Source organism: Paenibacillus sp. FSL L8-0470, from assembly GCF_038008625.1.
Classification (GTDB): domain Bacteria; phylum Bacillota; class Bacilli; order Paenibacillales; family Paenibacillaceae; genus Paenibacillus_AQ.
Genome location: NZ_JBBOZM010000001.1, coordinates 2,060,614 through 2,118,284, shown reverse-complemented (window position 1 = coordinate 2,118,284; position 57,671 = coordinate 2,060,614). Strand labels below are relative to the sequence as shown.

At 47.4% G+C, this 57,671-nt stretch carries 45 protein-coding genes (2 of these 45 only partly in view); 17 read left to right on the top strand and 28 right to left on the bottom strand.

The genetic code is table 11. The annotated features are described in order from the left end of the window. Positions 1-668: the start of a pullulanase gene (locus NST99_RS09605; RefSeq protein WP_341091305.1), read on the bottom strand. It extends 6,928 nt beyond the left edge of the window; the window shows 668 of its 7,596 coding nt (coding positions 1-668); its start codon is at positions 666-668; its stop codon lies beyond the left edge, outside the window. A 659-nt stretch (positions 669-1,327) separates the two neighbouring features. Here NST99_RS09605 and NST99_RS09600 point away from each other — a divergent pair. The 6 genes from NST99_RS09600 (at position 1,328) to NST99_RS09575 (ending at position 9,833) form a co-directional block, all read left to right on the top strand. Next, positions 1,328-2,365 carry a LacI family DNA-binding transcriptional regulator gene (locus NST99_RS09600; RefSeq protein WP_341091303.1) on the top strand — a complete coding sequence of 346 codons (1,038 nt, stop codon included), beginning with the start codon at positions 1,328-1,330 and terminating at the stop codon, positions 2,363-2,365. A 193-nt stretch (positions 2,366-2,558) separates the two neighbouring features. Next, the gene (pgmB, locus tag NST99_RS09595) at positions 2,559-3,221 is read left to right on the top strand and encodes a beta-phosphoglucomutase (protein WP_341091301.1); all 663 of its coding nucleotides are present in this window, start codon (positions 2,559-2,561) and stop codon (positions 3,219-3,221) included. 294 nt (positions 3,222-3,515) lie between these two features. Then, positions 3,516-5,834, top strand: coding sequence for a glycoside hydrolase family 65 protein (locus tag NST99_RS09590; RefSeq protein WP_341091300.1), 2,319 nt, complete (start codon positions 3,516-3,518; stop codon positions 5,832-5,834). Between the two features lie 301 nt (positions 5,835-6,135). Then, complete coding sequence (locus NST99_RS09585) at positions 6,136-7,824, top strand: glycoside hydrolase family 13 protein (RefSeq protein ID WP_341091299.1); 1,689 nt, start codon at positions 6,136-6,138, stop codon at positions 7,822-7,824. Positions 7,825-7,924: 100 nt separating this feature from the next. Next, complete coding sequence (locus tag NST99_RS09580) at positions 7,925-8,785, top strand: AraC family transcriptional regulator (protein ID WP_341091298.1); 861 nt, start codon at positions 7,925-7,927, stop codon at positions 8,783-8,785. Between the two features lie 202 nt (positions 8,786-8,987). Then, on the top strand, positions 8,988-9,833 hold the full coding sequence (locus tag NST99_RS09575) for a DegV family protein (RefSeq protein WP_341091297.1): 846 nt from the start codon (positions 8,988-8,990) through the stop codon (positions 9,831-9,833). A 208-nt stretch (positions 9,834-10,041) separates the two neighbouring features. Here NST99_RS09575 and NST99_RS09570 read toward each other — a convergent pair whose 3' ends face one another. From NST99_RS09570 to NST99_RS09550, 5 genes are all read right to left on the bottom strand, one after another. After that, complete coding sequence (locus NST99_RS09570; RefSeq protein WP_341091296.1) at positions 10,042-11,721, bottom strand: ATP-binding protein; 1,680 nt, start codon at positions 11,719-11,721, stop codon at positions 10,042-10,044. Between the two features lie 282 nt (positions 11,722-12,003). After that, entirely contained in the window at positions 12,004-12,711 is a 708-nt protein-coding gene (locus NST99_RS09565) for an ABC transporter permease (protein ID WP_341091295.1), read from the bottom strand. Continuing rightward, on the bottom strand, positions 12,695-13,612 hold the full coding sequence (locus tag NST99_RS09560; protein ID WP_341091294.1) for an ABC transporter ATP-binding protein: 918 nt from the start codon (positions 13,610-13,612) through the stop codon (positions 12,695-12,697). Before NST99_RS09560 ends, NST99_RS09565 begins: the two co-directional genes overlap by 17 nt. A gap of 143 nt (positions 13,613-13,755) precedes the next feature. Further along, on the bottom strand, positions 13,756-14,691 hold the full coding sequence (locus NST99_RS09555; protein WP_341091293.1) for a sensor histidine kinase: 936 nt from the start codon (positions 14,689-14,691) through the stop codon (positions 13,756-13,758). Further along, entirely contained in the window at positions 14,688-15,416 is a 729-nt protein-coding gene (locus NST99_RS09550) for a response regulator transcription factor (protein WP_341091291.1), read from the bottom strand. Before NST99_RS09550 ends, NST99_RS09555 begins: the two co-directional genes overlap by 4 nt. A 225-nt stretch (positions 15,417-15,641) precedes the next feature. On the opposite strand from NST99_RS09550, the gene NST99_RS09545 reads away from it, so the two are divergent. From NST99_RS09545 to NST99_RS09535, 3 genes are all read left to right on the top strand, one after another. Further along, positions 15,642-16,613, top strand: coding sequence for a phosphodiester glycosidase family protein (locus tag NST99_RS09545; RefSeq protein ID WP_341091290.1), 972 nt, complete (start codon positions 15,642-15,644; stop codon positions 16,611-16,613). Next, a complete protein-coding gene (locus NST99_RS09540; RefSeq protein WP_341091288.1) occupies positions 16,610-17,623 on the top strand; it encodes a bifunctional glycosyltransferase family 2/GtrA family protein in 1,014 nt (337 codons plus the stop codon). The genes NST99_RS09545 and NST99_RS09540 overlap by 4 nt, the downstream gene beginning before the upstream one ends. 381 nt (positions 17,624-18,004) lie before the next feature. Further along, positions 18,005-18,238 (top strand): hypothetical protein, encoded by a 234-nt coding sequence (locus NST99_RS09535; protein ID WP_341091286.1) that lies wholly within the window; start codon positions 18,005-18,007, stop codon positions 18,236-18,238. Positions 18,239-18,386: 148 nt separating this feature from the next. Here the strand turns inward: NST99_RS09535 and NST99_RS09530 are convergent, their stop codons facing one another. The 5 genes from NST99_RS09530 to NST99_RS09510 all read right to left on the bottom strand — a co-directional run bounded on the left by NST99_RS09530 (position 18,387) and on the right by NST99_RS09510 (position 24,610). Beyond that, positions 18,387-19,502: a glycoside hydrolase family 88/105 protein gene (locus NST99_RS09530; protein ID WP_341091285.1), complete on the bottom strand. Its 1,116-nt coding sequence runs from the start codon at positions 19,500-19,502 to the stop codon at positions 18,387-18,389. A 73-nt stretch (positions 19,503-19,575) separates the two neighbouring features. Continuing rightward, on the bottom strand, positions 19,576-21,372 hold the full coding sequence (locus NST99_RS09525) for a glycoside hydrolase family 2 protein (RefSeq protein WP_341091284.1): 1,797 nt from the start codon (positions 21,370-21,372) through the stop codon (positions 19,576-19,578). Between the two features lie 63 nt (positions 21,373-21,435). After that, on the bottom strand, positions 21,436-22,317 hold the full coding sequence (locus NST99_RS09520) for a carbohydrate ABC transporter permease (RefSeq protein ID WP_341091283.1): 882 nt from the start codon (positions 22,315-22,317) through the stop codon (positions 21,436-21,438). Position 22,318: 1 nt separating this feature from the next. Further along, on the bottom strand, positions 22,319-23,287 hold the full coding sequence (locus NST99_RS09515; protein WP_341091282.1) for a carbohydrate ABC transporter permease: 969 nt from the start codon (positions 23,285-23,287) through the stop codon (positions 22,319-22,321). Between the two features lie 6 nt (positions 23,288-23,293). Next, entirely contained in the window at positions 23,294-24,610 is a 1,317-nt protein-coding gene (locus tag NST99_RS09510; RefSeq protein WP_341091280.1) for an ABC transporter substrate-binding protein, read from the bottom strand. A gap of 367 nt (positions 24,611-24,977) precedes the next feature. Here NST99_RS09510 and NST99_RS09505 point away from each other — a divergent pair, with 367 nt between their 5' ends. From NST99_RS09505 to NST99_RS09495, 3 genes are all read left to right on the top strand, one after another. Next, positions 24,978-25,895, top strand: a complete 918-nt coding sequence (locus tag NST99_RS09505; RefSeq protein WP_076113071.1) for an ArsR/SmtB family transcription factor — start codon at positions 24,978-24,980, stop codon at positions 25,893-25,895. 98 nt (positions 25,896-25,993) lie between these two features. Continuing rightward, a complete protein-coding gene (locus NST99_RS09500; RefSeq protein ID WP_341091279.1) occupies positions 25,994-26,257 on the top strand; it encodes a hypothetical protein in 264 nt (87 codons plus the stop codon). Between the two features lie 222 nt (positions 26,258-26,479). Then, positions 26,480-27,874 carry a SpoVR family protein gene (locus tag NST99_RS09495; protein ID WP_341091277.1) on the top strand — a complete coding sequence of 465 codons (1,395 nt, stop codon included), beginning with the start codon at positions 26,480-26,482 and terminating at the stop codon, positions 27,872-27,874. Between the two features lie 347 nt (positions 27,875-28,221). Here NST99_RS09495 and NST99_RS09490 read toward each other — a convergent pair whose 3' ends face one another. The 3 genes from NST99_RS09490 to NST99_RS09480 all read right to left on the bottom strand — a co-directional run bounded on the left by NST99_RS09490 (position 28,222) and on the right by NST99_RS09480 (position 36,156). Then, positions 28,222-29,145 carry an AraC family transcriptional regulator gene (locus tag NST99_RS09490; RefSeq protein WP_341091276.1) on the bottom strand — a complete coding sequence of 308 codons (924 nt, stop codon included), beginning with the start codon at positions 29,143-29,145 and terminating at the stop codon, positions 28,222-28,224. A 167-nt stretch (positions 29,146-29,312) separates the two neighbouring features. Then, complete coding sequence (locus NST99_RS09485; RefSeq protein WP_341091274.1) at positions 29,313-33,824, bottom strand: S-layer homology domain-containing protein; 4,512 nt, start codon at positions 33,822-33,824, stop codon at positions 29,313-29,315. A gap of 436 nt (positions 33,825-34,260) precedes the next feature. Then, entirely contained in the window at positions 34,261-36,156 is a 1,896-nt protein-coding gene (locus NST99_RS09480) for a PrkA family serine protein kinase (protein ID WP_038588431.1), read from the bottom strand. Between the two features lie 231 nt (positions 36,157-36,387). Here NST99_RS09480 and NST99_RS09475 point away from each other — a divergent pair, with 231 nt between their 5' ends. Beyond that, the gene (locus NST99_RS09475) at positions 36,388-37,239 is read left to right on the top strand and encodes a DUF2161 family putative PD-(D/E)XK-type phosphodiesterase (protein ID WP_341091272.1); all 852 of its coding nucleotides are present in this window, start codon (positions 36,388-36,390) and stop codon (positions 37,237-37,239) included. Between the two features lie 3 nt (positions 37,240-37,242). Here NST99_RS09475 and NST99_RS09470 read toward each other — a convergent pair whose 3' ends face one another. The 5 genes from NST99_RS09470 to NST99_RS09450 all read right to left on the bottom strand — a co-directional run bounded on the left by NST99_RS09470 (position 37,243) and on the right by NST99_RS09450 (position 42,078). Next, positions 37,243-38,016: a hypothetical protein gene (locus NST99_RS09470; RefSeq protein WP_341091271.1), complete on the bottom strand. Its 774-nt coding sequence runs from the start codon at positions 38,014-38,016 to the stop codon at positions 37,243-37,245. A gap of 24 nt (positions 38,017-38,040) precedes the next feature. Beyond that, on the bottom strand, positions 38,041-38,733 hold the full coding sequence (locus NST99_RS09465) for an ABC transporter ATP-binding protein (RefSeq protein ID WP_341091270.1): 693 nt from the start codon (positions 38,731-38,733) through the stop codon (positions 38,041-38,043). Between the two features lie 188 nt (positions 38,734-38,921). Next, entirely contained in the window at positions 38,922-39,584 is a 663-nt protein-coding gene (locus tag NST99_RS09460) for an HAD family hydrolase (protein WP_341091269.1), read from the bottom strand. Between the two features lie 553 nt (positions 39,585-40,137). After that, positions 40,138-41,355 carry an aminotransferase-like domain-containing protein gene (locus tag NST99_RS09455; RefSeq protein ID WP_341091268.1) on the bottom strand — a complete coding sequence of 406 codons (1,218 nt, stop codon included), beginning with the start codon at positions 41,353-41,355 and terminating at the stop codon, positions 40,138-40,140. A 66-nt stretch (positions 41,356-41,421) separates the two neighbouring features. Beyond that, on the bottom strand, positions 41,422-42,078 hold the full coding sequence (locus tag NST99_RS09450; protein WP_038588414.1) for a response regulator transcription factor: 657 nt from the start codon (positions 42,076-42,078) through the stop codon (positions 41,422-41,424). A gap of 280 nt (positions 42,079-42,358) precedes the next feature. Here NST99_RS09450 and NST99_RS09445 point away from each other — a divergent pair, with 280 nt between their 5' ends. Together NST99_RS09445 and NST99_RS09440 are read left to right on the top strand one after the other, a co-directional pair. Continuing rightward, positions 42,359-42,766 (top strand): hypothetical protein, encoded by a 408-nt coding sequence (locus NST99_RS09445; protein WP_341091266.1) that lies wholly within the window; start codon positions 42,359-42,361, stop codon positions 42,764-42,766. Then, complete coding sequence (locus NST99_RS09440) at positions 42,763-43,830, top strand: phosphodiester glycosidase family protein (protein ID WP_341091265.1); 1,068 nt, start codon at positions 42,763-42,765, stop codon at positions 43,828-43,830. Before NST99_RS09445 ends, NST99_RS09440 begins: the two co-directional genes overlap by 4 nt. A 363-nt stretch (positions 43,831-44,193) precedes the next feature. Here NST99_RS09440 and NST99_RS09435 read toward each other — a convergent pair whose 3' ends face one another. From NST99_RS09435 to NST99_RS09400, 8 genes are all read right to left on the bottom strand, one after another. After that, positions 44,194-44,448 carry an AbrB/MazE/SpoVT family DNA-binding domain-containing protein gene (locus NST99_RS09435; protein WP_341091264.1) on the bottom strand — a complete coding sequence of 85 codons (255 nt, stop codon included), beginning with the start codon at positions 44,446-44,448 and terminating at the stop codon, positions 44,194-44,196. A 124-nt stretch (positions 44,449-44,572) separates the two neighbouring features. Further along, positions 44,573-45,037: a tRNA (uridine(34)/cytosine(34)/5-carboxymethylaminomethyluridine(34)-2'-O)-methyltransferase TrmL gene (gene trmL / locus NST99_RS09430; protein WP_341091263.1), complete on the bottom strand. Its 465-nt coding sequence runs from the start codon at positions 45,035-45,037 to the stop codon at positions 44,573-44,575. A 160-nt stretch (positions 45,038-45,197) separates the two neighbouring features. After that, the gene (gene serC / locus NST99_RS09425; RefSeq protein WP_341097599.1) at positions 45,198-46,289 is read right to left on the bottom strand and encodes a 3-phosphoserine/phosphohydroxythreonine transaminase; all 1,092 of its coding nucleotides are present in this window, start codon (positions 46,287-46,289) and stop codon (positions 45,198-45,200) included. A gap of 105 nt (positions 46,290-46,394) precedes the next feature. Beyond that, the gene (locus tag NST99_RS09420; RefSeq protein WP_341091262.1) at positions 46,395-47,279 is read right to left on the bottom strand and encodes a hypothetical protein; all 885 of its coding nucleotides are present in this window, start codon (positions 47,277-47,279) and stop codon (positions 46,395-46,397) included. A 122-nt stretch (positions 47,280-47,401) separates the two neighbouring features. Then, complete coding sequence (locus tag NST99_RS09415) at positions 47,402-50,140, bottom strand: GH36-type glycosyl hydrolase domain-containing protein (protein WP_341091260.1); 2,739 nt, start codon at positions 50,138-50,140, stop codon at positions 47,402-47,404. Positions 50,141-50,169: 29 nt separating this feature from the next. After that, positions 50,170-51,006, bottom strand: coding sequence for a carbohydrate ABC transporter permease (locus NST99_RS09410; RefSeq protein ID WP_341091259.1), 837 nt, complete (start codon positions 51,004-51,006; stop codon positions 50,170-50,172). After that, positions 51,006-51,899, bottom strand: coding sequence for a carbohydrate ABC transporter permease (locus NST99_RS09405; protein ID WP_341097598.1), 894 nt, complete (start codon positions 51,897-51,899; stop codon positions 51,006-51,008). Before NST99_RS09405 ends, NST99_RS09410 begins: the two co-directional genes overlap by 1 nt. Positions 51,900-52,020: 121 nt before the next feature. After that, positions 52,021-53,388, bottom strand: a complete 1,368-nt coding sequence (locus NST99_RS09400; RefSeq protein WP_341091257.1) for an ABC transporter substrate-binding protein — start codon at positions 53,386-53,388, stop codon at positions 52,021-52,023. Between the two features lie 361 nt (positions 53,389-53,749). Here NST99_RS09400 and NST99_RS09395 point away from each other — a divergent pair, with 361 nt between their 5' ends. Both NST99_RS09395 and NST99_RS09390 read left to right on the top strand, forming a co-directional pair. Then, positions 53,750-54,796, top strand: a complete 1,047-nt coding sequence (locus NST99_RS09395; RefSeq protein WP_341091256.1) for a LacI family DNA-binding transcriptional regulator — start codon at positions 53,750-53,752, stop codon at positions 54,794-54,796. A 173-nt stretch (positions 54,797-54,969) separates the two neighbouring features. Continuing rightward, a protein-coding gene (locus tag NST99_RS09390) for an IS3 family transposase (protein ID WP_341091255.1) occupies positions 54,970-56,528 on the top strand; the annotation gives its coding sequence in 2 pieces (ribosomal slippage) (positions 54,970-55,603 and positions 55,603-56,528; 1,560 coding nt in all). A 588-nt stretch (positions 56,529-57,116) separates the two neighbouring features. Here NST99_RS09390 and glnA read toward each other — a convergent pair. Further along, positions 57,117-57,671, bottom strand: the end of a protein-coding gene (gene glnA, locus NST99_RS09385) for a type I glutamate--ammonia ligase (RefSeq protein ID WP_341091254.1). Its footprint extends 870 nt past the window's final position; only the last 555 of its 1,425 coding nucleotides appear in the window; the start codon falls outside the window, past its right edge — the gene reads right to left on this strand; its stop codon occupies positions 57,117-57,119.

Genomic DNA, 57,671 nt, shown 5'->3' with positions numbered 1-57,671 from the left:
TTCAAGGCCTGTTCATGCTCAGGATAAAACTTATCCTCCTGCGGGGTTGCTCCCGGCACAAAGACGCTGTACGAATAGTCGCCTTTAGGAAGATCAGCCGTCCGCTCATACACATTGTCAAAGTTCGGATCGGACAATGTCGTCTTCGCGTCGGCTGGCGAGGAATCGCCCGCATCGCCAAGCTCACTTTGCAGAGTACCCACCAGCCGCGGCAGTCTGTTGTCTGCGATTGGCGAGTAATACGTCGAGTCGGCAATTTTTTTGGTAATCTCGTTGAAATAGAAGGTAACCGTTGTTTCAGCAGCCAACGTAATCACGATGTTGCCGCCGTCATCAGTTCCTTCAGTATGGGTATAACTGCTGTATCCATAGCTTTCGTCCCAGGTGCCGTTAAGGGCTACCTTGTACTTATAGGTCCCTGCCGGCAGCGTGCCTGTAAAGACATAAGTACCATTGTTTGTATAGGTCATCTGAGTGACTGTTGCATCTGGTGACCAGTCATCCGCTTGCCCTGAACCAGCAGACAATTCTGACTGGAGGTCGCCTACAAGCACGACTTTGGATGTGGCAGCATCCACTTTTGCCGTGTACCCTGTAAAGTAAGAGCACACAAGAATAAGGATCATACTAATGGCAAAAGCCTTTTTACCCCATAAAGCCAATCTCATTCCTTCAATCCCCCCATATTTGCATTTGATTCCTGAACAGAGAAAACACTGATTTCTTATTCCTTGATCCAACATTTCATGCTTCTAAAGCCTGATGGAATGACACCCCCTTATAGATTTTAATTCGAAGTCATTGCGCAAACGTTTGCAAAAATATCAAACCTACTCATTCCCTGAAAACTTTATTTTGTGCATTAGATATGTTGCACAAAATAAGCGCTTGTAAGCGCTTTTATTCCTTGTTTAACATACTAATCTTAGTCTCAACTTGTTGTCAACCCAAAAAATAAATTGCTAAACCACCCGTCAGCCGGGACTGAGAGTTCATACTAATGGGTCTGCAGTAATGCCATTTTTTGCACAGATTTGCATCATCAATAAAATAAACATATGTAACGTAAGAGTTATAAAGAAAAACCGTTTGCGCATTTTATGGCTTTACATTTCAGCTTACCCGGCAGCACTTTTACATCAAAATACAAATATTTCTTATATTTCCCCATTTCATTTGTGGAAATGTGCAAATTTTAAGCGAAGGTTCTAGTCCTTATTCCCAAATCGGCTCTAAAGGACCTCTAGAAAGACTTTGTCTATTTACAATTTACAGCACTTCGATTAATATTACTTTGTAAAGCAAACGGTTCCATGAGGAGGTTTCTATGACAGTTACCATCAAGGACGTGGCTAAGAAAGCGGGAGTTTCTCCCTCCACTGTATCCCGGGTGTTGTCAGGTCATCCCAGAATCAGCCTAGAAACTTCCCGCAAGGTCAAAGTGATTATGGAGGAAATGGGCTACACTCCGAATATGATGGCTAAAAGCCTCGTTTCGAAGACCACTAACAGCATTTGCATCATCTTACCGAAACCAGCTGAAGAACTGTTCTCCAATCTGTTTTTTATGGAATTAATCCGCGGGATTGTGACTCAATCGAGCCGATCCGGTTATGATGTGCTGATTAGCTCCGGAGCAAACGAAAAGGAAGAGCTTGAAGCTGTTTCCCGCCTGCTGAAGGGCCGCCGTGTAGATGGCGTTATTCTGTTGTATTCACGCAAAGATGATGCGGTTATTGATTTTCTGGAATCAGGCGGCTACCCCTTCGTGCTTGTTGGGCGAAGCGACCGCTATGAGGATATTTTATCCGTGGATAATGATAATGTCATGGCCGCTTACGACGCTACAAACCACCTAATCTCCATGGGCCATGAACGTATTGGTTTTGTCAGCGGACCGCCGAACCTCATCGTTTCACGCGACCGCCTCGAAGGATACCGCAAAGCCATGCTGGGCAGTGGCCTGGAGATGCGTGAAGAGTGGATTGTAGAGGGCGAGTTTCTGCAGGATAGCGGATATAGGGCGATGTCATTCTTCATGAATCTTCCGAACCGTCCAACGGCACTTGTTGCAGTGGATGATATGGTCTCTTTCGGAGTATTGCGAGGACTGAATGAACTGAAATACAAGGTTCCGGAAGATTTGGCGATTGTCAGCTTTAACAACATTCCGCTATCGGAACTGTCCAGCCCGCCGATCAGCAGCATTGACATCGGAATTTATCATCTTGGCTATACGGCCTCCCAAGTGCTGATTCAAAGCATCCAGAAGCCGGGTAATCAGGCCGGATATACGAACCGTTTCGTCATTCCCCACCGCTTGATCGTCAGAGAGTCGTCTATGTATGCTCCAGGGAAGAAATGACCTAGTACAAGAATAAATGAAGCAAAAATGCTTCATTTATTTTTTCGAACTTTGTTCAAACGTTTGCGCTACTTATAAAACACAATATATCCGTCAAAATAGCTTACAAAACTTAAGTTTATGCTTTCGAAGTGAGTTTTGTACGAAGTCGATTTAAGGAAGCTGTGCTTACAAAACTTTTAGGAGGATTAACATGTCAGAAATTAAAGCCTGCCTGTTCGATTTGGACGGTGTAATTGTCGACACTGCCAAATATCATTTTATCGCCTGGAGAGAACTCGCGGAAAACCTTGGATTTGAATTCACTGAACAGGATAACGAACGCCTTAAAGGCGTAAGCCGCTCCGCATCCCTGGACATCCTGCTGGAAATCGGCGGACTTTCACTGGACGAGGCAGAAAAAGCCCGGCTGGCCGAGCAAAAAAACAACCGTTATGTCGAATACATCGCCAAGATGGACAGCTCGGAGATTCTGCCCGGTGCCTTGGGCTTTCTGAAGGAATGCCGGGAAGCCGGCATCAAAGTCGCCCTTGGCTCCGCCAGCAAAAACGCGATGACCATCTTGAATAACACCGGTCTGACACCGTATTTCGATGCGATCATCGACGGCACCCATACCAGCGCGGCCAAACCTGATCCTGAAGTGTTCCTGCTGGGGGCTCAGGCACTCGCCGTATCCCCTGAGCACTGCGTGGTTTTTGAGGACGCCGAGGCCGGAATCCTAGCTGCCACCCGCGCCGGTATGCGCAGCGTAGGCATCGGTTCTCCTGCAACACTGGGGGCAGCGAACATCGTTGTGCCTTCTCTCCAGCAGATCGCGCTAGCGGAATTGCGGGAATCTTTTGCAACGGTTTGACGAACATTAATACCTATCAGAAACCCTGTGAATTTTCTTTTACCCTACTCTATTTACCTGAACTATATGTGAGAACAAAGTTACGCTGAGCAGCAGTGAAGGCGGACGGATCTTCAAAGAAGACCTGCGTTCGTCTTTGTCCCCGGATGTTTGCCCAATAACCCCATTTCCGAGCATCCGGGGACAACAGCGATCGTAACATCCATTCGCCTGAGGGGCAGCCAGCACGTAACCTGTATAGTCGAACTCATAGTTCCATTTATAACATCCCCACCTAAAAAGGAGCCGGTAATAATGAAGCAATATTTAAAAATTGATGAATGGTCAATCATTGAAGAATCCTTCGATCCCCAGACCCAAGAAATTTCTGAGAGCGTATTTAGCATCGGAAACGGATATATGGGCGGAAGAGCCAACTTTGAAGAGCAATACAGCGGACACAGCCTGCAAGGCAGCTACATGGCCGGTGTGTATTATCCGGACAAAACCCGGGTCGGCTGGTGGAAAAACGGCTATCCGGAGTATTTTGCCAAAGTGCTGAACAGCACCAACTGGATTGGCATTAACATCGACATCGACGGCACACCGCTGGATTTGGCTACCTGCACCGTTACTGAGTTCCGCCGGGTGCTCAACATGAAGGAAGGCACACTTTCCCGCAGCTTCACCGCCACTCTTGAGGACGGCAAGGAAGTTAAGGTGGAAAGTATCCGTATCGTCAGTATGGCCCGCCATGAGATCGGTGCGATCCGCTACTCGATCATTCCGGTGAATTTTGCCGGAAAGCTTACCGTTACCCCTTACCTTGACGGCGACATCAAGAACAAGGATGCCAACTATGACGAGAAATTCTGGAACGAAGTGGAGAAGAAAGGCGAGCCGGACGGCGGATACCTCACCCTGAAGACGAAAAAACTTGATTTTCACGTCACCTCGGCATTTACCTTTGATATTCTGGTCAATGGCGAAAAGCTTACTGCAGAAGCTGAAGTCACCGAAGAGGAGAAATATGTGGGCAGTACGGTAACTCTCCCCGTGCAAACCGGCGATCAGGTTGTCATCTATAAATATGCTGCCAATGTCACTTCCCGTAATTACGGCCTGGGACAACTGGTTGATGCTGCGCAGACGGCCCTGCAAAGCGCCCAGGAAGCCGGATTCGTCGCACTTTTGACCGAACAGGCTACTGCGTGGGGTGATAAATGGAAGGAAAGCGACATTATCATTGAGGGTGATGTGTCGGCACAGCAGGCGATCCGCTTTAACATTTTCCAGCTTAACCAGACCTACACCGGTGAAGATGACCGTCTGAACATCGGACCAAAAGGTTTTACCGGGGAAAAATACGGCGGCAGCACCTATTGGGATACAGAAGCTTACTGTGTGCCGTTCTACTTAAGTACAGCGGATTCCTCAATCGCCCGCAACCTGCTGATTTACCGTTACAAGCATCTGGAAAAAGCCAAAGAAAATGCGCTTAAGCTCGGTTATAAAAAAGGTGCGCTATATCCGATGGTTACGATGAACGGTGAAGAATGCCACAATGAGTGGGAAATCACATTCGAAGAAATTCACCGTAACGGCGCGATTGCCTATGCGATTTACAACTACGTTAATTACACCGGGGACAAAGCTTATCTCGGCCAATATGGTCTTGAAGTGCTTGTGGAAATCTCCCGCTTCTGGGAAGAACGCGTTCACTACGTGGCACACAAGGACAAATATGTGATGCTCGGCGTAACCGGCCCCAATGAATATGAGAATAACGTCAACAACAACTGGTATACAAACCGGATTGCTGCCTGGACGATGGAATACACGCTGGAAGCATTGGCATATCTGCAGGAGAACGAGGCTTCCCGGTACGCTGAGCTTGCCGATAAGCTGGAGCTGCTGGACAGCGAAACCACACAATGGAATGAAATCATCGCCAAAATGTACTATCCGGCCGATGAAGAACGCGGCATCTTCCTGCAGCAGGACGGCTTCCTCGATAAAGAGATCATTCAGGTGAAGGATGTTCTGCCAGAGAATCTGCCGCTGAATCAAAAATGGTCCTGGGACCGCATTCTGCGTTCTTGTTTCATTAAACAGGCCGACGTGCTGCAAGGTTTATATTTCCTTGGCGACCGTTACGATCTGGACACCAAGAAACGGAATTTCGACTTCTACGAGCCGATTACCGTGCATGAATCCTCCCTCTCCCCATGTATCCATGCAATTCTTGCCTGTGAGCTGGGGTATAAGGATAAGGCTTATGAAATGTACCTGCGGACTTCGAGACTGGATCTCGACAATTACAACAATGACACGGAAGACGGCTGCCATACTACAAGCATGGCGGGAACCTGGATGTCGATTGTACATGGCTTCGGCGGACTGCGCGTTCAGGAAGACCGCTTGATCCTTAAGCCTTCCAACCCGGGACACTGGACTTCGTATTCCTTCAAGATCATGTTCCGCGGCTCACGGCTTAAAGTCATTGTTACCGATGTACAGGTTACAGTTGTCAATGAAACCGATATTCCGGCGTCCATCACGATTCACGGCAAGGAGTATACTGTGAACGGACTCAGCAGCGTCACTGCTGAAGGCTCCACCGTCACGGCATAATTCCGGCTAATTGGCCCCGGAGGCTTCAATCTCCTTCGGGGTTGTTTTTTATATATGATGAACTCAAAATCAATTAAGCAGTAGTCACGGTTCCGTGGAAGATTTGGAGTTCCGGCCGCTGTTGTTTTCAGATTTCTATATTGAATACCCAATTTTGCGGATGAAATCTGAAAACAAAGGCGGACGCTATCGCTCCTCCACTTCCAAACTTCCCCTCCACCTTACTTGCTAATTAGGTTACAAGTTCATCTTATATAGTTTTATGGTTTCATTATAAAATCACTCAAAGGAGTCGTTTAGAATGAAAAGAGCCTTTTGGAAAGAAGCCGTAGTCTATCAAATCTACCCTCGCAGCTTCCAGGACAGCAACGGAGACGGAATCGGGGATCTGCAAGGGATTATCTCCCGCCTCGATTATTTGCAGAAGCTTGGCGTCGATGTCGTCTGGCTGTCCCCGGTCTATAAATCCCCCAACGACGACAATGGTTATGACATTAGCGATTACGAGGATATTATGGATGAGTTCGGCACTTTGAAGGACTGGGAGGAGCTTCTGGCCGGACTGCATGAACGCGGCATCAAGCTGATGATGGACCTTGTGATCAACCATTCCTCGGATGAACACGCATGGTTTGCCGAATCCCGTTCCTCCCTGGACAATCCTTACCGCGATTATTATATTTGGCGGCCAGGCGGACCGAATGGCGAACGGCCCAACAATTGGAGCTCCGTCTTCAGCGGTCCGGCCTGGGAGCTGGATGAAGCTACCGGAGAATATTATCTTCACCTGTTCTCGCGCAAGCAGCCGGATCTCAACTGGGAGAATCCGCAGCTTCGCGAAGCCCTCTACAAAATGATCGCGTTCTGGCTCGACAAAGGCGTCGATGGCTTACGGATGGACGTCATTAATATGATCTCCAAGGTGGAAGGCCTGCCTTCCGCTCACAGAGAGGGACTGGCTCCGGGAGAGCTGGCCGGTGGCGGCGAATATTTTATGAACGGCCCGCGGGTCCATGAATATTTGCAGGAAATGAACCGTGAGGTCCTCTCCAAATATGAGGTGATGACAGTTGGTGAAACTCCGGGGGCCAGTGTTGAGGATGCGATTCTGTATACAGCCGAAGACCGGCAGGAGCTGCAGATGGTGTTCCAATTTGAACATATGGATGTGGACTCCGGTCCCGGCGGCAAATGGGATGTCACCCCTTGGAGCCTCAAAGGCTTGCGCGACATTCTGCATAAATGGCAGGTTGGCTTAGCCGAACGCGGCTGGAACAGCCTGTACCTGAATAACCATGACCAGCCGCGGATGGTCTCCCGGTTCGGTAATGATGGTGAATACCGTGTTCTGTCGGCCAAAATGCTGGCTACACTGCTGCATACGCTGAAAGGCACGCCCTACATCTATCAAGGCGAAGAAATCGGCATGACGAATGTGAAATTCCCTGTGCTGGAAGACTATAAGGATATCGAGATCCTGAATATGTACCGGGAAAAGGTCACGGAAGGCGGCGCGGAGCATGAGACGATTCTACAGGCCATTCACACGAAAGGCCGGGACAATGCCCGTACTCCAATGCAGTGGGATGCCTCCGCAAATGCAGGTTTCACCCAAGGCGCGCCATGGCTGAAGCTTAACCCGAACTACCAGGATATCAATGTAGAGCAGGCACTGGCTGATCCGGATTCCGTGTTTTATTATTACCAGAAGCTGATTAGCTTGCGTAAAGAACATCAGATTATGGCTTACGGCGAATATAAGCTGCTGCTGACGGAGCATGAATACATTTATGCCTATACCCGGACATTAGACGATGAACAGTGGCTTATTCTGCTGAATTTCAGCGCTGACCCGCAGCCGGTTGATCTCCCTGCTGAGCTGGCGGCTGTAACCAGCCTCATTATCGGCAATTATCCGGGAGAGCCGGATGCTGCCAGCCTTGCAACCTTGCGGCCTTATGAAGCCCGGGTCTATCAAATTCGTCTATAGCATACACCCGATTTGTGTTAACCTGTCATTAATGAGCAGAGAATAACAGGCTTGGTTGACTGGCTCATGATAGTATAAATGCAAAAGGGAGATGGCAAACGTGGAATGGCTGATCCGAATGAAAAATGCCTTGGATTATATGGAGAGCAAGATGACCGAACCCCTGCGCATAGAAGAAGTGGCTAAGGTGGCTCATGTCTCCCCTTTTCATTTCCAGCGCATGTTCGGCATGCTGACAGGGGTAACGGTGGCAGACTATATCCGTAAACGCAGATTGACTTTGGCCGCCCAGGAGCTGGCCATTTCCAAAGTCAGGGTGCTGGATGTAGCGCTGAAATATGGATATGACTCCCCGGAAGCCTTCGCCAAAGCGTTCCGCAAAGCGCATGGACTCACCCCCTCTGCCGCGCGTGAACCGGGTGTACAGCTCAAAGCATTCCCCCGCCTCTCCTTCCATCTATCATTGAAGGGAGATCAGGAAATGGAATACAGAATCGTGGAGAAAGACGCATTTACCGTCATCGGCAAATCAATGGAGGTTACGACCAGGGAGGGAGAGAATTTCCGCAGAATCCCTGAGTTTTGGAATGAATGCAATGCGGACGGCACTTCGGATAAGCTGATTGACATCGGCACAGGCAAAGATTGGCTCGGCATCTGTATGAGTATGGACATGGAGAAAGAGCTGCTGTCCTACTGGATCGGAGTGGAAGGTACTCCGGAGACGGATTCCCAAGGCTATGAAACCGCGGTGGTTCCAGCTGCAAGCTGGGCCGTATTCACCTCAGTCGGCCCCATGCCGCATGCGATTCAAAATGTGTGGCAGCGGATTTTCCAGGAGTGGTTCCCGGGTACCGGCTATGAGCATGCAGGTGGTCCGGAATTCGAGCTTTATCCACCAGGCGACCCGGATGCAGAGGATTATGTCTGTGAAGTATGGATTCCGGTGATGAAGAAATAAGCAACTGGGCTACCCGATTAGGGTAGTCCTTTTTGTTTAAACCTTGCCGGAAGCAACCTTGTAAAGAGATTGGTATATTTCCCAGCTCCTTCTCTATTAATTTTCATTTTGAGAATTGGCAATAGCTTGGTATAATAAACAGATTATATGGCTTATTCTATTATGTCATATTGTCATCCGAGATTCGGTGAAGGAGAATTTCATGTCTATCGTAAAAATCTTTTCAGACAGTACTTCCGATTTGCCGCAAGGCTGGAAGGAAACGTATGATATTGGCATCGTCCCGCTGTATGTAGTATTTCAAGACGGTACCTACAAGGATGGTGTAGACATTACACCTGAGGAAGTGTATCGTCGTGTCGCCGCAAATGGAGCACTGCCGAAGACCGCTGCACCTTCGCCCGCCGACTTCATGGCCGCCTTTGGGCCGGTCATCAGCAGCGGAGGAGACGTCGTCTATATCAGTCTTTCCTCTTCTTTATCCTCTACATATCAGAATGCCCTGCTGGCTGCAGGGGAATTTCCTGAAGGACGCGTTCAAGTGGTCGACTCCCAGACGTTATGCGGAGGGATTGCGCTCCTAGTGATGAAAGCGGCACGTGCCGCAGCCAAAGGCCACAGCAGCAGGGAAATTGCCGCTATGCTGAAGCAATGCCGTGACCGGGTGGAGGCAGAGTTTGTTGTGGATACACTGGATTACTTATATATGGGGGGACGTTGCTCAGGTATGCAGAATTTTATCGGCAGCCTGTTGAAGATCCGGCCTGTACTGCGCCTGATTGACGGTGCGATTGTACCAGTGAGCAAAGTTCGCGGCAAGAAAGAAAAAGCTGTGGAACAGATGCTCCAGCATGCCCTTGCCAATGCCGGGGAAATGGATAAGGAGCTGCTCATCGTGGCCCACACACTGGGTGAAGAGGATGCCAACTTTTTGGTGGCGGCGCTGCGTGAACAGACCGATGTTGAAGAGATTGCCGTTATTCATGCCGGCTGTGTCATTGGCAGCCACTGCGGACCCGCTACTGTTGGCCTCATGTATATGCACTAACTATTGAACAGCCATGTGGAAACGGCTTCGCCGTCCTCAAAAGGACGGTATCCGTTTCAGCGGGAAATAGAAGGATAATTTATAGCGCGAAGCATATAAATTCTTATATTTTCAAAAAAACCAGCAATGCCCCGATAACCGGAGCTTGCTGGTTTTTGATATGCCTATGTTTAATTCAGTTCGAACATTCAATACAAAGAAGGTTTGTTCACAGGTAAGGTGTGATTCCCGCTTCTGCTTCTGATTCAGCTTCTTCATGGACGAATGGCAGCATAAAGCGGAAGGTCGAGCCCCGTTCTTCTTCACTCTCCACAAAAATCGTTCCGCCCATCAGCTCTACGAGCTGCTTGCAGATGGCCAGTCCCAGTCCCGTTCCGCCATATTTGCGGTTAATGAACGGATGCAGCTGCGAGAAGGATTGAAAGAGCAGATTCAGCTTGCTGTCGGCAATTCCCACTCCTGTATCACGGACAGAAAATTCCAGCAGATATTCCGGTGAACCCGGCAGCGGAATGTTCTTCACCGACAAGGTTACGCTTCCACGTTCCGTGAATTTAAGCGCATTACCGACCAAGTTGACGATGATTTGGCGCAGGCGGCTGGGATCGGTCTTCACAATGGCCGGAACGCTTGTATCCGCCCACCAGCGCAGCGCCAGATTTTTCTCTTCAGCTTTGGGGGTGAATAAATCTATAATGCTCTCCAGCATTTCGCGCAGATCAAATTTCTCCGACAGCAGCGGCATTTTGCCGGCTTCCATTTTACTGAAATCGAGAATGTCATTTAGAATTTGCAGCAGACTGTAGCTGCTGCTGCGCAGAATCTCGGCGTAGCCGCGCTGCTCCTCTTCCAGCTCTGTTTCCAGCAGCAGGTCGGCCATGCCGATCATTCCGTTCATCGGGGTACGGATCTCATGGCTCATCATCGCCAGGAAATCGGACTTAGCCTGAGCCGCCTGCTCTGCCGATTCCTTGGCCCGGAGAATCTCCCGTTCATTAGTTATATCACTGAAAGAGCCCACTACACCGCAGATGATTCCTTTATGCAGAAGCGGCGCAATCCGGTAGCTGACAAAAAAGCTGGTGCCGTCCTTCCGCCAGAAGATTTCATCCCCTCTACTGCGGGTGACACCATCCTGCAGGGTCTGCCAGATCGGACATTCATGCTGCTGGTACCTTGACCCGTCTCCACGGATGTGATGAATCACATCCATCAAAGGAAGCCCCTTCAGCTCGTAGGGCTTATACCCCAGCATATCTGCTCCCTCGCGGTTGATAAAGAAGGTCCGGCCCAACGTGTCGAGCCCGAAGATTCCGGCTGCAATCGAGTTGAATATCAGGCTAAGATGCCTGTCCTCCGACATCTCCAGCACCAGCTCTGCCTTCTGCTGCTCCTCCACCATAGCCAGTTCTATAAGCTCCTCTTCACACCCAGGTATCCACCCATCCGTGTATTCCATAGGAGAAAAATCCCCGGTCAGGAGCCTGCCGAACCATTCCTGAAGCAGAAGAGGCAGAACACGGCTCTGGTCATATCGGATAATAGCGAATACACCTGCGATACCTTCTTCAGCTTTTACCGGCACATACGTAACCGCAGCCGGGCTGCTTCCGCGGCTCTCATCCGCCTCCAGTTCAAAGCCGGAGCCGATGCCTCCAAGCGCTGCAGCAAAATGCTCTTCTCCGGGAGGCTGTGGCCGGAAACCAGACAGTGGCTCGTGAAGTTCCGGATCTGTGCCAGCAGCAACTTCAAAGGCACGGTTGCTGTCCACATAGTTTCCCTGCCTGTCCAGCACAATGATCAGGTCGGGGTGATGATCGTATAACGCCTTATAAGCACCTTCTTCCGAAAGTACCCGATCCAGAATAAAAGACCATTGTTTAGTCATAGCCCACCTCCTCTGCTGCTTCAATCATGTATCCCCTTCTATTCATAAACTGCGGATAAACTGTATATGTAACTTTAATTTGTACTCCGCTCGAAAATTGCTGAATTATAAACTATTATAGCAAAAAAACCGCAGTTGGTCGCCATCAAAACATTGATGCCAAGCGGTTTTACAGCAAAAAAGTCCCTCCGGCAGATGAGTAAGAATGGTTGGACCATCCTTAACCTCACCGCAGAGGAACTTAGGAAATGAAAACACTCAAAGCTGTACTTCCGATTACCTTTACGCAATATCCTTCTGTTCAATATTCCGGATCGACAGATAAGCAATGACTACGCCAAGCAGACTGAGGAAGATGGAGAGCCCTACCAGATAGCCCGGCTGGAACTCACTAAGATTGGAGGCAATCATGCTGACAAGCAATACTGCAGTAACTATGGTAGCTGGTACGGATTTTTTGCGCATTCCGATATATAGAGGAATTAGTCCAATCCCTGCCGCATATACCGCATCTGCCCCTATCTGGATCATCTCTCCAGGAATCACAGCTAAATCCAGCTGTCCCGGAATCGCATGGGTGAAAGAGTTAAGTCCGATCAGAAGAGCGCTAATCAGAACATCCGATACAAAAATACTGAGTAGTGTAAAGAGGAACACAATGATAATTTTGGCACCTAAGAGCTTTTTACGGGAGATAGGATACATAAAGAGCAAAGTGATGGTATTGTTCTTATACTCTTCAATAACCAGCTTGCTCAGCACAACTGAAGCAAACACCACAAAGGTCGCCTTGACCAAAACATACAGGCCGGAAAACATCTCTGCATATGAATTAAATTCCCCGCCACCACCTCCGCCTTCAGCATCAACGTAAGTAAGCAGCAGCATAAAAGCAAAAATTGCGAGGTTGGCGATTGCAACGCCTTTGAGCATGCCTGCCAGTTTGTTTTTACGGATTTCCAGTTGTATCAGCTTAAGCAATGCCCTCACCCCCCATCAGTTCCACAAAATGATCTTCCAGCGAATGATTCTTTTTACTCAGGCTTTCCAGCTCCACACCCGCTTCTACCATTGCTTTATTCAGTTCAAGCTGCTGTACAGCATCATAAATGCGGATCGTCCGCGGGTCGAGTACCTTGAAGTTGGTGAGTCCCAGCTTGTGCTCCAGAACATACACCACTTTGCTGCTCTCTCCGGTAATCAGTTCGATGTATTGCGTGTTCTGGCTGCGTATCGTATCCATCGCCACTTCCTCCAGCAGAATTCCGTCACGGATCATGCCGATGGTGTCGGCGACCTGTTCAACTTCACCCAGAATATGGCTGGAGATCAGCAGCGTCATTCCGTATTCGCGGCTCAGCATGCGGAACACCTCACGCAGTTCCTTGATGCCCATGGGGTCCAGCCCGTTGATCGGCTCATCCAGAATGAGCAGCTCCGGTTTCGTCATGACTGCCCGGGCAATGCCCAGCCGCTGTTTCATCCCCAGGGAAAACTGCTTGACCGGCTTTTTGTCCACACCCTTCAGCTTCACCAGCTCCAGCGCTTCTTCCATGGCCTTGGCATCGTAGTAACCCATATACTCCCCGTGCAGCTGGAGATTTTCTCTCGCGGTCAGCTTGTCGTAGAATACCGGATATTCAATAATGCAGCCCATACGTTTCAGCATTTCATAGGAACGGTTTGTCATGAACTCGCCAAAAAATTCAATCTCTCCCGCCGTCGGCTTCACCAGATTGGTGATCATTTTCATCACCGTGGTTTTGCCCGCACCGTTTGGTCCCAGGAACCCGTAGATTTCGCCTTGCTTGATATTCATATTCACGCCTTTGACAGCCTCTTTGCCTTGATACTCTTTGGTTAAATCCCAAGTACGCAGTATGGTGGTCATTTCCGTTATCCCCTTTGGCTTCTTCGTTTGTCTTCCTGGTTCTTATTGTACACAGCGGAATTTTCTTTTTTATTACCTGATTCTTACGAAAATCTTAAGCTGCAGCTGTAAGCGCAGGTTAAGCCGCCGGACCAGTATAGTTTTTAGAAGGTCAGCCTGCGAAAAGAAAGCGTAAATACCGTTTTGACGTAAGGTTTGCTGCGTAAGGTAATGCTGCCGTTCATCTGTTCCGTCAACCGTTTGGTGATGGTCAGCCCAAGACCGCTCCCCTGATAGTCGCGGTTGCGGGAATCCTCCAGCGTGTAGAGCCGTTCGAAGACTTTATCCTGATGCCCTTCGGTGATACCTTTGCCCCGGTCCCATACGTCTATGCACACCTGGTCTCCAGCGCTGTAGAGGGTGAGTCCAAGCACACCTCCGGCATCCCCGTAATTGATCGCATTGGACAGCAGATTGGACAGCACCCGGTCCAGCGCCTCCTCGTTGCCCATCATGTACATCGCCTCATCCGGAATCCCGATCTCCACCTCACTGCCCTTGGCATTCAAGATATCGTAAAAGGAAAGAATGTTCCGCCGGCAGACCTCGCCCAGGTCCACCCGCGACAGCGCGATCTGCTTATCCCCGGACTCCAGCTTGGCCAGATCAAAAAAGCTGTTCATCAGCCGGATCACCTCCTCTGCCTTGGCATGAATCATCCGCAGAATATGTCCCTGCTCCTCTTCCGTTATATTCCCATCATGGAGAATCGTTTCAATATAGCCGAGCACCACCGTCAGCGGAGTCTTCAGATCGTGAGAGATGTTCGCCAGCATGCTGCGCATAGACTTCTCCAGCTTGGCCAGCTCGACCGCTCCCTTGTGATTGACGTCCAGCAGCCGGTTGAGATCAGTCAGCAGCGTTTGCAGATGAGGGTTGCTATTGAACAGAAGCAGCCTTTCATGCGAGCCCCGGTCAACAATGCTCGTAAGTTTGGTGTGGATATAATCGAGCTGGCGGGAATGCCCCCGCAGACGCAGGTACTGCCAGAGGATTACGATCAGCAGCAGCAGGATAACCACACTCAAAAAAGCGGTCATTCCAGCACATCCCCCAGCTTGTAGCCAATGCCCCATAACGTTTTGATGTATTCCGGCTTTGACGGGTCATCTTCAATTTTTTCACGCAGTCTGCGCATATGTACATTAATAACATTCTCGTCCCCGTAATAATCATCTTCCCAGACGACGCTGTAAATCTGCGCTTTGGTGTACACCCGGCCGGGGCTGCTCACGAACAGCTTAAGAATCTGGAACTCCTTGGCCGTCAGCTTGACCTCTTCCCCGTTCTTCAGCGCTGAGAAATTATCGAGATCGACAGTGAGTCCACGCAGTGCTATCGTGTTGGCGCGCTCCTGAACGGCAGCTGTTTCCTGAACAGGACTTCCAGCAGCGGCATATCCCGCCCGCCGGATCGCCGCCTTCACCCGTGCCGCCAGCTCGATCATCGAGAACGGCTTCGTAATATAATCATCCGCGCCGAAGCCAAGGCCCAGCGCCTTGTCCACATCACTGTCCTTGGCCGACATGATCAGCACAGGCACCAGACTGTCCCGGCGAATCGTCTGCAGCACATCATTGCCGCTTCTTTTCGGAAGCATCAGATCCAGCAGAACCAGATCATAGGCGGCGCCGCGGTGAAAAAGCTTTTCCGCTGCCTCACCATCAAATGCAGTCTCCACCTCATAGCCCTCTTTTACCAAATAAGAAAATACCATTCTACTAATATCTTCATCGTCCTCAACCAACAGTATACGATGCGTCATGACTAAACCTCCCAGCAGCTCTAATAACCGTCTTGTTATTAAAGTATAGCAATAGATTCCTTGATACAAAAGCTAAAATCAAGTGTCATATGTAATCCACAGCTTGCCCTTTTTAAATTGCAGGTCAAAGTATACCTATTGTCCGGTGCGGTTACTATTTCAGTTTCACTAAAGGTAGCCCCGGTATGATGACCTTAACAACTTACATGATGAGGTGATGGTTCAATGATGAACATAAGAAAAAAACAACCCTGGAGTTTCAAACGCAAACTTCTGATCGTGATGATCGTGGTCCTCCTGAGTCTCGGCACGGTGATTTATAGCCTGGCCGACCGTTACTTGATCGAACATGTCGAAGTCGTCGTAGCGGATGACACAGCCACAGCCGGCGTAAGCACAGCAGCAACCACAGTTGCAGCCGAGGTTAACGCGACTTCCGACGACTGGAGTTATTCCAGCGATGGTATCCAGATCCAGATCGACCAGGTACAGACCGGGTCCGGTTCAGACCAGATCACTTATTTTGTCGCTGATGTCGTGCTTAAGGAGGCAAGCAGCCTGCGCTCTGCTTTTGCCGACAGCAGCTTCGGCACGAACATCATAGAGGACACCTCAGAGATTGCCTCCAGCAACAATGCGGTCTTTGCAATCAACGGCGATTACTATGGCTTCCGCGAGGACGGGGTCATTATCCGCAATGGAACGGTGTACCGGGATGATCCGGTGCGGGATGCGATGGCGCTGTTCGATGACGGGACCATGCAAACCTATAACGAGGAAGAGATTTCTTCGTCCGACCTGCTGGCACAGGGAGCCGCCAATACCCTCTCCTTCGGGCCGATTCTGATTCAGGACGGCAACATTGTCAGTGATTTCAGCAGTGTCAAAATCGACAGCAATTTCGGCAACCGCTCCATCCAGAATGCGAATCCCCGGACCGCGATTGGCATGATTGCACCGAACCATTATGTGTTCGTTGTCGTGGACGGGCGCAGTGAAGGATACAGCCGGGGCATGACCCTTGCCGAGCTTGCTGATGTGATGTCGGATCTCGGAGCCACCGAAGCCTACAATCTGGACGGCGGCGGTTCATCCACGATGTATTTCATGGGACGGGTCGTGAATAATCCGCTGGGCAAAAATCAGGAGCGCGGCGTTAGCGACATTCTTTATATCAAGGAGGGCGTAACCTCATGACGATCCTTATTCCGGCCTATGAGCCAGATAAACGACTGCTGGAATTAATTGTGCAGCTGCAAGAGTATCAGCTTGGACCGATCATCCTTGTAGATGACGGGAGCGGCCCGGCTTACCGCGGAATCTTCGACATGGCCGAAGCCTTCGGCTGCACCGCCCTGACGCATGAGGCCAACCTTGGAAAAGGACGCGCTCTGAAGACAGGCTTCCGGTATATCCAGGAGACCGGACTATCCGGCTATGTAGTCTGCGCGGATAGTGACGGCCAGCATCTGCCTCATGACATTAAGCGGATTGTCGAGGTGCTCCAGCACCAGGCCACTCCCGGAATTGTGCTGGGCAGCCGCCGGTTCAGCGGGACTATCCCCCTGCGCAGCCGCTTCGGAAACTCGGTGACACGGGCAGTCTTTTCCCTCACTACAGGCACCAAGATCTATGATACACAAACCGGCCTGCGTGGCTTTTCCTTCCCGATGCTTGACTGGCTGTGCCAGATTCCCGGGGAACGGTTTGAGTATGAAATGAACATGCTGCTGACTGCCCATAGGGAGGGGTATACCCTTACCGAGGAATATATTGATACCGTGTATCTGGAAGATAATAAATCGTCCCATTTCCGGCCTCTGGTAGACTCCTTCCGGATTTATCTGCCGATCCTAATGTTCAGCACTTCATCGCTGCTTTCGGCCCTGCTCGACTTCACGCTGTTGTTCCTGTTCCAGAGTCTCAGCCACAACCTGTTCCTGTCAGTCGCTGCCGCGAGATTGTGCAGTTCCATCTTCAACTATTCCATGAACCGGAAATATGTATTCACCGGCGGCAAGGCGTCCAGGCTCCAGGAGTCGCTGCCCAAATACTTCGCACTGGTCACTCTCGTGCTGCTGTTCAATTACGGGCTGCTCTATTTCTACAATGAAAAGCTGATCATCCCGCTTGTGGCCGCCAAGCTGCTGACCGAGGTTTCGATCTTCCTGTTCAGCTACTGGGCGCAGCGGAGGTTTGTGTACTAGTCTTATAGCAAAAGAGCTTGAAAAAAATCCATTAGGGTTCGGCCGTGACTGCGTGGAATGTTTGGACTTCCGGCCGCTGTTATGGACCAATTTCCTGATTTCAAACCGCTGATCGCGGTAGAAATTGGTCCATAAAGGCGGACGCGTTCGCTCCTCCAGTTCCAAACTTCCCCTCCGTCACTTTCCCTTTTGGTTGGGTTTCAGATCTAAATCAAAATTCAAGTTCAAGCTCAAAGTTGAGAGCTCAAGTTCAATTTCAAGCCCAAAGTCTGCGAGTCATATCGTCGGGTGTTCAAATAAGCTCTCAACGAACGAAAAGCATCGTCCAGCCGCGAGGAATGGCTGGAGCTGGCCTGGACCGCCCCGGTTACCCTCCGCCAGGTGCATGTCACCTTCAATGATGATGTGAATGAGGACCTGATCAACCTGCATCATCACATCACGCCTTACGAAATCCTGCCAACGCTCGTCAAGGATTATCGTATTGAAGCTTACATGGACGGCAACTGGACGGCAGTCGCCGCAGGAAGTGACAATCACAAGCGCAAGCATGTGCACACACTTGCCGAAGTTGTAACAACTGATCGCCTGCGCGTTTATGATCGGGGCGACTAACGGAAGACCAGTATGCGGAGATTATTGAGGTGCGGGTTTACGAGTAACTGGGTAAAGAAGATAAAATAGCCTAATCCTTTGGCGTAAATGCTCAAGGATTAGGCTATTTGTATCCAAGAAGAGATGAATAAATGCGCTTACGCAGGGTTTATTTTAAAGCTTCATACAAGGCAATAAGAGCCAAGGACTGTCCGTATGCCATTGGCATGAGGGTAATGTTCTTGTAATGATCTTTATCCAATCCCATACCGGTTCCGGCCGACACATTCAGTACGGTTCCATCTCCGCTAATATTTTGACATACCGACTGAATGGCCTTGTCTGCCGCAGCCTGATATGAGGAATCCAGAATACCGGCTTTAATGCCTTTTATAATACCTGCGGCAATTGCGGCCGATCCGGATACCTCTTCATAGCTGGCCCGGTCCTGCAGGACTGTATGCCAAAGACCGGAAGCTGCCTGGAGTGAAACCAAGGCATTGACCTGAGCTTTATACGTATCAACCAGAAATTTCCGGATACCCGGGCTAATCGTATCCTGGCAAGTTTCCAGGTAATCGACGATACCATAGGTGAACCAGGAATTGCCGCGGCACCAGAAGATACTGCCGAAATTATCATTGCGTTCGAAACTCCAGCCGTGGAAGAACAGGCCGGTATGTTTGTCAAACAAATACTTGATATGGAGCAGAATCTGGTGTTCAGCTTCATGCTCCCACTCCGGCCGGTTAAACTTGCGCCCGGCCTGGTTCAGAAACAGAACCGCCATAAAGAGCGTATCAATCCATAACTGTCCATTGTGCAAGTGAACTCCATCCCGATTGCCAATGGCAGTGACCGTATGCTGAAAGCCTTCTTCTTTGGTTTTGGGCAACTCATGAACGAGCCAATCCGCATGTTCCCGGCATAGCTGTTTCAGTTGGCTGGAAGGCTCAAGTTGATCCAGGAGCAGAACCAAAGCCAAATAAGGAGCTGTCGTATTAATGTTTTTTGAAGGCAGTCCAACCTCTAGATTACGGGAATACCAATTTTGAAAAAATTCCATATAGCGGTGATCGCTGTAATACTTCTGCAGCTTGTAAAGACCATAAAGACCGACGCCCTGAGGCCAGTCCCATTCTTCAATTCCGAAATCCCGTTGCACAATCCCTAATTTTGTATCGGCCTGAACCACAGTTTTATCCTTTTCATAGTCGCTACCGCCCAGATTCATAAGCTTGTCTACTACCAGTTCAATTTTCTGAAGCAGTATTTCATTTGTCATGGATTCATAAACTCCTTATCATTAAATATGTTCCGAAAGCAAGCTTGTGCATTCTTCCCTATGACTGTATATACTAAACTGTCCGTAGATGCCATTGACTATTAATTTCTTTAATTAACGACATATCGCATTTGGGTGTTCGATCATATGCCAATAGACCGTTAATTTCCTGCTCAACATCTGTTAACTGCGTATAACAATAACCATAAATAATCTTAGAAGCGTATACAGCCTTCATAATTCTTTCATATTCTAGAACAAGATCCTCTGAAGATTGTGCACTGGTATATCCCCAACCATCGTCAGCGCCAGCCTTATAGCTTATACCACCAAATTCAGTTAACAAGATTGGCTCTCCCCGATGTTGGTAACCATCTGCATATACATTGCGAGCTGATGGCTTTGAAGCAAGCATCGTTTCCTTCGTGGAAAGAATTCGCTTAAATTCTTCATACTTTTCGGGCTCATCTGCTCTGCCATGCTGATAATTGTGTAGCGCACAAATGTCAGTTAGTGTCATTTCCCATCCATCATTCGATATCACTAATCGGGTATCATCCAATGAATGAATAAGACTATACATGGCTAAGCTGTGATACTGCTGCTTCTTATTCGATTTCACCATCGGAATTCCCCAGCTTTCGTTTAGCGGAACCCATGCAACAATAGATGGATGATTGAAATCACGGTCAATAATTTCAATCCATTCTTTGGTTAACCGGGCTACAGCATCACTATTAAAAGAGGCGTTGGCAGCACATTCTCCCCATACAAGGAACCCTATTCGATCTGCCCAGTATAAAAATCGCGGGTCCTCTACCTTTTGATGCTTACGGCAACCGTTAAACCCTAATTCTTTAGCTAATTCAATATCTTTCCTCAGGTGTTCATCCGTTGGCGCAGTAAGTAATCCTTCCTGCCAATACCCTTGGTCCAATACAAGCTTTTGATAATAAGGTTTGTTATTCAGATAGACCATACCATTCTCTGTATGAACTTTCCGCATGCCGAAATACGATTGTATACAATCCACCTCAACCCCATGATCGTAAAGCTTCATTTCAACATCAAACAAATTAGGAGTTTCCGGAGTCCATGTCCAGCCGGCATGATGAAAGTTTGTTCGAAATATATTCAAACCAAATAGATCTACCATTCTACTTGTTATTGGTTGCAACAATCGTACTTGATCCTGAATAACAGGTACTCCTCGAAAAGAAATACGAATATCCAAATCTAATTCTTCTGATCCATATCCCTCAGATTTAACTTCTATTCCAATGCTCCCTTGATCTAAATCGGGCTCAAACTTCACCTGATGAATATAAACAGGGTTTACCGCCTCTAGCCACACTGTCTGCCAAATCCCTGTCGTGCGGGTATACCAGATGCTATCTGGCTTCTCTAACCAGAACTGTTTTCCCCGAGGTATAGTTTCATCCTTTGAAAGATCCTCAACCTGAACAGTCACCTGTTCCTCCTGTCCGGTTAATGCATGCGTAATATCAAAAGAAAATGGAGTGTGTCCTCCCTCGTGCATGCCGATATAATGACCATTCACATAAACCCAAGCTCTATAATCTACCGCACCAAAATGTAATACAACACGCTTCTTATACCAACCTGGATCAAGTGTAAAATTACGCTTATACCAGACATAGTCATGAAAAGAGGTATCGTGTATTCCACTTGCAGGGGTTTGAAAAGCAAATGGAACTTGAATGGTCTGACTAAAATTTTCACTTGGATCAAACCATCGCTGTGCAGCTCCAACATTCTTGTCATCAAATTCAAATTGCCATGCTCCATTTAAGTTAAGCCATGCGTCTCTAACTAACTGTGGACGCGGATATTCCATCCTATGTGACATCTATCTTCATCTCCTATCCTATTCATTCATATCTTGCTGCATTGGTCAGTTCTTTATCTGTTATCATCCTTTAATTCCGCCTGCTGTAGAACCGCCAATAAAGTGCTTTTGAGCAGAGAAATATACAATAATCGAAGGTATTAAACCTATAATTGACATAGCAATATTTTTATTCCAGCTAAAATCAACAGATGTCGTATCCATCGCCATTCGAAGCGCAATTGAAACAGGATACTTCTCGACTGAAGAAATATAAATTAAAGGACCCTGAAACTCAGTAAATGTCCACATGAACTGGAATAAAGCTACTGTAATAAGGGTAGGTTTAAGAATAGGGAGCAATACTTTAATTAAAATATTAAAAGAGTTACACCCATCTATTGTTGCTGCCTCGTCCAGCTCCCCGGGAATCGTTCTTAAAAATTGAACCAACATATATACAAAAAATGTATCACAAGCAAATGCAGAATTGGCAATTAGAGGGATATAAGTGTCCAAAAGATCTACATTCTTCCAAAAAATATACATCGGTACTCTAGTAACGATTCCTGGAAGAAAAAGAGTAGCGATCATAACCGGGAATAGCACTTTTTTCATAGGAAAGTTAAATCTTGCAAATCCATATGCAGTCAGAATACAAGAAATCAAAGTTAATAACACTTTTGGAATTACAATCAAAAAAGAGTTTAAAAAGTAGGTTCCAAATGTATACTGGCTAGAAGTCTTCCATCCTTCGATATAAGGTGTGAAATCAAAAGACTTAGGCATAAACCATATTGATTTAAAAATCTCTGTATTACTCTTAAAAGATGCCCCAAATAACCAGAGAATCGGATAAAGCATAATTAAAGTCCCTATTATCAAAAAGAAATATTGGAAATATAAAGCGATTTTTCTTTTATGGTACTCACTTCTGTTATTTTTGTTTCTCATTGCTTGCTCCATGTTATTTCCCTCCGTCAGCATAAAACACCCATTTACTTGACGTTTTGAACAGGATGGCCGTGAATATCATAATCATAATAAATAACACCCAGGACAAAGCACCAGAATATCCCATTTCAAAGTTTTTAAATGCACTATCGTATATATACATTGGTAATAGGTAGGTGCTCTTCATTGGACCTCCACCCGTAACTAAGAATGGCCCCTCAAATTCTTGGAAGGCTTGCACAAGCTGCAAGATTAAATTAAAGAATATAATTGGGGTTAGTTGGGGTATTGTCACTGAAAAAAACTGTCTAAACTTTGAAGCTCCATCAATGGATGCTGCTTCATATAATTCTTGCGGGATTTCCGACAACGCATTCAAAAAAATTACCATTGCAGAACCAAACTGCCAAATACGTAATAAAACAATAGTAAACATTGCTCCACTTGCGCTAGAGAACCACCCGATGCTTTCCAGACCGATCATATTTAACGCCATATTGATTAACCCATCACTTTTAAATAAGAACTGCCATAATACTGCAATAGCTACATTGGCACCTAAAATAGATGGAATATAATAGGCGGTTCTAAAAAATCCGATTCCCTTTAATTTAGCATTCATAATATAGGCAATAAGCAGTGCAAATGTTAATTTAAGAGGCACGGTAAAGAATACAAATTTGATCGTGGCTTTCACCGATATCCAGAAGGTGGAGTCACTTGTAAACATCCGTGAATAATTATCCAGTCCAATAAAAGCAGGCTCATCCAGCAGGGAGTAGTCTGTAAAGCTGTAATACAATGACATGATAAATGGGTAGATTACAAAGAAACAAATCCCTATTAACCATGGTGTTAAATAGAATAAGCCTGTATACCTATTTTTATTCATGGCTATTCGCATTCCTCTCGTGACATTTAACGCCCAAAACTGGAATAAACTTATGCATATAATTTTGGGCGGTAAATGATTGTTGTTCATTTATGTTTACTTTTTAAAGCTTTGTTCTTGTTCCTTGTAAGCCGCATACAGTTCCTTTGCAGCTTCTTTCGTATCGACCTCACCATAATCCAGCTTAGTGATTACATCCAGTGACACATCATTCAACTTTGCTGTATCCCATTTGAACATAGTAGAAAGCTTGCTATCATTTTTTTCATCGCCTAATTTTGTGATTTCAGCTGTTAGCGGAGTAATCAGATTGTTTTTTTCAAGCACCTCTTTTCCCGCTTTGCTGTCGGGAACACCATTTTCAAGCATTTGAATTTTATTTGCTTCTTCACTATTCATTAAAAAGTTAATTAGCTTCGCAGCACTTTCTTTGTGTTTTGTTTTTTCAGGAATGGAATATACCATGGCAGGCTTCGTCCAGACACCAGTAGATTTTTCATCCTTCATTGAAAGAAAGCCAGCTACCTCTAAATCAAAGCCTTGTTCTTTTAGTTGATTTTGAATGGTATTCGTATTCGATGTAAACTCAAATAAGCTAACCCACTTCCCTTCCATGATTTCTGTTGCTGTCGCACCTTCTATTGACCCTGAGTTATCCACTTCTTTTTTGGATGGCATAATTCTTTTCTCTACCAATTCGCGATAGAAAGATAGCATGTTCTCAAAATCAGATTCTTTATAATTTAAATTTCCATTATCATCAGAAAGCGGAAGTCCAGTTTGCTGTGCGAAAATTGAGAAAAATACGATCGGGGACGCATATTTTGACCCTACCAAATTCGCCATCGGATAATGATCCTCTGGCAACTTATCTCTCATTGCAAAAAGATCATCCCAAGATTGGGGTGCTTCAATTCCATATTTATCAGTCACCGTTTTGTTATATAGTAATGGTCTATAGACAGTTGAAAGGGGAAGACCTAACAGTTTACCGTCCTTTTCTAAGGGCGCAAGCACATTTTGTGAAAAATTAGAAAGACCCAGTTCTTCACCCAACTCTTTCAAATCTGATAATTGATTTTCATATTGATCAACCCACATGGAATCTAAACGAATAACATCAGGAGCAGTCCCTCCAGACAATTGGGTAGTCATTTTTTCTTGATAACCAGCATATCCGGCGAATTCTGCCTTAACTTTAATATTAGGATTTTCTTCTTCAAATTTACTTATAGCTTCTTGCACGGCTTTATTGCGCGAATCCCCTCCCCACCAACTGATGCGAAGTTCTTCTTTTCCGCCATTTTCTTTTCCACCATTACTAGCTGAATCACTGGTTTTCCCACACCCTGAAAGAAGTGAAACCACTAATAGTCCCGCAACAATAATAGTTAACTTTTTCGTGTGTTTCATAGTAAACCCTCCTCAAATTAACTTATTTTTCTTTGTTCACTTGTCCAAGCAAGCAAATACTATCATGATGAAAACGCTCTTTCAAGCTTGTATCAACGTTATTCCTGATTTTCAACTTTGTGGTATACAAAAAAAAATCACCGCTTAACTAGATCTTTTATTGTAAACAAAAAAGTTAACAATATGTTATACACTTGATTTTTCTAGAACTTCACACCTAGCTCTATCAACTTTCGCAGCTTAAATCCTCAAGTAACCGGTAAGCTGATACGGAAAGTATTGGCGGGGTACGAGATGTGAGTTATAATGTTCAACAGCCGCTAGAAGCTAGATTTATGAGGTAGTAAATCCGAGTGAGGAGGTACATATGTTCTTAGAACTCGATGAGAATGGTATTTCTGTTTTGAAAGCACTGGCATCTGACACAAGAGCTTCAATTCTCAAATTATTGTTACATACGCCTCTTAATGTCAGTGAGCTCGCCAAAAAACTAAAATTAAGCAAAGCTATCGTTTCACGCCATATCCGGTTACTAGAGGACGCCAAGATAATCAAGCTCCAGGAAAACTTAGAGGTTACCGATAGCAGAAAGAAGAATTTTATTCTTGCTGTTGATCATATTGCCATCAACTTACCAAAAAAACTTCATCTTCCTTTTAATGTAATTACTAATGAAATAAAGCTTGGATACTATTCTAATTTTTCAGTCACCCCTACATGTGGATTAGCTAGCCAAACTAAAGTAATCGGAAAGTTAGATGATCAACGGGCATTCGTATCCAATGACCGGATCGATGCTTCATTACTTTGGTTTGCGGAGGGCTTCGTTGAATATATTATTCCGAATGATTTTAACAAAAATTTCACTGCAGAATTATTAGAGTTATCCTTAGAACTTTCTTCAGAGTTTCCTGAATCCAACAATAATTGGCCAAGTGATATCGCTTTTTATATAAACGATGTTTTTTTAGGCACCTGGACTGCTCCAGGAAATTTTTCAGATGTGCGCGGAAAATTAACACCAACCTGGTGGGATAACAAACTAAGCCAGTACGGCCTTTTAAAACATTTAAGAGTCACCAAGAAAGATACTGGAATAGACGGTCAAAAAATATCATCGGTTACACTTGCCAATTTAAAGATCGAAGATTCCCCCTTCATCAAGTTGAAGATAAGTATTGATGATAATTCTAAAAACAAAGGTGGACTTACTATTTTCGGGGAGCACTTTGGAAATTATTCGCAGAATATTCTACTTAAAATATTCTACACCGAAGCAGAATAATGAATATTACATTGTGAGTGAGACAAATTAGCAATTAACATACTTGCCCATAATCCTTGTTACGTCTTCCTGCTGGACGGGAATTATCTCTTACCCGCATGAAGGAATATAAAGTAGACCCCATGAACGTCTTCAGGCGTTCTAAGTCTGTATCGGCCGATGAGCCCAAATACAAAGCTGATGGAGTTTCTGACTTCCCTGGTTTTGAGTTTAACGGATACTACTGGGTGTTAATCGGTAATGTGATCATTATATATAGGATTGATGAAGATCTTCGTGAAGTGTATGTTGATGCTTGTTACTTTGCTAATACTGGAATGTCTCATTATGTGTTTTGGGGAACCGATCCAGATGAAGAATAGCTTAACAATAAACTGACTGTTTATTGTTAAGCTATTTTTTTACCCTTCGATTACATACTCCAATTTACATGAAGTCTATTTATCCAACTCCCAATTCACGGCATCATACTCCCTCCCCTCCTCCCATATACATTAAGAAGAACAGAACCGACTAACGGAACCTTCGCGGTCTAGCGTGAATAGGTTGCAGCAAACACAGCAAGTGAAAGGAGCGATGGATTCATGCCCGGGGATGAGATTAAAGCGCTGGAGCGGGCGATTGCCGAGATCACGGAGATTGCGACCGGATTTGGGCTGGATTTTTACCCGATGCGTTATGAAATATGTCCTGCCGATATTATTTACACGTTCGGGGCCTATGGAATGCCTACCCGATTTGGACACTGGAGCTTCGGAAAAACGTTTCACAAAATGAAATCGCAATACGATTTTGGACTTAGCAAAATCTATGAGCTCGTCATTAACTCCAACCCCTGTTATGCCTTCCTGCTGGACGGAAACTCGCTGATCCAGAACAAGCTGATCGTCGCGCATGTGCTGGCGCATTGCGATTTTTTCAAGAACAACATGCGCTTCTCTATGTCCAACCGGGATATGGTCGAGAGCATGTCAGCCACTGCCGACCGGATTGCCGGCTATTCGGTGACCTACGGAACGGATACTGTAGAGAGCTTCATTGACTCCGTACTGGCCATACAGGAGCATATTGACCCCAGCCTGATCCAGCCGCGCAAGCTGGGCAAAACCCATCTGCTGGAAGCCAAGATGAAGGAACGTAAGGATGCCCCAGCCGGCGGTACCGCTACACCAAGTCCTTATAGCGAGCTATGGAATCTGGATCCGGCTTCAGCAGAGCCACAGGCAGCGGAAACCGCAGGAAAACGGGCCTTCCCGCCTGAGCCGGAGAAGGATATCGTCTGGTTCATCCAGCAGTATTCGACCGTGCTGGAGGACTGGCAGCGCGACATTATGACGATGCTGCGTGACGAAATGCTCTATTTCTGGCCGCAGATGGAGACCAAGATCATGAACGAAGGCTGGGCCTCCTATTGGCATCAGCGGATCATGCGCGAGCTGGACCTGACTCCGGAGGAGACCATTGAATACTCGAAGCTCAATTCCTCGGTCGTGCAGCCTTCGCGCCAGAGCCTGAACCCTTACTATCTGGGGCTGAAAATCTTTGAAGACATCGAACGCCGCTGGGACCGCGACAAAATGTTTGAGGTACGTGAACTGGATTCGGACATTTCATTTATCCGCAGTTACCTCTCTAAAGAGCTGGTCAATGACCTCGACCTCTATGTCTTTGAGAAAAAAGGACCGGAATGGAAAATTACCGACAAGGCCTGGGAAAATGTACGCGACCAGCTTGTGCTTGCCCGGGTCAACGGCGGCTCTCCCTACCTTGTTGTTCAGGACGCAGATTACGAGCGCAATGGCGAACTGCTGATCGCCCACCGCTACGAGAGTATTGAGCTGGACCTGAAATACCTGGAACGCACGCTCCCGCACATCTATGCCCTCTGGGGCCGGACCGTGCACCTCCAAACCGTGGTGGAAGACAAAAAAGCCCTTTTTACCTATGATGGTAAAAAGGTGCAACGGAAGTTTGTATAGTAGATTGGTGTTACCCTGCTTGTATGGTCGCCTGCACATAGCTGCAGGCGATCTAAAAAAGGAATGGCCCGCGAGCACATACTTAGTGCGAGCGGGCTTTCTTAAGGTCGCTACCCACAGCGACCTTAAGAATAGGAATAATAACCAGGCAAAGGCTGTGGAGGTGAGCGTAACGGAGAGAATTTTGGAACTGCAGGAGCAATAGCGTCCGCCTTTAAGGTTGGATTTTCACCGCTGCACAGCGGCTCAAATCAAGAAATCCAACCTTAACAGCGGCCGGAAGTCCAAACATTCGCGCAGTGAAGCCCATTCACCAAGCAGCCTTTGCCTGCCAACGTATTACTTTTTTATAGTCGCGCCCTCACCGGAACATAAATCTCCATCACCGTATCCACCCTGGAATGGCAGCGTTCGTCGTAGAACTCGTAATCTAGCTTGCCTTCGTCATAGACATACCCGCTGTCCTTGAACCATTCCTCAAAGATATATTTCCAGGTACTCTTGATCACCTGAGCAAAATCCTTCTGCTCCTTATCCCCCGATGTATCCACGGGCGGTGTGGTGAATACCGCATAGGCTGCCTCAGGCACTTCAACTGTCAGCATCTCATCGGTCACCTTGCTAAAATCGTCAACGATCACGCCAAGCAGGTAAGTGGCGTTTCCGCTCTCAGCAGCTGGAACACATAATCCGACTTCTCCGTGCCTTGGGGGTGCGAGAATTTCATACATTTTGGATTCCAGATTCTCTCCTTCATAATGGCTCCAGAAAGAAGCGATGTCCTTGGTATAATTGCCTTCGGCCACATTGGTTTCAATACCGTAACCAGCGACCTTAAAGGCAGGTTTATGCATAATAACAGGATTCATTAAATAACCTCCGATTTTGACAACAGAACCGCCCTGAAGATAACCGTCCATACGCGACGCATACTGTGATGGGCTATAGCCATAGGCCTTACGAAACGCCTTGGTAAAACCGCTTGGCGTCTCAAAGCCATACTCCAGCGCAATATCAATAATTCTCCGCCCGCTGAACAATTCGACCGCTGCCAGTGACAGCTTCCGGCTCCGTACATATTCCATTACAGACATCTCCTTGCACAGGCTGAATACCCGGCTAAAATGATATAGCGAATATCCGGCCTCGGCGGCAATCTTCTCAGCAGTCAGGTTGTCTTTAATATTTTCCTCAATATAATCGATACATCTCTCAATATCCTTGCTGTAATTCAATGAATCACCCAGCCTTTCCCCGTACGGTGATTTCATTATAACAAGCAGTTTGCAAGCGGGCTGTTCCTCGTTTGCTAAAGAATACTGCTCGGCAGCACACGTTAAAAAAACAACAGGCAAGCCCCGTATACCGTAGGCTCGCCTGTTGTATATATGATGCTTGATGCTTGTAAGCATATTGTGTTGCCGTGCAGGAGATCTGCTTAAGGAATCGTAATGTTCAGAGTGTCCACTGGATCTACGACTCCGGCTGATGCTTTGAACTTCAGATTGAGCGTATAATCCTTGAAGTTATTCATGTCATTGACCCTATCGAGCTGGTAGTTTCCGTCAGGCAAGAGTACGGTGAATTTCCCGTCTTTTATTTGTCCTGAATACGAGTTGTTGTTGTCAGTGTCATGCAAGTATAGAACAACGCCAGTCATAGGTTTACCGCCTTTGGTAACTGTACCGGAATACTCCACAGGCACGGTAATCACAAGTGGATTGGGCACTGACTGTCCAGCTGCAACACTAAAGGAATAGTAGATTTTAATGTCCTTCTGATTGGCTTCGTCAGTAAATTTATCCACTGTGTAGTCAGCCTCCGGGAGATACAAGGAGAACTGTCCGTCTTTGATTATAGCAGAGTATGGCTTAGAATCGCTGCTCCCCCCACTGTGGAGAAAGATTGTTCCATTAGCAATTGGTGTTCCATCTGCATTAATGATTGAGCCCGAAACTTTTGGAGGAAGCTTCAGAATATAAGGCTGCGGGTTAAGATGTCCATCTGTTACAGTGATGCCAGTATATAATGGAATATTCTTGCTGGTATCATTAACGGTTACGCTATATATCTTATACTTTCCATCGGGAAGATAAAGACTGAATACGCCATTTTGTGAAGAAGTACCGTAGCTCGTATATGTCCCTCCATCAGTGCTAATATTTAAGTAGCTCATACCAAGTGCTGCACCATCAGCATAGGTTACCTTAATCTCGCTCTTGAAAGGGATGGTAATATCCAGGATTTTCATTTGCTTATCAACAATTTCGAACGAGTAGGCCGGAATAGCTGAATCGTTGTAACTGTACACATCATATTTACCCGGCGCCAAGGTAAGCGTAAATTGTCCTTTAGCCACAGTAGCTCTGGCTCCTGCCGTCTGACCTCTGACTAACAATATGCCATCGGGAACCGCAGACCCGTCCGGATATTTAAGTGTACCTGTTACATTATAATTGGGGAGTTTAATATCCAGCAGAGCTGGGACCGGTTTCCCTCCGGCTACCGTAAAGTTGTAGGTGAGATACATGTTCCCCTCTGAGCCTATGACGTTGTATCTGTGCACTTTATACTTGCCGTCAGGCAGATAAGAGCTAAACTTCCCGTCCTTCACTTGAATCGTTACATAGGCTTGGGTGGTCTCTTCCGTAATGGACAGAAATCCATCCTTTATTGTTGAACTATCCTCAAATTGCAACGTCCCCGTTACGTTCTTGAGCTGCACAACTACAGACAATGGTGCAGGCACGCTTTTCTTATTCACTACTTTGAACTTATAGGAGATCAGTAACGATTCCTTGTTGTCTTTACTATAATGACTGATGATCTCATAATCTCCATCCTCAAGATAGAGCCTGAAAGATCCTTTTTCCACTTGGGCATCGATAGAAATAGGATTTGAAATATTTCGCTTAGTAATGTGCAGCGTACCATCCTCAATATCTCTGCCATCCGAATACTTTACAGTCCCTGCGACATTTTCCGAAGGAACGACAATGTATAGAGTGCTTGGAACAGTACGTCCTTCCGTTACTGTGAATGAATAGCTGAGTGGGGTCCTCTTGTTTTGTGCGTCGTAGAACATTTCTGCCTGATAAGTACCGTCCGGCAGAAAGAGCGCGAACCTGCTGTCTTTGATATCCGCATTATACTGGACTTTGGGACTGGTCGTACTGTACACATACAGTTTCCCTGAATCAATCGGATGGTTGTCTCCATCTACAATGGTTCCCGTAAGCTTCTTGGGAACGACAATCTTGATTGGATTAGGAGTAGATTGACCGCCCGCAATGGTCAAGCTGTAGTCCAGTGATATTCTCTCAGAATTATCTGCATTATGGAATTCACTCAACTGGTACGTGCCGTCAGGCAGGTAGACCTTAAATTGCCCATCAATCACCTGGGAAGAGTAGCTAGGATTCCTGTCACCTGTTGCAGTGTTCAGCACGAACACGGAACCATCGCCTAGAGGACTTCCATCTGAATAACTTAACGTTCCCTTGAACAGCTTCGGCAGCGTAATTTCAAGCGGACTCGGATTAGTCTGGCCGCCGGTCACACTGAACGTCTGGTTGACGCCCATCATCATCGTATTATCCGAAGAAAACAGATTATTGATACGATAATCCCCATCCGGTAAGTAGAGAGTGAATTGTCCTTCCTTTATTCCGGCAAAATAGCTTGAATTGTTGCCGGAATCCGTCCGGCTCACATTCATCGTTCCGGAAGCAACAGGTGTTCCGTCGAAATTTTTGAACTTTCCCGTAACAGCTGCAGGTATTATAAAGCTTAGGGGACTCGGTGTGGAGTGTCCTCCTGTAATGGTGAACGTATAGTTCAATGCAATATTTTCTTGGATATCAGAACTATATAAACTATGGACCTGATAATTGCCGTCAGGCAAATACAGACTGAAGGCTCCGTTCCGGAGATCAACACTGTAATTTAAAGAAGGATTGGTATTGGAACTGCTGATACTCAGGCTTCCATTGCTGATGGTGCTGCCATCTGAAAATTGAATGGTTCCTGTCGATTTAGGAGACAACTTGAGTTCCAGCATCCCTGAATCCAGCTTCCCATCTGCAACCTTAAATGGATGGAACAAAGCGATAGTTTCTTGATTCTCCTGGATATAAAGCTTGTTTAAATAGTACTGACCGTCCGGCAGCTCTATACTAAACCGTCCGTCCTCCAGCTCCACCTTATAAGAAGTTCCGACTCTATTCTCCATCCTGTAAAAATACAGCTTTCCATCCCCAACCATTGATCCGTCTGCATACGTAAAACTTCCCTTAACATTGCCGCCCGATACTGGCGGTGTTCCAGTTGGCTCCGGCGTTGCTGTCGCCACTGGCGTTGCTGTCGCCGCTGGCGTTGCTGTCGCTACTGGCGCTGCTGTCGCCACTGGCGTTGCTGTCGCCACTGGCGTTGCTGTCGCCACTGGCGTTGCTGTTGCGGCTGGTGTTGCTGTCGCGGCTGGCGTTGCTGTTGCGGCTGGTGTGGCTGTCGCGGCTGGCGTTGCTGTTGCGGCTGGTGTGGCTGTTGCGGCTGGTGTGGCTGTCGCGGCTGGTGTCGGGGTTGCCGTTGTCGACGGTGCCGGATTAGCGTTTCCTGCCGCTGTCGGTGATGGCGTCACAGCCGACTTGTCAACACCGCCAATCTTGACCTTAACATCGGAGCCGCTGTCTTTACCAGCTTCCAGCTTGACTGGCGAAGTTTCCATCGTAATGCCTACGGCATTGATGACCGCAGTGTCAATTTTGCCTTTGCCTGTAACATCCAGGCCAGTATTGATATTCATCGTTGTGATGCTGGCTTCATTCTTCAGTTTATTGCCTGTGGCTTCTTTAGCCACGTTTAGACTCTGAATCGTTCCTTCAGGAATATCTACAGCAATATTATGTGCTTGAATGTTGACTTCCTTAAAGCTGCCTTTCAAGCTTATCTTGGCATTTCCCGGCAGCTCTTTCGATAAGGTTACTGCACCTACAGCTGCCCCCGTGATCGATTCAATCGCCGCTTCCGATTGAACCTGCAGATTGGCAACCGTCGTCGTTCCTTCTGCCACAATTCTTACACTGCCATTCTTTTTGTCGATGATGACCGTGCCAAGAGTGCTCTTGTTAAAATGAATGCTGTGAGCACCACCGCCGGAGACAGTAGTCGTCCCCTTGACGATCACATTCTCAAGGACCGCTTCGCCTTCTGCTATACCTTCTCCCAAGAGTAAATTACCATTGATCGTCGTATTCCGGAGTTTAATATCCGGCGAGTTGATGATAACATTCTGAAGGGTGGCGGCATTCCCTGCTTCAGGGCCATAGGTCCCTGGTGTACTGTATGTTACGCTAACTACTGAATTATGTATGTCCAGAGCTCTATCCAAAATAACTACAGCCTCGGCGCGGGTCGCCGCATCACCCGGATGAAAGCTGTTGTCTGCAAAGCCTTGCATAATCCCCTTCTCCTGCACTGCACGGATGGCGTCTTTGCACCATGCCGGATTATCTGCTGTATCGCTGAAGTTGGCATCTGCTGATGCAGCCAATCCGAGCAGTTTGCTGACAATGACCGCTAATTCCTGTCGGGTAACCTTGTTGCCCGGTCCAAAAGAGCCGTTGCCATATCCGCTAATGTATCCAGCAGCATTTGCTTTTAACACCTCCGGATACACCCAGTTTGAAGCTGCCACATCCTTGAAATCCACGGACTTGGTCTCCACAAATCCAAAGGATTTGTTAACTAATGAAACCAGTTCGGCTCTGGTGATGGGATTGGCCGGTTTAAAGCGGCCATCCGGATAGCCGGAGATGAAGCCTTTTTCCATCCACTTGCTAATTAGCGGTTCGGCCCAATTTCCGGAAATATCCGAAGCCGTCCCGGCGAATACGGAGGCGTACGGAGATATCGTGAAACAAATCACGAGTAATAAGGCAAAACCTCTCTTCAAAATCTTCCTCTTCGACAACATTCTTCCCCCCAATGATAATAAAAGATCAATCCGCTATTAAATTACATCATCTCCTAAATTTCGACTATAAGAAAAAATTGATATTCCTATGAAAATGTCGGCTTTTGTATGTATTTTTGGTGTCTTTCGGATAGATTTGCGCTTCCCGCGAGCTGGGATGCAGCTATTTCTCCATATTCCCTATATTTAACGGCATTTGCAGAATCATAAGGACTATACGTTCCGCGAATCTGGGAAGATGAGCTCAGCTTCCTGCTTCAGCGTTTTGCGTTTTGAATGGACGTTCAGCAGTACATTTCACTTAAAAAAACACCACAAAAAGGACCGCCTTATGGCAGTCCGCAGTGTTGCAGTTACATACAAAAGTATGCAGCTTGCAGATTTCTTGTTCGGAGAATGTGCCTAATGAATGCGGTCACCGATTCAGCAAACTTCCGACATATTTCAGCAGCTCGTTGGCGCAAATCGGGCAGTAGTTATGCTCGTCGATCAGACGTCTGGATACCTCGTTGATCCGTTTGAGCTGGCTTTCATCCGGCGTTTTGGAGGAGGTGGTAATCTTGACGATATCCTTGAGATCGGTAAACAGCTTCTTCTCGATCGCTTCCCGCAGCCGGTCGTGGTTGTTGTACTCGAACTTTTTGCCTTTGCGGGAATAGGCGGAAATACGGATCAGGATTTCTTCACGGAAAGCTTTTTTCGCATTTTCGGAAATGCCGATCTGCTCTTCAATGGAGCGCATCAGCCGCTCATCCGGCTCCATCTCCTCATCTGTCAGCGGATCACGAATCTTGGCCCAGTTGCAGAAGGCTTCGATGTTATCGAGATAATTCTCAAACAGCGTTTTGGCGGACTCTTCAAAAGAGTATACGAATGCCTTCTGCACTTCGCTTTTGGCCAGAATATCGTATTCCTTGCGGGCGATGGAAATGAAATTCAGATACCGTTCCCGCTCCTCCTTGGTAATCGAAGGGTGCTGATCCAAGCCATCCTTGATCGCCCGCAGCACATCCAGTGCGTTCATGCACTGCAGGTCGCCTTTGATCAGGGCGCTGGAAATCCGGTTGATGACATAACGCGGGTCGATGCCTGACATGCCTTCATCCAAATATTCGGTTTGCATCTCCTTAAGGTCGGCTTCCTTGTAGCCTTCAACCTCTTCGCCGTCATACATGCGCAGCTTCTTGATCAGGTCCATCCCCTGCTTTTTGCTCTCCTTCAGGCGGGTCAGGATTGAGAAAATCGCAGCGGCGCGCAGCGCGTGGGGCGCAATATGCACATGCTTCATGTCGCTTTGGGCGATCAGCTTGGCGTAGATTTTTTCCTCTTCCGACACTCTCAGGTTGTACGGTACAGGCATGACGATCATGCGGGACTGAAGTGCTTCATTTTTTTTGTTGGAGATAAAGGATTTGTACTCCGTTTCATTCGTGTGGGCGATGATCATCTCGTCCGCCGATATCAATGCGAAGCGCCCGGCCTTAAAGTTGCCTTCCTGGGTCAGCGACAGCAGGTTCCACAGAAACTTCTCATCGCATTTGAGCATTTCCTGGAACTCCATCACTCCGCGGTTCGCTTTGTTCAGTTCCCCGTCGAAGCGGTAGGCGCGCGGATCGGATTCCGAACCGAATTCGGTAATCGTGGAAAAGTCGATGCTGCCTGTGAGGTCAGCGATATCCTGCGACTTCGGATCGGACGGACTGAAGGTCCCGATGCCCACCCGCTCCTCCTCCGACAGCAGCACCCGTACAACCTTCACCTGCTCGATGTCGCCGTGGTATTCATTCTTCAGCCGCATTTGGCAGGAAGGGCAGAGATTGCCCTCGATCCGCACACCCAGTTCTCTCTCGATCTCCGGGCGAAGCTCCAGCGGAATTAAATGTAGCGGGTCCTCATGCATCGGGCAGCCTTCAATGGCATACACCGCTCCTGCATCCGTACGCGAATACTGCTCAAGGCCACGTTTCAGCAGCGTAACCAATGTCGATTTCCCTCCGCTAACTGGTCCCATAAGCAGCAATATCCGTTTGCGTACGTCGAGACGCCGGGCTGCAGAATGAAAATATTCCTCCACCAGCTTCTCCACCGCCCGGTCGAGTCCAAATATCTCCTGCTCAAAAAATTTATACCGCTTGCGTCCATTAATGTCCTCTACGCCGTGTGACTTGATCATGTCGTATACACGGGAATGAGCTGTTTTAGCGGGAGAGGGGTCTTTTCTCAGCAGTTCTATATAGTCCTTGAAGGTGCCGCTCCACGCCAAACGGTCGTTCTCAGCCCGATACGAAGCTATACGCTCAAAAATATCCATTGCTCGCTACCTCCTCTTGCGCTCCTACTTGCTCCACAGCTTTAAAAGTGTATTACATACCTATGCGGCGAGCCGGGAATAGTTTACCTCTTTTTTGCTGTGCTATAATAGAGAATCATGATTTCCCTTATAAAATACCGGCACAAAGTGCGGGCTTGTCCTCCAAGCTTATTCAGACACTTTGCCATTGATTCAGCGGGGACGCAACATTAGGACACAGGAGTGACAAATATGGCCGTAAGGCATGAAACGGAGCTGTATGCTCCTTTGAAGAGCTTTTTTGAGAGACAAGGCTATGACATCAAAGGCGAGGTGCGGACCTGTGATTTGGTTGGCCTGCGTGAGGGTGAGGAGCAGCCGTTGATCGTGGAGATGAAAAAATCGTTCAACCTCGCCCTGCTGCTGCAGGGGATTGAACGATTGCGGTTAAGTCCCAACGTTTATCTCGCCGTGGAGCGCGTACGTGACAAAAAAGGCGCGGTGAACCAGCGCTGGGGCGAACTCAGCGGGCTATGCCGCCGCCTTGGCCTTGGGCTGATCACTGTGGTCTTTTACAAGACCAAGGCACCGCTGGTCGAGGTGCTCGCGGAGCCAGGCGACGCGCCGCCCCAGCCCCGCAGCCGCACACGGCGGCGCGAGCGGCTGCTCTATGAGTTCCGCGAGCGCAGCGGCGACTACAACACCGGCGGCAGCACACGCGTCAAGCTCGTGACGGCCTACCGCGAGAAGGCGCTGCGCGTGGCGCTCGCGCTGCAGGCCGCAGAGGCCGAAGCCGCCCTTGCGGCGGCCGGCCTCGCCGGGAAGCGCGCCGGACGCGGCGGCGCGCCAGGGGCAGACACAGCAGCGGACGCCGCTGCTGTGTCTGCCTTAGGCCCGGCGGCTGCGGACAGCCGGGCGAAAGCTCCGCTCGGCGTCACACCCGCCGAGCTGCGCAAGAGAAGCGGCGTGCCGGGCGCCGCCGCATTCCTGCAGAAGAACTACTATGGGTGGTTCTTCCGGGTGGGGCGCGGCCGCTACACGCTCACGGCCGCCGGAACAGCGGCGCTGATCGAATATGCGAACATCACCGGAAGCCGAGCCTAAGCTTTATTTTCCGTACAGCTCATATTTCCGTCCGTTCAGCAGAAGGGCTGCCCCGCTGCCTGCAACACAGGCGACCAGCAGATTCATGCCAATAGACTGCCAACTGATCGTATCGTTAATATTGGCCGCCTGCTCCTGATAGATGGGACTGACCGTCAGCAGATTGGCGTATTGCTTGAAGGACTCATTAGCCGACGTTCCTATGCTCCAGTGCGAGCTGTCCTGGATAACCAGAGCGAACTGGACAGCAACAACCGCAATAATCAGGACAGCAATGCAGAGATGGCTTAATAACGGTTTGCGTTGTCTTTTGCCTGCAGCCAGCGCCAGTCCTATTAAGGCCAGTCCGGCAGGGATACTGCATAGCTTGGACAACAACAGATACAGGATTCCTAACGCCGGACTGGCCGAATCAGCAATCCTCGCCTGATATAAGCCATCAGGATTTAAAAACACCTCCAGCAATGTCGTCGACCATACCGCCATGGTGCCGAGCATAAAAACAGCCGATTTCACCAGAAACAGCGATGAAGTCTTGACAGGCAGCATATGATTAACCGGCATCGTACCCGTGAAGAATTCCTTGTAATAATCCACATAGATGTACACCGGGATTAGAATGCCGATGACCATGTTTACGGTGAGAATCAGAAATGCCAGATCTTGGCCTGGGCTGAACAGGAAATACAGGTTGATTAAGCAGCTTAATCCAGTTAATGAGGCGAACATTGCAAAATGTCTTTTGCACTCCAGTTTAAATTGATGGACTAGAATCACGTAACTACTCCCCTTCTCAAATGGTTAAACGATGTTTTTAAACAAATCTTCAATGGGCATGCCATACTCCCGTTTCAATTCCTCCACGCTCCCCTGCAGCTGCACTTTTCCTTCGTCCACAATCGCTATATGCGTAAACAGGCTTTCGACATCGCGAATCAGGTGGGTGCTGATCAGAATGGAGCTGTCAGGGTCAAAATTATCCAGGATAATCTGCATGATTTTATCACGTGTTGATGGATCGACAGCCGCTAAGGGTTCATCAAGTACGAATAATTGGGCCCGGCGTGCAAACGTAAGCGATAAGCTCACACGCTCCTGCATTCCTTTGGACAGGGACTTCACCTTATCTTTAAGATTCAATCCGAGCATCTCTATCATTCCGCAGGCCTTGTCCCGCTGAAAATCGGCAAAAGCGTGATAATAAAAATCAACACACTCCTCAATACTCATCCATGAATACAGAAATTCTCTGTCCGGCAGATAGGATACAATCTTTTTCGTTTCCACACCGGGACGTTGTCCACCGACTGTAATCGTCCCTTTATAATTCCGCAGCAAAGCCACGATCAGCTTCATAAGCGTCGTTTTTCCCGCCCCGTTCGGCCCGAGCAGCCCTACTATACTTCCCTTGGGAACTGTCAGATTCAGTCCGTTTAAAGCAGCCTTTTTTCCATACATTTTCGTCAGATTCGCACATTCCAGTACATTTCCCACATTGCCCCTCCTCTTCATTCGGTCTTTCTTATATCCATATATATACATTCCAATCCATTAGACTCCTGTACTCGAAACATCCCTGCAAGCTGCGCTGAAATGTCATGTATTTGCATAAACAAAAAGCAAGCCCCCCATACCGGAAGACTTGCCTTTTCACCAATACTAGCCTGCACACTGCCATTATCTTAATCGATTATTACATACTGAACTAATTCCTCAAGATCTTCAAATATTACATCCGCCTCTATATCTGTAGAAAATAGTGTGCTTTGTTTCCATGCTGCTCTGAGGCCAGCGGCGCGGCTCGCCCGGATATCATTGTCCGGGTGGTCGCCGACAAACAGCGTTTCCTCCGCCTTAACCCCTAGCTTCGTCAATGCCCGAAGGAAAATCGCCGGGTCCGGCTTGCGCAGACCTTCCCACTCTGAAATCAACACCTCATCGAACAAAGGGCTGATTCCCAGTGCTTGAAAATTATCATATTGGAATTGACCATAGCCGTTGGATACCAGCGCGAGTTTGATTCCGTTTGCCTTTAATGTTGTAAGCATACTCTTCATATTAGGAAATCCGATGCAATGTCCTTGGAAACCATGCAGATAATCATTCAGAAGTTCTGCCCAGCTTAGCTCCCGGATAGAAAACTCCTCAAGAAGCTGCTGATACACTTTATCCTTCCAGACATAACCGTTCTGATCCAGCTCGACAAACCGCTGCAGAAATTTTTCTTTAGGAACAGACTGAAATTGTGGATATCGTTCATACTGATCGCGGACAAAAGAGACCAGAGAGGACTCGCGGTCCAATAACGTTCCATCCAGATCGAAGAGCACCGCTTTAATTTCCATCTTCCTGCCCTTCCACACGTAAGCGCGTTTATTATTGAGTTATCTGCTGCTGACTCCGGCCAACCTCCGCCAACCCCTTGATTGTTGTTTGCTGCGGATGAACGCTGGTTTAGGTTGCTTGCTTCGAGTTTCGATAATTGTATTTGGTGCAGCTATTCGGGAGTAATATAGTTGTTTCAAAGATATAGTTGTATACTCTACAATTAAAAATGGAGAATCCTTCCGTTTTGCCCGAATGACATCTATTTAGTTGTACGAAGTGCAGCTATCTCCTTATTCGCCCATCCATATGGAGTTTTAGCTGTATAAAGTGCAATTATCGCGTATTTCGCTCATAGGGTAGAGATCACGCCCCCGCGTTCACCCAAAAAGCCCATTCTCGCCCATTTCTCCTGCACAGAATGCAACAGAATCCTATCAGACTGCCAAAAACGGGAAATCTATTGTACTAAATACAGCAGACGCTACTCATAGCCGCATATGTCACAAACTACAACCCCTAACTTCTAAACTCTAACCAATCAACCCAGCTGTCATCAATGCCCCATTCCCCTCAGCTCCGGGCCGTAAACTCCGTCACGGCCTCACTCATCAGGTTCATGCCCAGCAGCAACTCATCCCGGCCGGGATGGCTGAAGTTGAGGCGGATGCGGTTACCGCCGCCGCTGACACAACACAGGGGGCCGGGCAGGAAAGCTACGCCTTTAGCCAGCGAGGCCTTAAGCAGTGCCATAGCATCCAGCCCAGCCGGCAGCGATACCCACAGAAACATGCCGCCTTCCGGCAGACTATAGGTGCTGCTCTTCCAGGCCGGACGCTTCAGCAGTTCAGCCATTAGCTTGAGGCGGGTATTGTATTCCCGGTTCAAGAGGGCAATATGCTCACGCAGATCAAAAGAGGTGACATCCAGCAGATGATGCAGCAGCCGCTGATTTAGGGAGCTGGACTGCCAGTCGGCCATCTGCTTTGCGGCAGCCATCATGCCGATAAGCTCCCGGCTGCCTGCCGCCCAGCCCGTCCGCAGAGCGGGCGCGACCGTTTTGCTGAAAGAACCGATGTAGAGCACATGTCCACCCTCGCTTACATTCTCCAGCGCATAAAGCGACGGATATTTTACGGACAGATGCTGGCCATTACGCTGAAAATGCAGATCACCATAGGAATCGTCTTCGACAATCAGCACGTTATGGCCGGTACACAGCTCCAGCACCTCCTTGCGTCTTGCCAGACTCCAGAGAATACCGCTTGGATTCGTAAAGCTCGGTGTTGCAAACAGCATCTTAGGCCGGTGCTGCCGGATTTGGGTACGCAGATGCTCCGGCAGCAGTCCGTCCCTGTCTCCCTGCACAGGAATAATCACCGCACCCTGCATACGGAGCGCCTGCAGAATGCCTGGTGAGGTGGGATTCTCTACAAGAACCCGGTCTCCGGGATCTATGTATACCCTGGACAGCAAATCGATGGCTTGTTGACTTCCCGTTGTCAGAAGAACTCCGCCCTCGGCAACAGCCACACCTTTGGCTTTCAGCCAATCCCCGGTAAGCCACTCCCGCAGCGGACCGTACCCTTCCGGATCACCGTACTGCAGTGCCCCGGCATCTGCGGAGATGACTGTAGACGCGGTTTCGGCAAGCAAGGACAACGGGAACAATTCTTCCGCCGGAAGCTCTTCCGCCAGTGAAATCAACGTGCCCCGGCGCGTCTTGGTGCGTATACTCAACAGCGGTGAAGACAGCAAGGTATGTGCGCGGGCAGAAAACTCATATCTCATATGTTCCCCCCTCCCCTGGTACCAAGAATATTCCAGCCCAGCCGGCAATATGTCGTTAGCCTGGTCCTATGCGTAGATTTGCTTGTTCTGCCTTGAGAAAAGAGCAAACTTCTCGATAGCCTGCGCTCTCGTCGACACTTCAAGCTTCACATAAATTTTGCGCAAATAATTGTCTATGGAACGCCGGCTTACCTCTATTTCAAGTGCAATTTTATCATAAGTGATTCCCTGCACAATACGCTCCATAATGAACATCTCGGTCTGGGTCAGCTGCATGACACCATCCAGCCCCTGTGACGATGGTGCCAGCCGAAATCCTTTTTCAATCCAGTCAAACGGTATAGAGAGGAAACCTTCCCGCAATCCGTCAATCATCAGCAGCAACTGGCGGGGAGAAGCTCCCTTGGAGAGTATTCCGCTTGCCCCAAGCTCAAGCAGCGGCTGAAATAAAGTCTTGTCCTCTTCTTCCGTCATGATGATGAAATGAGAATTTGGCGAACTGCTCTTCATCTCCGGCAAAATGCTCTCCACATTTCCTTCCGGCATCTGATAATCCGCCAGCACCAGATCCGGCTGACTTTCACGCACATTGTAAACGCCTTCGTTCCAAGTCGAATACATCCCCAGAATTTCCAGCTCTCCCCCTTCCTCCAAAATCAATTTTGTTCCAAGCATACTTGTGGGATGACATCCCACGATGATCCCCCGCCACACCTTCATCATTAACTCCCTGACCTCCTGCTATCTATATAATTTACCCAGAGTGAACAACGCCTCGGGGTTTTCCAGTTATTACGTATGCAAGGATGGTTGCATTTTTATCGTTTCTTCCTTCTTTTACCTTGTATACGCCCATCAGATATTCCAATCTATAGAAATTGTATCGCAGTAGTTTAACAGGATGCAATTACTTTTTCCCTTTTTCCGACTCTCTTTCACTTTTGCGAAATCTCAAAAAGTCTGATAGAATGGGGACTTGAAAAAAACAACCTGAGGTGATGTAATGCAACCGCTAGCGGAATCGACCCCGGTACACTCGCGCCGTACTGCAGCGAGAAGCGGCCCTTCCGTAAAATGGTTTTTACTGTTCTGGATTTTGATGATCGGGCTCGGCTTTTATGCCGTGTACAGCTATACCAACCATCTAAAGCAGCAGGTGCTGAGCGAACTTGGCACTCAAAGCCAGCAGCAGCTTACCGTTTTGAAGACCGATTATGAAGCGCGAATCGCCGTTCTCTCTGAAGAGGTGAAGGAATTGCAGAGCACCGTTCAGAGCTTTAATGAACTGCTCACCTTTACCAAAGACAATGCAAGCAGCAAGACAGACAACAGCAACAAGCTGTATACCCAGTTAAACGAGGTCCGCAAGCAACTCGATGCCCTGAAGAAAGAGATGGATCTGCTGAAATGAGAACCCCTGTCCAACGAGTCAACCGGTTCTTTATGCTGCTGACTGCTCCCTTCTTCGGGTTATTGCTCTGTCTGTGGTGGTATCAGCCGCCGCTTGACCTGAAGCTGAACACAGAACAGTTCGCTGCAGCCCCGGGGCCGCTTGAATTAACAACCTCTTTGAAGAATGATTTGAAGCTGGCCGAGGCCTCCGCTTCCTATACCATAGATTCAATAGGTGCCAGTGCACAGCTTTACAAACAAACAACAAACGCGATGAATGCCATTGTTAATACCGCCAAAACCCAGGCATCCCGCCCGGAGCAAATCTATAACCGGAGAATTTCAGCCAGGCTGGGAATTCCTGCCGATATTGTGAACAGCGAACGCATTACCATCGAACTTTACCGCTTAAATCCCGGTAACTATAAAGCCTATGCCCTAAAAATCAAGCTGAAGGATGCTTCTGCCATGAAAATGAGCCTAGCCGAGGATGGCTCCGGCGGAGCTGAAACCACCATGCGCGCCGTCAACCGTTACGGTGCAACAGCCGGCATCAATGCCGGAGGGTTTGCCGATAAGGGCGGTAAACGTTATCCCTTGTCCACGACCGTTGTAGGCGGCCAATATTTGTACGGATTCGAGCCGAGTTACAAGGATCTCAGCTTCGTTGGCCTGAATAAATCAGGACAGCTGATCGGCGGCAAATTCTTCAGCCGGACACAACTCGACCAGCTGGAGCCGCTGTTCGGCGCCACCTTTGTCCCGGTCCTGTTGAAGAACAACACCAAGATGGTGATCCCGGATAAGTGGAAGACGAGCCCCAAACGTGCCCCGCGCACCGTAATCGGCAAGTACAAGGATGATCAGCTTCTCGTGCTCGTGGCGGACGGCTACAACGAAAACGGCAACTCCGGTGCTACGCTGGAGGAAATCCAGAACAAGCTGTACAACATGGGTGTGATCGATGCCTACAATCTGGATGGCGGGGGATCTTCGTCCCTGATCTTTAGAGGAAAGGTTATTAACAATCCATCGGACGGGAATCTCCGCCAGGTGCCAACCAGTTTCCTGTTTTTCAGATAACCTTTTCCAGTTGTCTGTGCGGCATCTCATATTTTTCTTTTGTTTTTGATATAGACCAGGTTATAATCAGGATAACGAATACAGATCCTTATGGAGGTGTCCAGCATGTCGTTTTCCTTGACCTTTTGGATCATAACCCTGGTATTTCTGCTGTTCCTGACCGGAATTCTAACCTCCTCCTACAACGACGATAAGACCAAGGGCTTATAAAAGCCTGGATGGACCCAAGCATTCGCTGCTTCAAAAAAGAGCACCGCACATCTGTGCGGTGCTTTTTTTAGTAATGGAGACGGCAGACACCCTGCTGCGGCCATACTATGTACAATTAAATTTGCTTGCTTTCAGCAGGAGAAAGCGTAATTTCTAGGCGTGTCTTGAAAGTTGAGTCATTTCCCCAAGACATTCAGCACAAATATAACGATCTTTATATTCACTTACACCTTCAACTGATCCGCAAAATACACATTTGGGGCGGTAACGCTCCAGAATGATATGGTCGCCCTGTACCAGAATTTCTACCGGATCGCCTTCATTCATTTGATACCTTTTACGCAGGGACTTAGGCAGAACGATTCTACCCAGCTGATCTACTTTCCGAACAACGCCAGCAGGTTTCATATCTAACTTACACCTCTCCTGTTCAACTAATAATTAGTAACTACTACTTTTTTCGGCACTATTCAACTATTTCGTTAATCAATTGTCGAATCCTGCTGAAATAAATAAAAATTCATGTCCGTTTTTAGAAAAGTTGTGGAAAGTCTAGCTGGCGAAGCGCCTCATAGACAATAATGGCCGCCGAGTTTGACAAATTAAGCGATCTGACAGCATCGCTCATTGGCATGCGCATTCTCGTTTCTTTCCCGGCTTCCAGAATATCGGTTGGCAGACCCTTGGTTTCCTTGCCGAAAACGAAGAAATCCCCATCCTGAAAGGCAAAATCGGTATAGCGCTTCTCGGCCTTGGTTGTAGCATAGAAAAACCGGCCTTCCTTATACTTCTCCAGCACTTCCCCAAACGAATCATGATATTCGATATTTACGGCGTGCCAGTAATCCAGTCCTGCCCGTTTCAGCGTAGCGTCGTCGGTACGGAAGCCCAAGGGGCGAACCAGATGAAGATGCGTGCCTGTTGCCGCACAAGTGCGGGCAATATTGCCGGTATTCGCCGGAATTTCCGGTTCTACCAGCACAATATGAAGTGCCATAGTGTGAATGCTTCCTCTCTGTAGGCTCTAACAGCCCTATAATGTGTTAGTAAGGAGATCCTCTAAGGTGAGGGCGGCGCTTATAGATCATACACGGCGCGTGGTGTGTCACGCAGAAAACCTTCCGCCTGCAGGCGGAAGGTTCAAAAGCTTTTATACATTAGCCCTGAGTTTGCCGGAAATGCTGCATGAAATCGGTAAGCGCCTTAACACTCTCATAAGGAACCGCGTTATAAATGGAAGCGCGCAAGCCTCCAACACTGCGGTGGCCCTTAAGACCGACAAAACCTTCTTGTTCGGCAGCCTTGACGAATTGCTTCTCAAGCTCTTCCGACTGCATCCGGAATGTAACGTTCATGATGGAGCGGCTGCCTTGTTCCGCAACTCCGCGGTAGAAACCATCACTGCCGTCAATATGATTATAGAGTAGCCCGGCTTTGTCGCGGTTCTTAACTTCGATACCTGCAAGCCCGCCCTGCTCCCCTATCCATTTTAACACTTCATTAACCATGTATACAGAAAAGGATGGCGGCGTATTGTAGAGAGAGTTGTTCTTATAATGCGTATCGTAACGCAGAATCGTCGGGATATTGGAAGGCGACTTCTCGATCAGCTCTTCCTTGGCGATAACTACAGTTACGCCTGATGGTCCGAGATTTTTTTGTGCGCCGGCATAAATCAGTCCGAATTTATTCACGTCAAAGGAACGGCTCAGAATGTCACTGGACATGTCTGCAATCAGCGGGATGGAGCCGGAATCCGGAAACTCCGCATATTGTGTTCCTTCAATCGTTTCATTCGACGTAACATGCAGATACGCTGCGTTATCCGCTGCCTTGATGCTGCTAAGCTCTGGAATCGCCAGAAACTTCTTGTCCTCCGAGGATGCGGCGACATGGGCGCCACCAACCAATTTGGCTTCCTTGAGGGCTTTATCTGCCCAGCTTCCTGTCATGACATAGCTGCCCACTTGGCCCTCGGAGACAAGGTTCATCGGAAGCATGGCGAACTGGGTGCTTGCTCCGCCTTGGATGAACAATACCTTATAGCCCTGCGGATTGCCAAGGAGTGACAGCAGACGTTCCTGAGCTTCGTTATGAACGGACTCGTATACCGCCCCACGGTGCGACATCTCCATAATGGACATTCCGCTTTCCCGGAATTCGACAAACTCCGCTTGTGCGCGTTCCAATACTGCAAGCGGCAGCGCCGCCGGACCTGCATTAAAATTGTATGCTCTCTTGCTCAAAATTGCCCCCACCCTTTCTCTCCTGCGAATATGGATAGAGATTATGATAGCAGTAATCTAACACACCATCAAGTATAATTATTCACATGGAAAGTATAATCTCCAGGCTTAAATGGTGAAAAACTGATAGCTGCGGCTCCAATCCTTGCTGTGACGCGGTAAAATGCTGATGTCCGCAAAAACTTCCGGCGAAATAACATGCTTCTCGCCCCATAGCGCCATCCGGTCCGGCTGAAAATTTCCGTATTCCCTGATCCCAGCTCTGCTTGGCCGATGAGTAATTTCCCAATAAAAGGAGTCCCTAACAGCTTCCCAACCGCCCAGCTTACAATAAAAGGAGCGATTAGGTTCATTATTCCAGCTTAGTTTATCCCCGGTCAGGCTAAGCAATTCCTCCGTATAGCTGGACTCCGCCTGCTCTACCCTGGCAATCCCCGGCAATCTCAGTTCATACCCTGAGCCGACATTTCCACCGTTGATTCCAATAAAATTATGATTGTATTCCTCTATCCGAAGCTCCTTAGACCCCCTATTCTCCAGAGTATAAGAGATGTTCAGCCTGTCTTCATCCAGTGAGATCCTCTTGGTTAAAAGCATGCTGTATCCCCGGCACTCCATCGGCTGCACCGAATAAGTAACCGAATCTGTAGTGTGTTCTTCAATCACCTCAAAGGGAATGAGCGGATAACTTCCGGCAAAAAAATAGGGGGCATCTTCCTGCTTTTGCAGCAGCCCTACTCCCGGCTTCGGAAACCATTCTCCTACTTCTGCATCGTCATAGCCAATTGCCCGGGAAATGCTGAATTCATTACATAGCCCAATACCGCCAGTACCCTGCCCGGGCACAAGGCTTTCCGGAACGCAAAACATATGTTTCCCCTGTTCCAGGGTTACCTGCGTTATAAAGCCCGTCCAGTCGAACCTGGTTCCTTTATATGCTCCCAGATCAGCGATTTCAACAGTTAAAATATCATTTGACAACGTGATACCCATATATTAACGCGTCCTTTCTGTTTACCAAGAATGAAATGGAGTCATACCTCTCATATGTTTCCAAAAAACGCCTGCAACCGTAATAAGCAACGGTACAGACGTTTGATTGTTCCCTGTCTAGATTACGCTAATGTCACTTCGATTAGATGACATTCCCCAGTCTGCAGAGAGAGCAACTCCGCACGCGGAATCACCACACCTCCTGAGACGCGCTGAAGCGTCACCTCGCTGCCATTAAGGGAAACAGAGTATATTTGGTACTCTCCATAATTAAAGCTTCCTGCGGCCTTGTAGACCACCTTAAATTCGCGATCCGCGAAAATTGTATTAATCGAAGCTCTTCCTTCCGTATCGAATTGCTCTTTTACCAGCTTTGGCTCCAGTAACAGATCTCCAAGCTTGCCTTTAACACCAAATACTTCAGTGACCATGGTCAATAGCAGCCAGCTAGCCGAGCCAGTCAGATACGTGTACATCCCTCTGCCTTGTTCATTGATATATTCAGGGATACCCGGATAAATCCGGCTCGTTTCGAAGTCCGAGCTTAGGCTGTAAAGGGATTTCATAACTTTATGACCCTCGTTCACATAACCGCGTTTGTAGAGCGCGTTCCCGTACATTACAGTCATGTGGCTGAACATCGCTCCATTTTCTTTATGACCAAAAGCAAAACCGAAGGCGCGGCCCAGATTCTGCTGGATACCTCCAAAACTGGAATTGAGCCTGTATCCGATTTTGGCATCCAGCAGGTTACGCTCAACTGCAGAGATGATGTGCGGAATCTGATCCGGCGCTGCTGCATGGCCCATAATTGGGAATACCTGGCCCGTAAGCGTCATGCGGACACCTTCAGAGAACTCGCCTTCCACCTGTTCACCGTCGTTATTATAGTAACCATTAAACCAGCCGTCACCCTTTTCACTTTGCAACCACTCGTTATTGCGCAAGTGATTGAATATCCATGCGGCTTTCTTCTCCAGATCATCTGCTATTTTATCCGTATCAAGAGCAATACGCTTCCCGCTAACCTTATTAGGTGCTGAGGCATAGTAAAGATCGAGTCTTCCCAGCTTTGCTGATACAGACTCATAATTCACACTTTCCTCCAGTGAATCAAACAGCAGCTTCATCTCTACCGCCAGTTCAATGGTTTCTTGACCTTTGGATTGTTTGAGGATGCGCAGCAGCTGTGAAATATCTTTCAGATTACTTGCATAGAAGGCTGTAAAAGCTACACTTTCACCCTGGTCAGCCGCCATATCCAGCCCGTCATTCCAGTCAGCACCCTCCAACAAAATATTGTTATGCTCGCCAACGTTATAGAACGGAACCAAATTTTGCAGCAGAATATGCTCCAGAATCGTACCTTCGTAGACCTCTCCGGAATCAGTTCTAAGGGAACTGCCAACTGTTGTGTTCCAGGATGCATCCCGTTCCTTGCAGCGGCTCATAAAGCTGTCACGGAAGTAGGTCTGCTTCTGGAGCAGGAAGTCCAAATCCCCGCTTTGATCCAGATACAGCATCGTCGTCAGGAACGGCCACGCTCCATGATCCATCCATACACGGGGGATATTGTTGCGGTCTGCAATAAATTCACCTGGCTGTTGACCAATAATAGTCGCATTACTGCCGTCTATTCTTACTCCGGCGTAATTGTTCAGCAGCAGGCTGCGCACTTCTGCCGGTTCCATAATAAGCAGTGCCAGACAGTCCTGCCAAAGATCCCGCCAGCCGCGTCCGCCTCTTCCGTAATCATGATACGGCAAGAAAGAGTTGCCATAGAGTCTTCTAAGCACCGGTTGGATTGTCACCCATTTCATCCACTGGTCAACATCGGGTTCACCGGTTTGAAATTGTACCCTATTCACCTTCTCTGCCCAGAAGGCTTTCGTTTCCTCCAGCAGGCGATCAAAGGCTTCAGCTGTCCCGTACTTGCCAATCAACGCATTAGTATTTATTCTTTCACTTTCAATGGCCATAATTACTACATAAGAATGGCTTTGACCGGGAGACAGGGATACCGGATCAAACCTCAGACCGCCAAGCGCCTCGTAGCCCTCTCTTTGCACACCCCCGCCTTTACCAATGTCCGGAGCAGTATTAAGGACAACAGCTTCAGGCCAATCCAGGCTTCCGCCTTCTCCGATGAATTCCTCCTGAACAGGAAAGAATCCTGCCGGTTGACTGCCGTCACCCTCCGCTCCAAAAACCCCATACGAGGTATGGTTTATGCGGTGGCCGCGCTCATCAAAGGAAAGGGCCGGTTGAACCTCCACACCATAAGGCGAAGTGTATATCCGGTTCAGCAGAGAAGTCACATGTCTGTGATCCCGCAGGTCATCTGCAGAACGGGCATAGAGTGGGACTACAGCAGTCGGCGTCAGTGTAAGCGTCTTTGAACCTGTATTTTCCAGCGTTACTTTCATTAGTTCTATCTTATCATTACCGCTTGGCACAAAGCTGGTCGTCACTGCCTTAACGCCCATCACAGCGTTGCTGCGGGTTATGCGATGCCATAAGAATCCCGCCTCCAGCAAGGCTTCGTCAGCTGAAGAAGAATAGAATTCCGCATTTTGCTTAGCAGAGTTACCGGTTGCAGACCATGCTCCCTTTCCATCCGCATATACCCAGAAGTTGCGTGAAGCCCGTGAAGTATGCAAGTCCTCAACCGATAACGGCGGAGTAAGAAATGTATTATGTCCGGTGGTCGCCTGACCGTGAAGCTTGGGAGTTACAGTAGACATCATTCCTCCCTCATTTACCAGAGGGAAGTATAAAAAGCTGCTGCGATCCGGGTTCTGAAGCCTGAATTCCCCATCGTTACCGGTGAATTCGAAGCCGTATATTTTGTTACGGTCCATAGTATTCATCCTCTCATTTACACATCTGCCTAAGCTTTAACCGCACCTGCCAATGCTCCGTCAACAATATACTTTTGAATGAAGGTGTACAGCACGATAAGCGGTGCAGAAACGATCATAATACCGCACGCTAACATAGGCCAGTTATTTCCGTACTGGCCACGGAATTCTTTAAGCCCGAAGGTAATGGGGTAATGTTCCGGACTAGGCAAATACATGACTGGACCTACGAAGTCATTCCAGATGCTGATTGCCGTTAGAATAACGCCTGTTGCAATTACCGGCTTCATCAGCGGCAGGATAATTTGAAACAAGTAGCGAATGTAACCAGCACCGTCCATACCGGCTGCTTCATCCATTTCACGGCTAATTCCTTTTATATAGCCTACGAACATCATGAATACGATGCCTGTACCGCCGGTTTTCAGCAGAATATAACCCAGCTTCGTATCGTAACCCACAAAACCGAGCTCCTGCTTCATAGTAAGCATTAACTTAAACTGTGCGACCATAGGATTCGGAAGGAACTGGGACAGCAAGAAGAACAGATAAATAAACCCGCTCCACTTCACATAATTTCTCGCTACCGGGAAAGCTCCAAATAACGATACGATCAGTGTCAGCACTGTTGCAACGCTTGTATATAACAAGCTGTTTAAGAAATAATTAGAGAAACTGCCCTGAACCCAAGCTTCCTTGTAATTATCCCATTGGATATTTTTCACTAGACCGATAGGGTCCAGCAAATATTCAGTAAAGGGCTTAAAGGATATGTTAATTACAAATAGCAACGGCAGGATATACAAAACTAACAATACTGCAATCAGCATATAAGAGAGAGTTTTGGCGGTTTTGGATTCTTTCATTAATACTCCACCTCTCTCTTACGCATTTGTTTAACAGCAATTACAACAAACACCAAAATCATTAGGAACTGTACTACGGAAAGCGCTGAAGGCAGCCCCATCTCCAGGGAACCGCGGAATGTCTCTTTATACACATCATACGCCATCGTTCTTGTGTTAAAGCGGCCGTCTGTAGTGGCTAGAATAATATCAAAGGTTGACATTGCGCCGATAATTGACAGGATTATATTAATCGTGAAGGAGGGAGCGATAAGCGGAAACGTAATGTTTTTGAAAGATTGCCACTTCGTAGTTCCGTCAATATACCCGGCTTCATATAAATCTTTCGGAACGGATTGTAGTCCCGCTAGGAAGATCAGCATCGAATAACCCATGTACATCCAAATTTGCGTGAATATGATATAACCGAACGCATGGCTAAAGCTTCCAAAGAACATATCTTTATAACCGAACAAAGAATCATACATTTGATTTACTGGACCGCTCAGAGGATCGAACATCATGCCCCATACCAGCGCAACTACCGCTACACCAAGCACAACCGGTAAAAAGAAAACCGCACGATAGAAATAATCGCCCTTCAGCTTCTGGTTGATGACTACAGCCATCAGAAGTCCAACACCGTTCTGTATAATCGTAACAATGATCATGAAATAAATAGTACGTATAATAGAATCCACACGCTCGCCTGAATTTCCGGAGTAAAATACATCATAATAATTGTCAAGGCCTACGAAATTCATCTTGCTGCCTGGAACATTGGTAATATCCGTAAATGAATAGATGACCGTCATCATAGATGGGGCAAAATAGAAAATAACGTACAATGATAGCGGAATCATTAATAGCAAAAGCGGGATATATCGTTTTAAACCTTTCCCAAACGGATACATTTCTCTCACCTACCCAATCCTATTTCAATAAATGATCGGGGTCTGCACTGAACAGACCCCGAATCCGTAGAACATGTTGGTGCACAGTATGTTGTAGATGTCAGTTTATCAGGCTAGCAGCTTATTTAGGTGCAGCAGCTTCCCATTCTTTTTGTTGTACATCTGCAAGCTCTTTAGCGGTTTTGAATTCGCCGCCTGGAGCCAGATACTCCGTATGCACGCCTTCAGCAGCAATGTGCTCACCAACGTTGTCACGGTTAATCATCATGATTTCATAAGCAAGTTCAAAGTCGCCAGTCATGTAAGGAGCAAGTTCTTTATCAATGAATTCGCTATCCGTCGCAATGTTGTCTTGCGTAGGCAAGAATCCTGCCGCTTTTACATATTGCGTGTAATTTTCCTTTTCAGAGAAGAACTCAAGCCATTTCAATGCGCCTTCTTTGTTCGGGCCTTTCTCTGCTGCATACCAGGTTACATCGTATTTGCCGACAAGAGAATTGTTCTTGGCTGCATCTTCTGTAGCCGGAATTGGGAAGTATCCGAATTTCAAATCCGGGTTTGCTGCAGCGATTGTAGGCGCATCCCATGTTCCATCAGCGATCATAGCGGCTTTTCCTGTTGCGAAAAACGATGGCGCCGTTGCATAGTCGATACCCAGGAAACCATCAATAAAGTATTTATCCTGAAGCGTCTTCATTTTCTCAAGTACTTCTACAGCCTCAGCATCATTGAACGCCGAAGTCCCCTTCCAAACGCCTTCTATCCATTGCTGCTGGTTGCCGCCGCCCAAAATCTTAGCCTGCAGACCGAACGCCGGCAATTTCAGAGGCCATACGTCTTTACCTGCTACAACGATTGGCACAATGCTCTTAGATTTCAGTGTATCAAGCAGACCAATGAACTCAGTCCATGTTGTTGGAATACTCAAACCATTTTCTTCGAATATTGCTTTATTATAGAAGAAACCTGACATTGCAACTTTACCGGTTGGAATCGCATACACTTTATCCTTGTAAGTGCCGGCTTTAGCAATATCATTAGCATTGTAATTCTTAACGAAAGCTTCGCTGCTCAAATCAGCAATCAATCCTGAATCAATCCATTGTTGCCAGTCCGGCACTTTAGCACCTGGAGTCCAGTCTTTCGGAGATAGTCTCATGCCGGACAGATCGGCGAGAACGTCAACGTCACCAGCTGTAATTCTCGCTCTCTGCGCTTGTTTGAATTCATCATCCGGACCAGTTGTTGTGTACTCAACCTTGTACTCGGGATACTTTTCCTCGAACTTCTTGTTAATTTCTGTAATGGCTTTGTTAATGTTCTCTTGCTTCCAGTGCAGGATCTTAATAACCTTCTTGCCGCCAGAAGCCTTATCGGTTCCCGAAGCATTTTTCGGTTCGCCGTTCGTGTTGTTATTGCCGCCTCCACATGCCGCTAATGAGAGCATTATAGCTGAGCTCAACAAAATTGCAGAAAGCTTCTTTACCATTTTTGTTACCCCCTAGATAATTGGTGTCATTTTCTACGAAACAACCTTCAATTCTTGAATCCACGAAACACTGATCCATTATTTACAGAAAGCGGTTTCGTTGAATTTATTATTGCATCGTTAATAATCTTTGTAAAGAGTTTTTTTTATATTCAAAAAGTTAGATTTTTTTCTGAAAATCCTTTTGTAACCTGGATATACCTAAGGATTTATGCAACATTCCATTGACTCCACCCTTTATCAGCTATAATATAATAAACGAAACTATTTCGTTAAGTTTACATTCGCATCATTTAAACTGTATAAATTACTCTCATTATTATCCTCTGAAGAGCCATTTTTACAATAAGGGGGGCTTTAAATGGCCTATAACATCAAAGATATAGCGAAAATAGCCGGAGTTTCTGTTTCGACAGTTTCTAAAATCATCAATAACTACAGTGAAATTTCGGAAGATACCAAAACGAAAGTTCTACAGATTATAAAAGAGACCGGGTATACCCCTTCCAATTCAGCTAAGACATTGGCAACTAAATCCTCAAATCTCATAGGTGTTATATTTGCCGGGAAGCTGAACGTTGATTTTACTCATCCTTTTTTTGTCGAAGTGCTTAATGCCTTCAAAAAACAAATGGGCCTGCTTGGTTACGACCTTTTATTCTTCTCGAACGAAAAGTTCCAAAGCGGTGACACCAACGACTATTTAGCCCGTTGTCAGCATTATAATGTGGACGGGTGCGTGCTCATCTCTGGACAAGAGCTGGAACCTTCCATCGCCCAATTGGATAATAGCCCTATCCCTTGTATTGGCGTTGACTTAAAGCTATCCGGAGGTAACTCCGGTTATATCATGTCAGATAACTTTAAAATGTCCTCCAAAGTAGTAGAACACTTTTATTTACTTGGTTATCGAGCGCTTGGGTATATCGGCAGCACACTGGAATCAGACATCTCAAATATGCGCGAAAGTGGTTATCGTAAAGCGATTGAGGATTTAGGATTGCCAATCAACGAACGATGGTTCATCAATGGAAGTAATTTTTACGAAGCCAGCGGTTATGAAGCCATGCGCCGAATGATTGCTGGCGGAAATCTGCCAAGGGCTGTATTTGCTGCCTCAGACCAGCTTGCTATTGGTGCAATCCGGGCCCTTAAAGAAGCATCCCTATCTATTCCCGATACGATTGCGCTTATTGGCTGTGATGACATCGAAGCCTGCAATTATACAACGCCGAAGTTAAGTACAATTAGACAAAATAAAAGCAAGATAGGGCGCCTGGCCGCTCTGATGCTTTATGACCTTATAAACAGCCAGTCGGGCACAACTTCCTTCATCGTAGTAGAGCCTGAGCTCGTTGTACGGGAGTCCTGCGGCGCAGCTGAGCGAAGCCTGAATACGGCTCAATAACACGCGGCATATCAGCGATTGGTACAACGCTCCGTTCGCAGCAGCGTCCACCCAAGTGCTAACGTTGATCCTGCTTTAAAAACAAAGAGGCTATCCCAGCATGATATGATATGCTCCCCATATAGTAGACAGGTGAAATAATAAAAACCTGTTACTGTATGGGGAGTATTTTTATGGAACAAAAGAAGTTTACAGCATTTGAAAAATTAACGATTCTCCAAGAGGTTGAATGCGGCCAGATCGGGCTCAAGGCTGCAGCTCGAAAGTACGGATTATCTAAAACATCTCTAGTGAAGTGGCGACGACGTTATCAATTGTACGGTTTTGAGGGGCTGGAAGTCCGGTCCTGCAACCGAAAATATACTGTGGAAATTAAGCGCCAGGCCGTTAAAGATTATATGGAGGGGGCATTGTCGCAATATCAAATCATCGACAAGTATAAGATCGCAAGTCGAACCCAACTCGCCAACTGGATTAAGAAGTATAATGGTCATAGCAGCAGCTTAACAGCTAATTCAGGAGGAACTAGAGCTATGACCAAAGGACGCGTAACCACTTGGCAGGAACGGATGGATATCGTGCTGTACTGCCTGTCGAATGGACAAGACTACACAAAGGCAGCAAACCATTTCCAGGTTTCTTACCAACAAATATATAGCTGGGTGAAGAAGTACGAAATAGGGGGCGAAGAGGCATTACGAGACGGCAGAGGACGTACCAAAGCACCTGAAGAGCTCACAGAAGCAGATCGCCACAAACTCGCGATGCAAAAGCTGGAATATGAGAATGCGCGGCTGCGTGCAGAGAATGCTTTTCTAAAAAAGTTAGAGGAACTCGAAAGGAGGAGACGCTAAGTCACGTTCGTCAGGAGAACATCTACCTGGCTATTCAGGCCATTCAGCAAGAGGAGTCTTGCTCTATTCAGCTTTTGTGTAACATCGCAGGGATCTCACGGTCAAGCTACTACAAATGGTTGAATCGTGAACCCAGTTCCCGGGAGACCGACAACGTGAAGCTTACACAGGCCATGCTTCTCCTGTATGAGAAGGTGGAACGAATCTTTGGGTATCGTCAATTGACCCTGCATTTGCGCAGACAAATGGGTAGAGTCATTAACGCGAAGCGAGTGTACCGTCTCATGAGGCTCCAAGGCATCCAGTCCGTCATCCGCAGAAAGAGGAAGAAGTACGTAGGCTCTGCGCCTCAGCAGGTTGCAGAGAACGTACTGAACCGTAAATTCGAGGCGGAAATGCCAAACCAAAAGTGGGTAACCGATGTAACGGAATTTAAATATGGTAACGGGCGGAAGGCGTATTTAAGTGCAATAAAAGATCTGCATGACAAGTCCATTGTTGCTTACGTTCTGGGTCATTCTAATAATAATTCGCTGGTTTTTAAGACGCTGGAGTTGGCTTTGCAGGCAGCACCAGAGACCCACCCCTTACTTCATAGCGACCGTGGTTTCCAGTATACCTCTCTGCACTTTAAGCAGATGCTGGACGAGGCAGAACTAACGCAGAGCATGTCCCGGGTGGGCTGCTGCATTGATAACGGACCCATGGAATCCTTCTGGGGGACACTGAAATGTGAGAAGTATTACTTGCATACCTACCGGACCTTTGAAGAGCTCCAAAAAGACATTGATAATTACATACATTTTTACAATTACGAACGGTTACAGGCAAAACTAAACGGCCTCAGTCCCAATGAATTCAGGACTAAGGCCGCTTAAGGATCTTTTATTATTTACGCTGTCTACTTGACGGGGTGCAGTTCATTTTGGGACAGCCCCTTTTGTGTTTTAAGAGCAGATTCTACAAAAAGAACAATGGACGGCCGTTACTACTAATACGATACATACGAGCACCCTGATCATCAGCGGCAATCTGAGACTGAAGAACATGTTCGCCATGCTTCCCTTCATCTTTCATCATGATGTAGTCCAACTTTTATGTATTTTCTTTATAACGGCATCTATACGCGCAATCCACATAGCGCTAATCCCTGCGTTATTAGCACGTCACTTTTATTAGCTGCAAAATGTATAAAACAACCATGGTTATTCTTATCATTAGTCTTCTTCAGGCGATCTCTTCGAAAGAGGCCTTGTTCATTCTGATTCGCCCCAGCCAAAAATATCTTCAAAGACTATCTCCCAATGCAAAAACTACCTATCGATAAATTTAGACTTTGGGCTGAAACACAAAATAAGGGGCGTCTCAAGCAGCCATTTCATGGCTTTTGAGACACCCCTTATCGTTACAGACTCTTTTGGTGGCTCCCGATCTAACCTGCGGGCTACCTGACCAAGAGCTTCGTCTTATAGGTCGAAGTACAGGGAGTATTCATGCGGATGTACACGAATCGCAACTTCTTGTGCTTCAGAACGTTTCAGAGCGATATAGTTATCGATGAAGTCTTTAGTGAATACGCCGCCTTCAGTAAGGAATTCGTAATCAGCTTCCAGAGAATCTAGCGCTTCGCTCAGGCTGCCCGGAACGCTGCGGATTTTTTCTTTGTCTGCATCGGACAGTTCATAGATGTTCTTGTCCAGAGGACCATAACCCATTTCTTCCGGGTTGATCTTCTTCTTGATTCCGTCCAGACCGGCCATCAGCATAGCTGAGAATGCCAGGTAAGGGTTAGCTGTGGAATCCGGTGTACGGAATTCGATGCGACAGCCTTTAGGCGTCACAGCAGCTACCGGGATACGAACAGCAGCGGAGCGGTTTCCTTTGGAGTAAACCAGGTTAACCGGTGCTTCATAACCAGGAACCAGACGTTTGAACGAGTTAGTGCTTGGGTTAGTCAGCGCGATCAGTGCCGGAGCATGATACAGGATACCGCCGATATAGTGCAAGGCCATCTCACTCAG

Excerpts from the sequence above, each read along its gene's own strand:
- NST99_RS09600 (WP_341091303.1), top strand. The coding sequence starts at position 1,328 with ATGACAGTTACCATCAAGGACGTGGCTAAGAAAGCGGGAGTTTCTCCC.
- pgmB (WP_341091301.1), top strand. The coding sequence starts at position 2,559 with ATGTCAGAAATTAAAGCCTGCCTGTTCGATTTGGACGGTGTAATTGTC.
- NST99_RS09590 (WP_341091300.1), top strand. The coding sequence starts at position 3,516 with ATGAAGCAATATTTAAAAATTGATGAATGGTCAATCATTGAAGAATCC.
- NST99_RS09585 (WP_341091299.1), top strand. The coding sequence starts at position 6,136 with ATGAAAAGAGCCTTTTGGAAAGAAGCCGTAGTCTATCAAATCTACCCT.
- NST99_RS09575 (WP_341091297.1), top strand. The coding sequence starts at position 8,988 with ATGTCTATCGTAAAAATCTTTTCAGACAGTACTTCCGATTTGCCGCAA.
- NST99_RS09570 (WP_341091296.1), bottom strand. The coding sequence starts at position 11,721 with ATGACTAAACAATGGTCTTTTATTCTGGATCGGGTACTTTCGGAAGAA.
- NST99_RS09560 (WP_341091294.1), bottom strand. The coding sequence starts at position 13,612 with ATGACCACCATACTGCGTACTTGGGATTTAACCAAAGAGTATCAAGGC.
- NST99_RS09555 (WP_341091293.1), bottom strand. The coding sequence starts at position 14,691 with ATGACCGCTTTTTTGAGTGTGGTTATCCTGCTGCTGCTGATCGTAATC.
- NST99_RS09550 (WP_341091291.1), bottom strand. The coding sequence starts at position 15,416 with ATGACGCATCGTATACTGTTGGTTGAGGACGATGAAGATATTAGTAGA.
- NST99_RS09545 (WP_341091290.1), top strand. The coding sequence starts at position 15,642 with ATGATGAACATAAGAAAAAAACAACCCTGGAGTTTCAAACGCAAACTT.
- NST99_RS09540 (WP_341091288.1), top strand. The coding sequence starts at position 16,610 with ATGACGATCCTTATTCCGGCCTATGAGCCAGATAAACGACTGCTGGAA.
- NST99_RS09530 (WP_341091285.1), bottom strand. The coding sequence starts at position 19,502 with ATGACAAATGAAATACTGCTTCAGAAAATTGAACTGGTAGTAGACAAG.
- NST99_RS09525 (WP_341091284.1), bottom strand. The coding sequence starts at position 21,372 with ATGTCACATAGGATGGAATATCCGCGTCCACAGTTAGTTAGAGACGCA.
- NST99_RS09520 (WP_341091283.1), bottom strand. The coding sequence starts at position 22,317 with ATGGAGCAAGCAATGAGAAACAAAAATAACAGAAGTGAGTACCATAAA.
- NST99_RS09515 (WP_341091282.1), bottom strand. The coding sequence starts at position 23,287 with ATGAACAACAATCATTTACCGCCCAAAATTATATGCATAAGTTTATTC.
- NST99_RS09510 (WP_341091280.1), bottom strand. The coding sequence starts at position 24,610 with ATGAAACACACGAAAAAGTTAACTATTATTGTTGCGGGACTATTAGTG.
- NST99_RS09505 (WP_076113071.1), top strand. The coding sequence starts at position 24,978 with ATGTTCTTAGAACTCGATGAGAATGGTATTTCTGTTTTGAAAGCACTG.
- NST99_RS09500 (WP_341091279.1), top strand. The coding sequence starts at position 25,994 with ATGAAGGAATATAAAGTAGACCCCATGAACGTCTTCAGGCGTTCTAAG.
- NST99_RS09495 (WP_341091277.1), top strand. The coding sequence starts at position 26,480 with ATGCCCGGGGATGAGATTAAAGCGCTGGAGCGGGCGATTGCCGAGATC.
- NST99_RS09490 (WP_341091276.1), bottom strand. The coding sequence starts at position 29,145 with ATGAAATCACCGTACGGGGAAAGGCTGGGTGATTCATTGAATTACAGC.
- NST99_RS09480 (WP_038588431.1), bottom strand. The coding sequence starts at position 36,156 with ATGGATATTTTTGAGCGTATAGCTTCGTATCGGGCTGAGAACGACCGT.
- NST99_RS09475 (WP_341091272.1), top strand. The coding sequence starts at position 36,388 with ATGGCCGTAAGGCATGAAACGGAGCTGTATGCTCCTTTGAAGAGCTTT.
- NST99_RS09460 (WP_341091269.1), bottom strand. The coding sequence starts at position 39,584 with ATGGAAATTAAAGCGGTGCTCTTCGATCTGGATGGAACGTTATTGGAC.
- NST99_RS09455 (WP_341091268.1), bottom strand. The coding sequence starts at position 41,355 with ATGAGATATGAGTTTTCTGCCCGCGCACATACCTTGCTGTCTTCACCG.
- NST99_RS09450 (WP_038588414.1), bottom strand. The coding sequence starts at position 42,078 with ATGATGAAGGTGTGGCGGGGGATCATCGTGGGATGTCATCCCACAAGT.
- NST99_RS09445 (WP_341091266.1), top strand. The coding sequence starts at position 42,359 with ATGCAACCGCTAGCGGAATCGACCCCGGTACACTCGCGCCGTACTGCA.
- NST99_RS09440 (WP_341091265.1), top strand. The coding sequence starts at position 42,763 with ATGAGAACCCCTGTCCAACGAGTCAACCGGTTCTTTATGCTGCTGACT.
- NST99_RS09435 (WP_341091264.1), bottom strand. The coding sequence starts at position 44,448 with ATGAAACCTGCTGGCGTTGTTCGGAAAGTAGATCAGCTGGGTAGAATC.
- trmL (WP_341091263.1), bottom strand. The coding sequence starts at position 45,037 with ATGGCACTTCATATTGTGCTGGTAGAACCGGAAATTCCGGCGAATACC.
- NST99_RS09420 (WP_341091262.1), bottom strand. The coding sequence starts at position 47,279 with ATGGGTATCACGTTGTCAAATGATATTTTAACTGTTGAAATCGCTGAT.
- NST99_RS09415 (WP_341091260.1), bottom strand. The coding sequence starts at position 50,140 with ATGGACCGTAACAAAATATACGGCTTCGAATTCACCGGTAACGATGGG.
- NST99_RS09410 (WP_341091259.1), bottom strand. The coding sequence starts at position 51,006 with ATGAAAGAATCCAAAACCGCCAAAACTCTCTCTTATATGCTGATTGCA.
- NST99_RS09405 (WP_341097598.1), bottom strand. The coding sequence starts at position 51,899 with ATGTATCCGTTTGGGAAAGGTTTAAAACGATATATCCCGCTTTTGCTA.
- NST99_RS09400 (WP_341091257.1), bottom strand. The coding sequence starts at position 53,388 with ATGGTAAAGAAGCTTTCTGCAATTTTGTTGAGCTCAGCTATAATGCTC.
- NST99_RS09395 (WP_341091256.1), top strand. The coding sequence starts at position 53,750 with ATGGCCTATAACATCAAAGATATAGCGAAAATAGCCGGAGTTTCTGTT.